The sequence below is a fragment of the Klebsiella pneumoniae genome (assembly GCF_000742135.1).
Taxonomy (GTDB): Bacteria; Pseudomonadota; Gammaproteobacteria; order Enterobacterales; family Enterobacteriaceae; genus Klebsiella; species Klebsiella pneumoniae.
In genome coordinates, this window is sequence record NZ_KN046818.1 from 3,219,473 (window position 1) to 3,275,023 (window position 55,551).

General features: G+C 56.4%; 61 protein-coding genes and 1 other RNA gene (2 of these 62 only partly in view). 24 read left to right on the forward strand and 38 right to left on the reverse strand.

Annotated features, from left to right (window positions below; all coding sequences use genetic code 11):
- The 5 genes from pnp to mtr all read left to right on the forward strand — a co-directional run.
- Positions 1-408: the 3' portion of a polyribonucleotide nucleotidyltransferase gene (pnp, locus tag DR88_RS10415; protein WP_032443940.1), read on the forward strand. Its footprint begins 1,728 nt before the window's first position; 408 of the gene's 2,136 nt are visible here — the last part of the coding sequence; the start codon falls outside the window, past its left edge; it ends in the stop codon at positions 406-408.
- Positions 409-516: 108 nt separating this feature from the next.
- The gene (gene nlpI / locus DR88_RS10410; RefSeq protein ID WP_002918241.1) at positions 517-1,401 is read left to right on the forward strand and encodes a lipoprotein NlpI; all 885 of its coding nucleotides are present in this window, start codon (positions 517-519) and stop codon (positions 1,399-1,401) included.
- 104 nt (positions 1,402-1,505) lie between these two features.
- Entirely contained in the window at positions 1,506-1,586 is an 81-nt protein-coding gene (yrbN, locus tag DR88_RS29875; RefSeq protein WP_085903200.1) for a protein YrbN, read from the forward strand.
- Positions 1,579-3,510 (forward strand): ATP-dependent RNA helicase DeaD, encoded by a 1,932-nt coding sequence (gene deaD, locus DR88_RS10405; RefSeq protein WP_004150943.1) that lies wholly within the window; start codon positions 1,579-1,581, stop codon positions 3,508-3,510. The genes yrbN and deaD overlap by 8 nt, the downstream gene beginning before the upstream one ends.
- 144 nt (positions 3,511-3,654) lie before the next feature.
- Positions 3,655-4,899, forward strand: a complete 1,245-nt coding sequence (gene mtr, locus DR88_RS10400) for a tryptophan permease (protein WP_004149926.1) — start codon at positions 3,655-3,657, stop codon at positions 4,897-4,899.
- Between the two features lie 44 nt (positions 4,900-4,943).
- Here mtr and DR88_RS10395 read toward each other — a convergent pair whose 3' ends face one another.
- The 3 genes from DR88_RS10395 to ubiU all read right to left on the reverse strand — a co-directional run bounded on the left by DR88_RS10395 (position 4,944) and on the right by ubiU (position 7,974).
- Positions 4,944-5,951 carry a luciferase-like monooxygenase gene (locus tag DR88_RS10395; RefSeq protein ID WP_002918234.1) on the reverse strand — a complete coding sequence of 336 codons (1,008 nt, stop codon included), beginning with the start codon at positions 5,949-5,951 and terminating at the stop codon, positions 4,944-4,946.
- A gap of 143 nt (positions 5,952-6,094) precedes the next feature.
- Positions 6,095-6,973, reverse strand: coding sequence for a U32 family peptidase (locus DR88_RS10390; protein ID WP_002918233.1), 879 nt, complete (start codon positions 6,971-6,973; stop codon positions 6,095-6,097).
- Positions 6,974-6,978: 5 nt separating this feature from the next.
- Positions 6,979-7,974: a ubiquinone anaerobic biosynthesis protein UbiU gene (ubiU, locus tag DR88_RS10385; RefSeq protein WP_002918232.1), complete on the reverse strand. Its 996-nt coding sequence runs from the start codon at positions 7,972-7,974 to the stop codon at positions 6,979-6,981.
- 221 nt (positions 7,975-8,195) lie between these two features.
- Between ubiU and ubiT the strand changes: the two genes are divergently transcribed.
- Positions 8,196-8,720, forward strand: a complete 525-nt coding sequence (gene ubiT, locus DR88_RS10380; protein ID WP_002918231.1) for a ubiquinone anaerobic biosynthesis accessory factor UbiT — start codon at positions 8,196-8,198, stop codon at positions 8,718-8,720.
- Positions 8,714-9,217: a GNAT family N-acetyltransferase gene (locus tag DR88_RS10375; RefSeq protein ID WP_002918229.1), complete on the forward strand. Its 504-nt coding sequence runs from the start codon at positions 8,714-8,716 to the stop codon at positions 9,215-9,217. Before ubiT ends, DR88_RS10375 begins: the two co-directional genes overlap by 7 nt.
- Here the strand turns inward: DR88_RS10375 and DR88_RS10370 are convergent.
- The gene (locus DR88_RS10370) at positions 9,204-9,494 is read right to left on the reverse strand and encodes a GIY-YIG nuclease family protein (protein ID WP_002918226.1); all 291 of its coding nucleotides are present in this window, start codon (positions 9,492-9,494) and stop codon (positions 9,204-9,206) included. The genes DR88_RS10375 and DR88_RS10370 overlap by 14 nt on opposite strands.
- Positions 9,495-9,543: 49 nt before the next feature.
- Here DR88_RS10370 and DR88_RS10365 point away from each other — a divergent pair, with 49 nt between their 5' ends.
- Complete coding sequence (locus DR88_RS10365; protein WP_002918223.1) at positions 9,544-9,987, forward strand: YhbP family protein; 444 nt, start codon at positions 9,544-9,546, stop codon at positions 9,985-9,987.
- Here the strand turns inward: DR88_RS10365 and DR88_RS10360 are convergent.
- Positions 9,949-10,485 (reverse strand): type 1 glutamine amidotransferase domain-containing protein, encoded by a 537-nt coding sequence (locus tag DR88_RS10360; protein WP_025861533.1) that lies wholly within the window; start codon positions 10,483-10,485, stop codon positions 9,949-9,951. The two genes, DR88_RS10365 and DR88_RS10360, sit on opposite strands and share 39 nt — an antisense overlap.
- Positions 10,486-10,613: 128 nt before the next feature.
- On the opposite strand from DR88_RS10360, the gene DR88_RS10355 reads away from it, so the two are divergent.
- Entirely contained in the window at positions 10,614-11,261 is a 648-nt protein-coding gene (locus DR88_RS10355; protein ID WP_004181410.1) for an NAD(P)H-binding protein, read from the forward strand.
- Positions 11,262-11,336: 75 nt separating this feature from the next.
- Positions 11,337-12,377 carry a permease gene (locus DR88_RS10350; protein ID WP_004149921.1) on the forward strand — a complete coding sequence of 347 codons (1,041 nt, stop codon included), beginning with the start codon at positions 11,337-11,339 and terminating at the stop codon, positions 12,375-12,377.
- 121 nt (positions 12,378-12,498) lie between these two features.
- On the opposite strand, the gene dolP is transcribed toward DR88_RS10350, so the two are convergent.
- From dolP to DR88_RS10330, 4 genes are read right to left on the reverse strand one after another with little or no spacing between them, the layout of a single operon-like run.
- Positions 12,499-13,074, reverse strand: coding sequence for a division/outer membrane stress-associated lipid-binding lipoprotein (gene dolP, locus DR88_RS10345; RefSeq protein WP_002918214.1), 576 nt, complete (start codon positions 13,072-13,074; stop codon positions 12,499-12,501).
- 9 nt (positions 13,075-13,083) lie between these two features.
- Positions 13,084-13,674: a DnaA initiator-associating protein DiaA gene (diaA, locus tag DR88_RS10340; protein WP_002918211.1), complete on the reverse strand. Its 591-nt coding sequence runs from the start codon at positions 13,672-13,674 to the stop codon at positions 13,084-13,086.
- A gap of 25 nt (positions 13,675-13,699) precedes the next feature.
- A complete protein-coding gene (locus DR88_RS10335; RefSeq protein ID WP_002918206.1) occupies positions 13,700-14,086 on the reverse strand; it encodes a YraN family protein in 387 nt (128 codons plus the stop codon).
- The gene (locus DR88_RS10330) at positions 14,044-16,152 is read right to left on the reverse strand and encodes a penicillin-binding protein activator (RefSeq protein WP_025861535.1); all 2,109 of its coding nucleotides are present in this window, start codon (positions 16,150-16,152) and stop codon (positions 14,044-14,046) included. Before DR88_RS10330 ends, DR88_RS10335 begins: the two co-directional genes overlap by 43 nt.
- Positions 16,153-16,215: 63 nt before the next feature.
- Between DR88_RS10330 and rsmI the strand changes: the two genes are divergently transcribed.
- Entirely contained in the window at positions 16,216-17,079 is an 864-nt protein-coding gene (rsmI, locus tag DR88_RS10325) for a 16S rRNA (cytidine(1402)-2'-O)-methyltransferase (RefSeq protein WP_004144878.1), read from the forward strand.
- Between the two features lie 114 nt (positions 17,080-17,193).
- Positions 17,194-18,084, forward strand: coding sequence for a Fic family protein (locus DR88_RS10320; RefSeq protein WP_004150941.1), 891 nt, complete (start codon positions 17,194-17,196; stop codon positions 18,082-18,084).
- Positions 18,085-18,118: 34 nt separating this feature from the next.
- Here DR88_RS10320 and DR88_RS10315 read toward each other — a convergent pair whose 3' ends face one another.
- From DR88_RS10315 to DR88_RS10270, 10 genes are all read right to left on the reverse strand, one after another.
- Entirely contained in the window at positions 18,119-18,892 is a 774-nt protein-coding gene (locus DR88_RS10315; protein WP_002918124.1) for a DeoR/GlpR family DNA-binding transcription regulator, read from the reverse strand.
- A gap of 110 nt (positions 18,893-19,002) precedes the next feature.
- Positions 19,003-20,046, reverse strand: a complete 1,044-nt coding sequence (gene gatD / locus DR88_RS10310; protein ID WP_004149917.1) for a galactitol-1-phosphate 5-dehydrogenase — start codon at positions 20,044-20,046, stop codon at positions 19,003-19,005.
- Between the two features lie 49 nt (positions 20,047-20,095).
- A complete protein-coding gene (locus DR88_RS10305) occupies positions 20,096-21,478 on the reverse strand; it encodes a galactitol-specific PTS transporter subunit IIC (RefSeq protein WP_002918121.1) in 1,383 nt (460 codons plus the stop codon).
- A gap of 5 nt (positions 21,479-21,483) precedes the next feature.
- Positions 21,484-21,768, reverse strand: a complete 285-nt coding sequence (gene gatB / locus DR88_RS10300) for a PTS galactitol transporter subunit IIB (RefSeq protein ID WP_002918119.1) — start codon at positions 21,766-21,768, stop codon at positions 21,484-21,486.
- Between the two features lie 26 nt (positions 21,769-21,794).
- Entirely contained in the window at positions 21,795-22,262 is a 468-nt protein-coding gene (gatA, locus tag DR88_RS10295; RefSeq protein WP_002918116.1) for a PTS galactitol transporter subunit IIA, read from the reverse strand.
- 14 nt (positions 22,263-22,276) lie between these two features.
- Entirely contained in the window at positions 22,277-23,548 is a 1,272-nt protein-coding gene (gatZ, locus tag DR88_RS10290) for a tagatose-bisphosphate aldolase subunit GatZ (RefSeq protein WP_002918071.1), read from the reverse strand.
- A 176-nt stretch (positions 23,549-23,724) separates the two neighbouring features.
- On the reverse strand, positions 23,725-24,540 hold the full coding sequence (locus tag DR88_RS10285) for an HPr family phosphocarrier protein (RefSeq protein WP_002918068.1): 816 nt from the start codon (positions 24,538-24,540) through the stop codon (positions 23,725-23,727).
- A 10-nt stretch (positions 24,541-24,550) separates the two neighbouring features.
- Complete coding sequence (locus DR88_RS10280) at positions 24,551-25,963, reverse strand: PTS fructose transporter subunit IIC (protein ID WP_004149915.1); 1,413 nt, start codon at positions 25,961-25,963, stop codon at positions 24,551-24,553.
- Positions 25,964-25,973: 10 nt separating this feature from the next.
- Positions 25,974-26,888 (reverse strand): D-tagatose-1-phosphate kinase, encoded by a 915-nt coding sequence (tagK, locus tag DR88_RS10275; RefSeq protein WP_004149914.1) that lies wholly within the window; start codon positions 26,886-26,888, stop codon positions 25,974-25,976.
- A gap of 24 nt (positions 26,889-26,912) precedes the next feature.
- Positions 26,913-27,767, reverse strand: coding sequence for a tagatose bisphosphate family class II aldolase (locus DR88_RS10270; protein ID WP_002917968.1), 855 nt, complete (start codon positions 27,765-27,767; stop codon positions 26,913-26,915).
- Between the two features lie 350 nt (positions 27,768-28,117).
- Here DR88_RS10270 and DR88_RS10265 point away from each other — a divergent pair, with 350 nt between their 5' ends.
- Both DR88_RS10265 and DR88_RS10260 read left to right on the forward strand, forming a co-directional pair.
- Positions 28,118-28,921 (forward strand): DeoR/GlpR family DNA-binding transcription regulator, encoded by an 804-nt coding sequence (locus tag DR88_RS10265; protein WP_004218217.1) that lies wholly within the window; start codon positions 28,118-28,120, stop codon positions 28,919-28,921.
- Positions 28,921-29,871, forward strand: coding sequence for a sugar kinase (locus DR88_RS10260; RefSeq protein WP_002917963.1), 951 nt, complete (start codon positions 28,921-28,923; stop codon positions 29,869-29,871). The genes DR88_RS10265 and DR88_RS10260 overlap by 1 nt, the downstream gene beginning before the upstream one ends.
- 54 nt (positions 29,872-29,925) lie before the next feature.
- On the opposite strand, the gene garD is transcribed toward DR88_RS10260, so the two are convergent.
- A complete protein-coding gene (garD, locus tag DR88_RS10255) occupies positions 29,926-31,497 on the reverse strand; it encodes a galactarate dehydratase (protein WP_002917960.1) in 1,572 nt (523 codons plus the stop codon).
- 392 nt (positions 31,498-31,889) lie between these two features.
- On the opposite strand from garD, the gene DR88_RS10250 reads away from it, so the two are divergent.
- The 5 genes from DR88_RS10250 (at position 31,890) to rnpB (ending at position 36,560) form a co-directional block, all read left to right on the forward strand.
- Positions 31,890-33,221, forward strand: a complete 1,332-nt coding sequence (locus DR88_RS10250) for an MFS transporter (protein WP_004149911.1) — start codon at positions 31,890-31,892, stop codon at positions 33,219-33,221.
- 26 nt (positions 33,222-33,247) lie between these two features.
- Positions 33,248-34,018, forward strand: coding sequence for a 2-dehydro-3-deoxyglucarate aldolase (gene garL, locus DR88_RS10245; protein WP_016531009.1), 771 nt, complete (start codon positions 33,248-33,250; stop codon positions 34,016-34,018).
- A gap of 26 nt (positions 34,019-34,044) precedes the next feature.
- Positions 34,045-34,935 (forward strand): 2-hydroxy-3-oxopropionate reductase, encoded by an 891-nt coding sequence (gene garR / locus DR88_RS10240; RefSeq protein ID WP_002917952.1) that lies wholly within the window; start codon positions 34,045-34,047, stop codon positions 34,933-34,935.
- 64 nt (positions 34,936-34,999) lie between these two features.
- On the forward strand, positions 35,000-36,145 hold the full coding sequence (gene garK / locus DR88_RS10235) for a glycerate 2-kinase (protein ID WP_004149910.1): 1,146 nt from the start codon (positions 35,000-35,002) through the stop codon (positions 36,143-36,145).
- Between the two features lie 32 nt (positions 36,146-36,177).
- An RNA gene (gene rnpB, locus DR88_RS27315) (RNase P RNA component class A) lies at positions 36,178-36,560 on the forward strand.
- A gap of 229 nt (positions 36,561-36,789) precedes the next feature.
- Here the strand turns inward: rnpB and DR88_RS10230 are convergent.
- The gene (locus DR88_RS10230; RefSeq protein ID WP_025861546.1) at positions 36,790-37,254 is read right to left on the reverse strand and encodes an OB-fold putative lipoprotein; all 465 of its coding nucleotides are present in this window, start codon (positions 37,252-37,254) and stop codon (positions 36,790-36,792) included.
- Positions 37,255-37,561: 307 nt separating this feature from the next.
- On the opposite strand from DR88_RS10230, the gene DR88_RS10225 reads away from it, so the two are divergent.
- The gene (locus tag DR88_RS10225) at positions 37,562-37,972 is read left to right on the forward strand and encodes a Spy/CpxP family protein refolding chaperone (RefSeq protein ID WP_004149907.1); all 411 of its coding nucleotides are present in this window, start codon (positions 37,562-37,564) and stop codon (positions 37,970-37,972) included.
- 73 nt (positions 37,973-38,045) lie between these two features.
- Here the strand turns inward: DR88_RS10225 and DR88_RS30915 are convergent, their stop codons facing one another.
- Positions 38,046-38,213: a protein YhaL gene (locus tag DR88_RS30915; RefSeq protein WP_002917926.1), complete on the reverse strand. Its 168-nt coding sequence runs from the start codon at positions 38,211-38,213 to the stop codon at positions 38,046-38,048.
- A gap of 24 nt (positions 38,214-38,237) precedes the next feature.
- Complete coding sequence (locus tag DR88_RS10215; RefSeq protein ID WP_004900840.1) at positions 38,238-38,939, reverse strand: pirin family protein; 702 nt, start codon at positions 38,937-38,939, stop codon at positions 38,238-38,240.
- Positions 38,940-39,043: 104 nt separating this feature from the next.
- Between DR88_RS10215 and DR88_RS10210 the strand changes: the two genes are divergently transcribed.
- The gene (locus tag DR88_RS10210; RefSeq protein ID WP_004144865.1) at positions 39,044-39,940 is read left to right on the forward strand and encodes a LysR family transcriptional regulator; all 897 of its coding nucleotides are present in this window, start codon (positions 39,044-39,046) and stop codon (positions 39,938-39,940) included.
- A gap of 41 nt (positions 39,941-39,981) precedes the next feature.
- On the opposite strand, the gene DR88_RS10205 is transcribed toward DR88_RS10210, so the two are convergent.
- From DR88_RS10205 to DR88_RS10155, 11 genes are all read right to left on the reverse strand, one after another.
- Positions 39,982-40,350 carry a DUF805 domain-containing protein gene (locus DR88_RS10205; protein WP_002917923.1) on the reverse strand — a complete coding sequence of 123 codons (369 nt, stop codon included), beginning with the start codon at positions 40,348-40,350 and terminating at the stop codon, positions 39,982-39,984.
- A gap of 126 nt (positions 40,351-40,476) precedes the next feature.
- Entirely contained in the window at positions 40,477-41,463 is a 987-nt protein-coding gene (locus DR88_RS10200; protein ID WP_002917922.1) for a glutathione S-transferase family protein, read from the reverse strand.
- An 80-nt stretch (positions 41,464-41,543) separates the two neighbouring features.
- Positions 41,544-41,936, reverse strand: coding sequence for a DoxX family protein (locus DR88_RS10195; RefSeq protein WP_002917920.1), 393 nt, complete (start codon positions 41,934-41,936; stop codon positions 41,544-41,546).
- Between the two features lie 344 nt (positions 41,937-42,280).
- A complete protein-coding gene (locus DR88_RS10190) occupies positions 42,281-42,577 on the reverse strand; it encodes a YqjK-like family protein (protein ID WP_002917918.1) in 297 nt (98 codons plus the stop codon).
- Positions 42,574-42,972 (reverse strand): phage holin family protein, encoded by a 399-nt coding sequence (locus DR88_RS10185; protein ID WP_002917917.1) that lies wholly within the window; start codon positions 42,970-42,972, stop codon positions 42,574-42,576. The genes DR88_RS10190 and DR88_RS10185 overlap by 4 nt, the downstream gene beginning before the upstream one ends.
- Positions 42,973-42,974: 2 nt before the next feature.
- Positions 42,975-43,280 carry an ElaB/YgaM/YqjD family protein gene (locus DR88_RS10180; protein WP_002917916.1) on the reverse strand — a complete coding sequence of 102 codons (306 nt, stop codon included), beginning with the start codon at positions 43,278-43,280 and terminating at the stop codon, positions 42,975-42,977.
- A 45-nt stretch (positions 43,281-43,325) separates the two neighbouring features.
- A complete protein-coding gene (locus tag DR88_RS10175) occupies positions 43,326-43,694 on the reverse strand; it encodes a DUF1090 domain-containing protein (protein WP_004144860.1) in 369 nt (122 codons plus the stop codon).
- Between the two features lie 149 nt (positions 43,695-43,843).
- Positions 43,844-44,221, reverse strand: coding sequence for an EnvZ/OmpR regulon moderator MzrA (gene mzrA, locus DR88_RS10170; protein ID WP_004218213.1), 378 nt, complete (start codon positions 44,219-44,221; stop codon positions 43,844-43,846).
- A gap of 8 nt (positions 44,222-44,229) precedes the next feature.
- Entirely contained in the window at positions 44,230-44,892 is a 663-nt protein-coding gene (gene yqjA, locus DR88_RS10165; protein WP_002917909.1) for a DedA family general envelope maintenance protein YqjA, read from the reverse strand.
- Positions 44,893-45,232: 340 nt separating this feature from the next.
- Positions 45,233-46,009 (reverse strand): transcriptional regulator ExuR, encoded by a 777-nt coding sequence (exuR, locus tag DR88_RS10160; RefSeq protein ID WP_002917907.1) that lies wholly within the window; start codon positions 46,007-46,009, stop codon positions 45,233-45,235.
- 127 nt (positions 46,010-46,136) lie between these two features.
- Entirely contained in the window at positions 46,137-47,438 is a 1,302-nt protein-coding gene (locus tag DR88_RS10155) for an MFS transporter (RefSeq protein ID WP_002917905.1), read from the reverse strand.
- A gap of 480 nt (positions 47,439-47,918) precedes the next feature.
- Here DR88_RS10155 and uxaC point away from each other — a divergent pair, with 480 nt between their 5' ends.
- The 3 genes from uxaC to DR88_RS10140 all read left to right on the forward strand — a co-directional run bounded on the left by uxaC (position 47,919) and on the right by DR88_RS10140 (position 51,521).
- On the forward strand, positions 47,919-49,331 hold the full coding sequence (gene uxaC / locus DR88_RS10150; RefSeq protein WP_002917899.1) for a glucuronate isomerase: 1,413 nt from the start codon (positions 47,919-47,921) through the stop codon (positions 49,329-49,331).
- Between the two features lie 18 nt (positions 49,332-49,349).
- The gene (locus DR88_RS10145; RefSeq protein WP_002917898.1) at positions 49,350-50,837 is read left to right on the forward strand and encodes a UxaA family hydrolase; all 1,488 of its coding nucleotides are present in this window, start codon (positions 49,350-49,352) and stop codon (positions 50,835-50,837) included.
- 129 nt (positions 50,838-50,966) lie between these two features.
- Positions 50,967-51,521, forward strand: a complete 555-nt coding sequence (locus DR88_RS10140) for a YgjV family protein (RefSeq protein WP_002917897.1) — start codon at positions 50,967-50,969, stop codon at positions 51,519-51,521.
- 15 nt (positions 51,522-51,536) lie between these two features.
- Here the strand turns inward: DR88_RS10140 and sstT are convergent, their stop codons facing one another.
- The 4 genes from sstT to DR88_RS10120 all read right to left on the reverse strand — a co-directional run.
- The gene (gene sstT, locus DR88_RS10135) at positions 51,537-52,784 is read right to left on the reverse strand and encodes a serine/threonine transporter SstT (RefSeq protein WP_002917895.1); all 1,248 of its coding nucleotides are present in this window, start codon (positions 52,782-52,784) and stop codon (positions 51,537-51,539) included.
- A gap of 266 nt (positions 52,785-53,050) precedes the next feature.
- Positions 53,051-54,022 (reverse strand): TerC family protein, encoded by a 972-nt coding sequence (locus DR88_RS10130; RefSeq protein ID WP_004144845.1) that lies wholly within the window; start codon positions 54,020-54,022, stop codon positions 53,051-53,053.
- Positions 54,023-54,293: 271 nt separating this feature from the next.
- Positions 54,294-55,283, reverse strand: a complete 990-nt coding sequence (locus tag DR88_RS10125) for a Gfo/Idh/MocA family protein (RefSeq protein ID WP_004149902.1) — start codon at positions 55,281-55,283, stop codon at positions 54,294-54,296.
- Positions 55,284-55,356: 73 nt separating this feature from the next.
- On the reverse strand, positions 55,357-55,551 hold the final stretch of the coding sequence (locus tag DR88_RS10120; protein WP_004144843.1) for a M48 metallopeptidase family protein. The gene runs 306 nt beyond the window's last position; only the last 195 of its 501 coding nucleotides appear in the window; the start codon falls outside the window, past its right edge; the stop codon is at positions 55,357-55,359.

A 55,551-nucleotide genomic window follows, 5' to 3' on the forward strand; every position in this document is an offset into this window, starting at 1 on the left:
CGTGCCCTGACCGAAGAGACCGGTACTACCATCGAGATCGAAGATGACGGTACCGTGAAGATCGCAGCGACCGACGGCGACAAAGCGCAGCATGCTATCCGTCGTATCGAAGAGATCACCGCTGAGATCGAAGTTGGCCGCATCTACAATGGTAAAGTGACCCGTATCGTTGACTTTGGCGCATTCGTTGCCATCGGCGGCGGTAAAGAAGGTCTGGTTCACATCTCGCAGATCGCTGACAAGCGCGTTGAGAAAGTGACTGACTACCTGCAGATGGGTCAGGAAGTACCGGTTAAGGTTCTGGAAGTTGACCGCCAGGGCCGTGTCCGTCTGAGCATTAAAGAAGCAACTGAACAGACTCCGTCTGCCGCAGCGCCGGAAGCTCCGGCTGCCGAGCAGGGCGAGTAAGGTTGCCGTTAGCCCTCCGTTTTTGCGGAGGGCGTTTTACGGGCAGGACGCCTCGTTTGCAGCCGGGGAACAGGACGTTCATCCAATCGTTGTCTTCGGGAGTGGGAAATGAAGCCTTTTTTGCGCTGGTGTTTCGTGGCGACAGCTCTCACGCTGGCAGGATGCAGTAGCACCGCCTGGCGTAAGGACGCCGTCCTCGCAGTACCATTGCAACCGACTTTACAGCAAGAAGTGATTCTGGCACGCATGGAACAAATTCTTGCCAGTCGGGCTTTATCCGATGACGAACGCGCACAGCTTTTATATGAGCGCGGAGTGTTGTATGATAGTCTCGGTCTGAGGGCACTAGCGCGAAATGATTTTTCACAAGCGCTGGCAATCCGACCCGATATGCCGGAAGTATTCAATTACTTAGGCATTTACTTAACGCAGGCAGGCAATTTTGATGCTGCCTATGAAGCGTTTGATTCTGTACTTGAGCTTGATCCAACTTACAACTACGCGCACTTGAACCGCGGTATCGCCCTGTATTACGGCGGCCGGGCTAAGTTAGCGCAAGATGATCTGCTGGCGTTTTATCAAGACGATCCCAATGATCCTTTCCGTAGCCTGTGGCTTTATATCGCCGAGCGTAAACTCGACGAGAAGCGGGCGCTTGAAGCACTCAGAGAGCGCTTAAACAAGTCGGATAAAGAGCAATGGGGATGGAACATTGTCGAGTTCTACCTTGGCGACATTAGCGAAAAAGAGCTGATGACTCGTCTGAAGGCAGACGCAACGGATAACACCTCGCTCGCTGAGCATCTCAGTGAAACCAACTTCTATTTAGGTAAGTACTACCTAAGTCTGGGGGACAAGGACAGCGCTACGGCACTGTTCAAACTGGCGGTCGCCAACAACGTACACAACTACGTTGAGCACCGATACGCATTGTTGGAATTATCGCTCTTGGGCCAGGAGCAAGATGACCTGGCAGAATCGGACCAGCAATAGCTGACGAACACATCAGCCCATAGTTTTTTGCTTGCCATCACCTTCGCGGGTGAGGGCGTTGTTGTTCGTTAATACACCTACTTTGAGCCGGTTCACACTTTTCAATGAAAATTACCGTAAATTTTCACGATGAGTTATGTAGACTGGCCGCCATTAATTTTGAGGCACACGTACTACATGGCTGAATTCGAAACCACTTTTGCAGATCTGGGCCTGAAGGCTCCTATCCTTGAAGCGCTCACCGATCTGGGTTACGAAAAACCATCTCCGATCCAGGCTGAGTGCATTCCGCATCTGCTGGACGGCCGCGACGTTCTGGGTATGGCCCAGACCGGTAGCGGTAAAACCGCAGCATTCTCTTTACCGCTGCTGAACAACATCGATCCTGAGCTGAGAGCACCGCAGATTCTGGTGCTGGCGCCGACCCGCGAGCTGGCGGTACAGGTTGCTGAAGCAATGACGGAATTCTCTAAACATATGCGCGGCGTGAACGTGGTTGCCCTGTACGGCGGCCAGCGTTATGACGTGCAGCTGCGCGCCCTGCGTCAGGGTCCGCAGATCGTCGTCGGTACCCCGGGTCGTCTGCTGGACCACCTGAAGCGCGGCACCCTGGACCTCTCCAAACTGAGCGGCCTGGTACTGGATGAAGCAGATGAAATGCTGCGCATGGGCTTTATCGAAGACGTAGAAACCATTATGGCGCAGATCCCGGAAGGGCATCAGACCGCGCTGTTCTCCGCCACCATGCCGGAAGCTATCCGTCGCATTACCCGTCGCTTTATGAAAGAGCCGCAGGAAGTGCGCATTCAGTCCAGCGTGACGACTCGCCCGGATATCAGCCAGAGCTACTGGACTGCCTACGGCATGCGTAAAAACGAAGCGCTGGTGCGTTTCCTGGAAGCGGAAGACTTTGATGCGGCGATTATCTTCGTCCGTACCAAAAACGCGACCCTGGAAGTAGCTGAAGCGCTGGAGCGTAATGGCTACAACAGCGCGGCGCTGAACGGCGACATGAACCAGGCGCTGCGTGAGCAGACTCTGGAACGCCTGAAAGATGGTCGTCTGGATATCCTGATTGCGACTGACGTTGCGGCCCGTGGCCTGGACGTTGAGCGTATCAGCCTGGTGGTGAACTACGACATCCCAATGGATTCTGAATCCTACGTTCACCGTATCGGCCGTACTGGTCGTGCCGGTCGTGCTGGCCGCGCGCTGCTGTTCGTTGAGAACCGCGAGCGTCGTCTGCTGCGCAACATCGAACGCACTATGAAGCTGACCATTCCTGAAGTGGAACTGCCTAACGCGGAGCTGCTGAGCAAGCGTCGTCTGGAAAAATTCGCCGCGAAAGTTCAGCAGCAGCTGGAAAGCAGCGATCTGGATCAGTACCGTGCACTGCTGGCGAAAATCCAGCCGACGGCGGAAGGTGAAGAGCTGGACGTGGAAACGCTGGCTGCTGCGCTGCTGAAGATGGCTCAGGGCGAACGTTCGCTGATCGTTCCGCCGGACGCGCCGATGCGTCCACGTCGTGAATTCCGCGATCGTGACGATCGTTTCGACCGTCGTGGCGACCGTAATGATCGCGGCCCGCGCGGCGATCGCGAAGATCGTCCGAAGCGTGAGCGTCGTGACGTGGGTGACATGGAGCTGTATCGCATTGAAGTGGGTCGCGATGACGGCGTTGAAGTGCGTCATATCGTTGGCGCGATCGCCAATGAAGGCGATATCAGCAGCCGTTACATCGGTAACATCAAGCTGTTCGCTTCTCACTCCACCATTGAGCTGCCGAAAGGGATGCCGGGCGAAGTGCTGCAGCACTTTACTCGTACCCGTATCCTGAACAAGCCGATGAACATGCAGCTGCTGGGCGATGCGCAGCCGCGCACCGAACGTCGTGGCGGCGGTGAGCGTCGCGAAGGCGGCCGTGGCTTCGGCGGCGAGCGTCGTGAAGGCGGCCGTGGCTTCGGTGGCGAACGTCGCGAAGGCGGTCGTGGTGAAGGACGTCGTTTCAGCGGCGAACGTCGTGAAGGCCGTGCGCCGCGTCGTGACGATGCATCCGCGCCGCGCCGCGATGACTCAGCCGGTCGCCGTCGCTTCGGTGGCGATGCGTAATCAACGCCGCCCGCTAGCGTAAACTAAATAATACAGCCCCGATCGTCATGATTGGGGCTTTTTTTATTCCCTTTGTACTCGTGTACTGGTACAGTGCGTCATGCTCAACGTGAGCGAAGTATTTTCGACTGGAGAATTCGGTAAATGGCGACACTAACCACTACGGCAACCCGTCCGTCTCTGTTTGGCGGCGTGGTGATTATCGGCGGCACGATTATCGGCGCGGGCATGTTCTCGCTGCCGGTGGTGATGTCCGGCGCGTGGTTTTTCTGGTCGCTGGCGGCGCTGGTCTTCACCTGGTTCTGCATGCTGCACTCCGGTTTGATGATCCTCGAGGCCAATCTTAACTACCGCATCGGCTCCAGCTTCGACACCATTACCAAAGACCTGCTCGGCAAGGGCTGGAACCTGGTGAACGGTGTATCAATCGCCTTTGTGCTCTATATCCTGGCCTACGCCTATATTTCGGCGAGCGGTTCGATCCTCCACCACACCTTCAGTGAACTGTCGCTGAAGGTGCCGGCGCGCGCGGCGGGCTTCGGCTTTGCGCTGCTGGTGGCGTTTATCGTCTGGATGAGCACCAAAGCGGTGAGCCGCATGACGGCTATCGTACTGGGCGCTAAGGTGATCACCTTCTTCCTGACCTTCGGTAGCCTGCTCGGGCACGTCGAGCCGACGACGCTATTTAACGTTGCGGAGAAGAATGCCTCCTATGCGCCATACCTGCTGATGACGCTCCCGTTCTGCCTGGCCTCGTTTGGCTATCACGGCAACGTGCCGAGCCTGATGAAATACTACGGAAAAGATCCGCGCACCATCATCCGCTGCTTAACCTACGGTACGCTGCTGGCGCTGGGTCTGTATGTCGTTTGGCTGCTGGTGACGATGGGTAACATCCCTCGTCCGCAGTTTATCGACATTGCGCAGAAGGGCGGCAACATTGATGTGCTGGTGCAGGCGCTGAGCGGCGTGCTGAATAGTCGGAGCCTGGATCTGCTGCTGGTGGTGTTCTCGAACTTTGCTGTCGCCAGTTCGTTCCTCGGCGTGACGCTGGGGCTGTTCGACTACCTGGCGGATCTGTTTGGCTTTGACGATAGCGCGATGGGACGCTTTAAAACCGCGCTGCTGACCTTTATCCCGCCGATGATTGGCGGACTGGTCAAACCCGATGGTTTCCTCTACGCCATCGGCTATGCTGGCCTGGCGGCGACGATCTGGGCGGCGATTGTACCGGCGCTGCTGGCTCACGCCTCACGCAAACGCTTCGGCAGCCCACAGTTCCGCGTTTGGGGCGGAACGCCAATGATTGTGCTGATCCTGCTCTTTGGCCTCGGCAATGCGGTTGTACATATCCTGTCGAGCGTCAATCTGCTGCCGGTTTATCAGTAAAGCTATTGCCCGGTGGCGCGACGTCCACCGGGCTGACGTGTGTGTTACCCCAACAGCTCCTCTTTCACCTGCATCGCTAAATCGAAAGAATGCAGACGCGCCTGGTGGTCGAAGATCTGGCCATTGACCATGATTTCGTCCGCCTCGGTTTCACGCAGAATCGACTCTAGCCCATGGCGGACTTTAGTTTTATCGCCGACCAGCGACATGCTCAGTGCCTGCTGCACACCATACTGCTCGGATGCTGACCACAGCTGATGCATATTTTCCACCGGCGGCGGCAACTGCCCGGTCTCGCCGCGACGCAGCTTCACAAACGCCTGCTGCATGGAGGTGAAGAGAAACTCCGCATCGCGGTTGCTGTCGGCGGCGATGATATTGATACACACCATCGCGTACGGTTTTTCCAGCCGCGCCGAAGGTTTGAAATTGCTGCGATACAGATGTAGGGCCTGGAACAACATATCCGGCGCGAAGTGCGAGGCGAAGGCAAACGGCAGGCCGAGCTGCGCCGCCAGTTGCGCGCTATAGAGGCTTGAGCCCAGCAGCCATACTGGAATGCGCTCCCCGTAGCCGGGAACCGGGCGCACGTGCGGGTTCGGATCGCGGGCGTCAAACCAGTCCACCAGTTCCGCTACATCGCGCGGGAAATTATCGACATCGCCGCTCATATGGCGACGCAGGGCGCGCATGGTCGGCTGATCGCTGCCCGGCGCGCGGCCAAGGCCGAGGTCGATCCGCCCGGGGTAAAGGGTGTTCAGGGTGCCGAACTGCTCAGCTATCACCAGTGGAGAGTGGTTAGGCAGCATCACGCCGCCGGACCCGAGATGCAGGGTGGTGGTGTTGGCGGCGAGGTAGCCAATCAGCACCGAGGTCGCTGCGCTGGCAATGCCGACCATATTATGGTGCTCCGCCAGCCAGTAGCGATGATAGCCGCGCGATTCGGCCAGCCGGGCGAGATCCAGAGAGTGGGTAAAGGCTTCTTTGGCAGAAGATCCTTGCGGGATCGGCGCCAGATCGAGCACCGAGAATGGAACAGATTTGTCAGTCATAAAGGCTCACTTTGCTACAGCATCGTCATCAGATTGAAGGTCTTCTTCCAGCCTGGCGCATCCTGGACGCGCCAGCCAGAAAAGCTGCATCTTTAATAATGCATTAAAATCTGAGCACTGTTGTTAACAAAGTGAGCGGTTTATCAGGCCTGAAGCACCAGTCCTGGCAATCGTTTCCAGTAGCCGTTGCAATCGCTATTGCTGGTGAGATCCAGCGGCGCAGCGCCGTTTTCGTTGGCGCGGAAGGCCTCGAGCATGGCGAAGGTCTCGTTGCCCATCGGCGACAGGCGCACCATATCCACCAGGCCGTGCATGGAGGTCAGCTCATTGCCCAGGTTATAGACGTAGCCGCTCATGGTCTGAATACCGTTGAGCACGAACACCTGCTGGTTCTCCTGCGACAGCATGCTGCGCCCGGTAGGGTACTTGATGCAGCAGGTTTCGCACTCGTCCTTTGGCCGGTCTTCCGAGCGGGCGGTAAAGCAGCGCGCGGAATAAGCCAGCGGCAGATGGCCGTAGCTCAGCACTTCGACTTCAAACTGGTTGCGGATACCCAGTTCTTCGCACTGGGTCAGTAAATTAGCCAGCCAGTCGCGGGAGAGTTCCACCGGCATGCACCAGCGCACCATGCCCTGTTTCCGCAGCAGGCGCAGGGTGACGGCGTTGTAGCAGTTCAGCGCATGCCCGGCGACGAACGGTAGCTTGCGTTCGGCGCAGAGATTTACCACGCCCAAATCGCTGGCCTCAATCAGAAATTCGCCGTTATCGACATAGCGCTTCAGCTCGCCCAGTTCAGAAGAGGCCTGCACCAGCGCGAGGGTGGAGAGCACAACCTGCTTGCCGCTAGCGGCCAGCGTTTTCGCCATTTCGATCCAGTCGCCAACTTTGGTGGCGCGGCGTTTGCTGCATACCGCTTCGCCGAGATAAATGGTGTCGGCGCTGCAGTTTGCCGCCTGCTGGTAAAAATCTTCCAGCGTCTCTTTTGGCCAGTAGTACAGCACCGGCCCTAATGAATATTTCATGTTTCTCACTGCCATTTACGGTGATAAGCGCCAAGGGTAGTTTGTGTCCCCTCGGACATGGCGCCCAGGGTCTCCATCCAGGCGGACTGCGGTACGAAATTCTGCGGATCGGCTTTGCAGCGATCGATCGCCTGGCGCCAGACTTTCGCCACCTGGGTCACGTAAGCCGGGCTGCGCTGACGGCCTTCGATTTTCACCGAGGCGATATTGGCGGCCATCAATTCCGGCAACAGTTCCAAGGTGTTGAGGCTGGTGGGCTCCTCCAGCGCGTGATAGCGCTCGCCATCAACCAGGTAGCGGCCTTTGCACAGCGTCGGATAACCGGCATTCTCGCCATCCTGATAACGGTCAATCAGCACTTCATTGAGACGCGATTCCAGCCCCTGCGGCGTTTGCTGCCAGCGTACGAAGCGGGCAGGCGAACAGGCGCCGACGGTGTTGGGCGATTCGCCGGTCAGGTAGGAAGAGAGATAGCAGCGGCCTTCCGCCATGATGCACAGGCTGCCGAAGGCGAAGACTTCCAGCGGCACCGGCGTGGCGCGGGCCAACTGTTTCACCTGATGAATAGACAACACGCGCGGCAGTACGACGCGCGCGACGTCGAAGTTGCGATGATAGAAGCGAATGGCCTCTTCATTGGTGGCGGAAGCCTGCACCGAAACGTGACGCTCAATGTGTGGGTAACGCTCCGCAGCGTACTCCAGCATGGCGATATCGGCCAGAATGAGCGCATCGGCGCCCAGTTGAGCGGCCATATCCACTGCTCGCTGCCAGCGGGCGTAGCCGTCGGGATGAGCGAAGGTATTGATGGCGATATGCAGCTTACGACGGTGCTGATGCACAAAGCTGACGGCTTCCTGCAGTTTCTTTTCGGTGAAATTAAGGCCGGCAAAGTGGCGGGCGTTGGTGTCATCTTTCAGCCCGATATAGACGGCATCGGCGCCGTTTTCGATGGCCGCCTTAAGCGCCGGAAGGTTACCGGCTGGGCAGAGCAGCTCCATAATTTTTCCTGAAAAATGCGGCCCGTCAGGGACGCTGAATGGTTAACGAGCAGGGATTTTAGTTAACCTTCTGGTGACAATTTTTGATTTGAGGCAGTTAAAAGTGTATTGGCGGCGCCAATAACTGGCGGCCGTCATCGCGTTTTTGTTGATTTACGCCGCTATGTTGTTTATGTGATATGGCACAATAGCGGAACTATTGCATTCATGGAGTAAAGCTTGTGTTGGATAAACTGCGTTCCCGGCTGGTCCACTTTGGCCCGTCTTTAATGAGCGTGCCGGTTAAGCTGGCGCCTTTTGCCCTCAAGCGCCAGGTGCTGGAGCAAGTGCTGAGCTGGCAGTTTCGCCAGGCGCTGGCGGAGGGGGAGCTGGAGTTTCTTGAGGGGCGTTGGTTAAGTATTCATGTGCGTGACATCGGTCTGCTGTGGTATACCTCGGTAGTCGATGGTCGACTGGTGGTCAGCCAGCAGGCCGACGCCGACGTCAGCTTCAGCGCCGACGCCAGCGATCTGTTAATGATCGCCGCGCGCAAGCAGGATCCGGATACGCTATTCTTCCAGCGTCGTCTGGTCATTGAAGGCGATACGGAGCTGGGGCTGTATGTAAAAAATTTGATGGACGCCATTGAGCTCGAGCAGATGCCAAAAGCGCTGCGCGTGATGTTGCTGCAACTGGCGGATTTTGTCGAAGCTGGACTGAAGAGCCCGCAGAAACCTGAACAGACATCGGTAGGTGAGGCATGCTGATTCGAGTGGAGATTGGGATTGATGCACCGGGAATCGACGCGCTGCTGCGTCGTACTTTCGGCCGCGATGCCGAAGCGCAGCTGGTGCACGATCTGCGTGAAGATGGACTGATCACGCTGGGGGTAGTGGCGACGGATGATGAAGGCCAGGTGATCGGCTACGTTGCCTTCAGCCCGGTGGCGGTGGAAGGTGAAGAGCTGCAGTGGGTCGGCCTGGCGCCGCTGGCGGTAGATGAACGCTACCGCGGACAGGGCATTGGCCGGCAGCTGGTTTATGAAGGGCTGGACTCGCTGAATGAGTTTGGCTACGCCGCGGTGGTGACGCTGGGCGACCCGGATTTATACCGTCGCTTCGGCTTTGAACCGGCCGCGCGCTTCGATCTCCGCTGCCGCTGGCCGGACAGCGCCGAGGCGTTCCAGGTTCACCGTCTGGCGGATGACGCCCTCGACGGCGTCCATGGCCAGGTAGAATACAGCGAGCACTTTAATCGTCTTTAAGCCTTGCCAGCAGGGTTTCGAAGGCATCCTCTCCGGCAACGAGGCGCTCTTTTTCGCGCTTCGTTAGCTGCTTGACGCGATATTCCAGTCGCAATGCAAGTGAGTGTTCACCAACTTCGTGGCTAAAGGCCAGCTGCAGGTCGCCTTTGCCGCGCAACGCCTTTGCGCCTTTTCCCGCCTGATGCTGGCGAAAGCGGCGTGGCACGTCGGTGGTGATGCCGGTATAAAGGCGATTATCCGCGGTTCGAATGAGATACAGAAACCAGCACACGGTCACAAAGTCACTATGGTAAGGTGTGTGCACCATAGCATAATGGAGAAGAAAGATGGATACGCTTGCCGCCATTGGTCGCTGGCTGAGTAAACAGCACGTCGTCACCTGGTGCGTCTCCCGTGAAGACGAGCTGTGGTGCGCGAATGCCTTTTACGTCTATGACCCGGATACCGTGGCCTTTTATCTGCTCAGCGAGGAGCACACCCGCCATGGCCAGATGACCGGACAGAGGGCGAAGGTGGCCGGCACGGTTAACGGCCAGCCAAAAACGGTGGCCCTGATCCGCGGCGTGCAGTTCAAAGGCGAGATCCGTCGTCTGAGCGGTGACGAAGAGGCGCGAATGCGCCAGCGCTACGTCAAGCGCTTCCCGGTGGCCCGCATGCTGTCGGCGCCGGTATGGGAGATTCGTCCGGACGAAATCAAATTTACCGACAACACGCTGGGTTTCGGGAAAAAATTACACTGGCGGCGTGATGCCGGCGCCGAGCAGGCGTAGCGCTTCGCGATTGAAGGCCGGCAGATCGTCCGGCGTTCTGCTGGTGACCAGCTGTTCGTTATCGACCACCACCTCCTGGTCGTAAAACTCGCCCCCGGCGTTTTTCACATCCACCACAATCGGTTTCACCGCCGTGAGCTTACGTCCGCGGATCACATCGGCGCTGATCAGCAGCTGCGGGCCGTGGCAGATGGCAAACACCGGCTTACCGCCGTTGACAAAATCGCGGGTAAAGGTGACGAAGCGTTCATCACCACGCAGCTGGTCGGGAGAGTAGCCCCCGGGCAGCAATAAGGCATCAAATTCACCCGGTGTGACGTCATTGATGGCTCTGTCGATGGCGACCTCGGCTTCTCCCTGCTTACCCTTCACCGTTTTGCCAGCCTGCTTTTCGATCGTGATGACCTGATGCCCGGCGAGCTTAAAGGCTTCGGCGGGAGAGGTAAATTCAGAATCTTCAAAGTCGTCGGTAATGAGGACGGCTATCTTTTTACTCATGCTTCCTCCACTGTCTGGATGGTCAATGAGGTAATTCCATGATGATGGTGGATACTTACCTTGTAAGGTATTAAGCCTGGAACATGAGCCTGAAAGTGCAAGGCGGAGAATTCTGTAAAGGAGAACCAATGAGTCAGGTATTATTAACCGGCGCAACCGGGTTAGTTGGCGGTCACTTACTCCGGCTGCTGCAGAATGAGCCCCGTATAAGCACCATCGCCGCGCCGACGCGTCGCCCGCTGGCGCCAGCGGAAGGTGTCTTTAATCCTCACGATCCCCAGCTGACCGATGCCCTGGCGCAGGTGGTTGACCCGGTGGATATCGTCTTCTGTTGCCTGGGAACGACGCGCCGGGAGGCCGGGAGCAAAGAGGCCTTCGTCCATGCTGACTACACGCTGGTGGTTGATACCGCGCTGACCGGCAAACGACTGGGTGCGCAACATATGCTGGTGGTTAGCGCGATGGGCGCCAACGCCCACTCGCCGTTTTTCTACAATCGGGTGAAGGGGGAAATGGAGGCGGCGCTGATTGAGCAAGACTGGCCGCGGCTGACCATCGCCAGGCCGTCGATGCTGTCAGGCGAGCGGGAAAAAAAGCGGGCCAATGAGACCTTCCTCGCACCATTGTTCCGGCTCTTGCCGGGGAACTGGAAATCCATTGCGGCCCGCGATGTGGCGATCGCCCTGCTGGCGGAGGCGCTGTCGCCCACCCACGAAGGGGTGCGAATTCTGTCATCATCGGAACTACGGGAGCGCGCCGCGCGGCAGGCTGAATAGCGGTTTGCAAACGCAGGCTTCCGGCGTAGTATTCACGGCTTCAATTCATATCCACATTTCTTGCTGGGGAATGCTATGGCTGGTCAGTCTTCATCTCAGGCGGCGTCACCATTTCAATGGTGGAAACCCGCGCTTTTCTTTCTCGTCGTGATTGTTGGTCTGTGGTACGTCAAATGGCAGCCGTACTACGGGAAAGCCTTCACCGCTGCGGAAACCCACAGTATCGGTAAATCCATTCTCGCCCAGGCCGACGCTAACCCGCTGATGGCGGCGTGGGACTATGCGATGGTTTACTTCCTTGCCGTCTGGAAAGCGGCGGTGCTCGGCGTGCTGCTCGGGTCATTGATTCAGGTTCTCATTCCGCGCGACTGGCTGCTACGCACCCTGGGACAATCGCGGTTTCAGGGCACGCTGCTGGGAGCGATTTTCTCGCTGCCCGGCATGATGTGCACCTGCTGCGCCGCGCCGGTCACGGCCGGGATGCGCAAACAGCAGGTGTCGATGGGCGGGGCGCTGGCGTTCTGGATGGGGAACCCGCTGCTCAATCCGGCGACGCTGGTGTTTATGGGTTTTGTTCTGGGCTGGCAGTTTGCGCTGGTTCGCCTGGTGGCGGGTCTGGCGACAGTATTAACTGTGGCGACGCTGGTGCAGAAATGGGTGAAAGAGGCGGCGACGCAGCCGGTAGCGGTGCCTGCTGCACCGTCGGAAGCGACTCAGGGCGGCTTCTTTAGCCGCTGGCTTCAGGCGCTGTGGACGCTGTTCTGGAACACGATCCCGGTTTATATCCTCGCGGTGCTGGTGCTGGGAGCGGCGCGCGTCTGGCTGTTCCCGCACGCCGATGGCGTGGTGGATAATACGTTGTTCTGGGTTATCGCGATGGCGATCGCCGGCTGCCTGTTTGTGATCCCTACTGCGGCGGAAATTCCGATTGTGCAGACAATGATGCTGGCGGGTATGGGGACGGCGCCCGCGCTGGCGCTGCTCATCACACTGCCGGCAGTGAGCGTGCCGTCGCTGATTATGCTGCGTAAAGCCTTCCCGGCCAAAGCGCTGTGGCTGACGGGCGGACTGGTGGCGCTGTGCGGGGCGATTGTCGGTGCGCTGGCGCTGGTGTAGTTTGCCGTAAACGTACGCATAGCCGGATTGGATGCCGGGTGGCGGCTACGCCTTACCCGGCACACAACGTACAGGGGGCGGTAGCCCGGCTAAGCGCAGCGCCAGCCGGGAAACTGCAGCTTTATTTAATGTAGGTAAAGGCGGTGGTCACCCGGGATACGCCGCTTACCCGGCTGGCAATATCCGCCGCCGCCCGGCCTTCGCGGTCGGTCACCAGCCCCATCAGGAAGACTTCGCTGTTTTCCGTGGTTACTTTCACGTTCGAGGATTTGACCTGATCGGTGCTCAGGAGCTGCGAACGCACCTTGGTGGTAATCCAGGTATCAGACGAGGCGGTGCCTAAACCAATCGGCTGGCCCTGGCGCACTTCATTAAACACTTCCGTGGTCCCTTCCACGCCCATGGCGATTTGCTTGGCGCGCGCGGAGAGGTCCGGCGTCGGCGACTGGCCGGTCAGCAGGACTTTGCCCTGATAAGCGGTGACGTTGATACGGGCCTGTTTCTTAATCTGTTCATCTTTCGACAAGGCGCTATTGACGCGCAGTTCCAGGGTACTGTCATCGACCTGGGTTCCCACCGTACGCGGGTCCGTTGCGGCTTTGGTGCCGACTGCTGCCGTTCCGACTACCGCGGCGGCAACGCAGCCCTGCAGCAGTAGTGCAGAAAGCAGGATGGCGAGGGGCGAGAGAGCCTTCATGTGTTCTCCTTAATCGTCCTGGTGTGGAAAAAGAGTGTTATCTATCAAATCGCACAGACAGTTGACGGTCAGCATGTGCATCTCCTGGATACGCGCGCTGCGATGGGAGGGGATGCGGATTTCGACATCCTGTTGACCTAACAGGCCCGCCAGCTCACCGCCGTCATAGCCGGTTAACGCGACGATGGTCATGTCGCGGGTCACGGCGGCTTCCACCGCCTTGACGATGTCCCGACTGTTTCCGCGCGTAGAGATCGCCAGCAGCACATCGCCGGCGTGTCCCAGGGCGCGCACCTGCTTGGCGTAGATCTCGTCATGCAAGCGATCGTTAGCGATGGCGGTTAAGACCACATTATCGGTATTTAGTGCAATGGCAGGTAAACCAGGGCGTTCCGTTTCAAAGCGATTAATCATGCTGGCAGCAAAATGCTGTGCGTTGGCGGCGGAGGTGCCATTACCACAACAGAGGATTTTGTTGCCGTTAAGCAGGGACTGGACGAGCGTCATCGCCGCCCGGGAGATGGCGTCCGGGAGTGCTTCCGCTGCGGCAATTTGGGTTTGAATGCTTTCGGTAAAGCAGGCTTTGATTCTGTCGAGCACGGGATCCCTTACTTCTGGTATTACGCTATTCGCCAAAGGCGTTTTTTAGCCATTGGATGTCGTTTCCGGTGAAGGCTACCACATCGAAACGGCAATCCACAGTCTCAAAGCTCCCATTCTGTCGGCAGAGCCACAAACGGGCGGCTTTAAGCAGTCGTTGTTGTTTTTGCGGAGTGACGCTGGCTGCCGCATCACCGTACCGGGCGCTACGGCGGTAGCGCACTTCGATAAAAACGGTGACCGTGCCGTCGCGCATGATAAGGTCAATTTCGCCGCCACGCTCGCGGGCATTGGCGGCGATAAAACGCAGGCCCTGGCCTTCCAGCCAGCGGCGAGCCTGGTTTTCCCAGGCATCGCCGGTCTGTTTGCTTAGCTGGCCGGAACGATTTTTCCCTGCTGGTACTTGAGCCATGACAGTTTCCTGTTAATCACGCAATCCTGGTTGGCCGTCAGATCGCCGGTATTGCCGTTCAGCTCGAAGCCAGGCGTCTGGCGCATTTGCGTGAAGTGATTTGCCAGTGACCAGGCGTCAGCGCCCATGGCATACAGACGCGCCAGCGAGTAGTCATTACGCACCGCGGACAGCGCCTGCTGCATTAGAGACGGATTGCTGCCGGCCAGCATGGGGATCTCACTATACTGCAAGCCTTCCATCTCCAGACGGAAATCCGGCCCCGCGGTGCCCTGGGCGCTGCGCGAGCTGGCGTACAGGGTGACATTGCTCTGGCTGCCGTTGCGCATGGCGATCATCGGTTTGATATAGGCAATCTGTTCCGGGGTGGCGAGGATATAGGCCGCATCGACGCTGCCGCCGCTGCTTACCGGCATCTCATCCGCACTGCCGAGGATGCTGTTCTGCGCTGATGGCAGGGTGGAGACCGGGGTGCCGCTCAGCGCAATGCCCCCGCCGCCGTTCACGCCGGCGCGCAGTTCGGCCGTGGATCCAAAACGTTGCTGCAGGACGCTGGCGCCGCCCAGCTTCAGCCACTCGTCGGCAAAAGCGCTAACCACACGATCGCCCAGCGCGCCGCGCGGAACCAGCAGCAGTGGGGTCTGTTTCCCCTGTTGGTGGATATGTCGGGCGGCGTCACGCGCTTCGTCTTCCGGAGAAAGCGCGAAATAGCAGAGGTTAGCGCGGCTTTCGACTTTTTCCGGCTGGTTGAGGGCCAGCACATTGAGCGGCGTGTTGCTCTTGATAACCTCTTCAACGTTTTCTTTCAGCAACGGCCCAACCACCAGGGTGGCGCCATCCTGCTGCGCCTGGGCGAGCAGCTGGCTTATCGGCTGGGTGGTGGTGTCGTAAATTTTCAGTTCCGCAGAAGGGTTGGCGGCGGTTGCGACCACGGGCTGCGGCTGTGCGGCCGGCGCGGTAACCGGCTGGGTGGCCGGGGAAGCGGTAGTCTGCGGCGTGGCGGATGTTGCCGGCGCCTGGGCTGCCGGTTCCGCAGCAGGCGCTGCCTGGTCCTGCGTCGGGGCCTGAACCGGATCAGCGCGGCTTCCGGTGGCGGTAAGATCGCTGATTTCTGCCTGCGACGGACTCACCACATCATCATTACCGGAGACATTCGCCGCCTGGGCGACCTGGGCGGGAACCGCGCTGCCCGTCACCGACGGCGCGCCGTTTTTGGCGGCTTCAAAGCCCTGCTGGATAGTGCGGCCGAAGATCGACGCCTGACCGTTCAGCGGCAGAAAAAGCGCAATCTTGTTGATGGACGCAGGCTTATAGTTTTGCATATTCACAAGCGCCGTCGGCAGCATTTTAGCGCCCGGGTTTTGCGGATAGCGCGTCTGCCAGTCTTTAACGCCCGCTTTCAGTAGCGTCGGATCGTTGCGGTTGTCAAACCACATCCGCTGCAGATCCAGCCAGCCCTGGAGGATATTTTCATCGGCGTTGATCACCAGCGCATTGGCCTGGTCCTGGGGCATCGAGGTGAGCGCTTGCCAGGTCGCATCAATATTTTTCTGACGCTGTTTGGCGTCACTCAGCAGCGGCTGCTGGGCGATTAAGGCGCGCAGCAGGGTCAGCGATGGTTTGCCCTGGCTGGCATCGATTTGCGCCTGCCAGTAGCGCGCCTGCTGAGGCTGCTCAAGGTTTGTCGGATCGATCTTAGCCAGCAGATTACGGGCGGCCTGATAATCGTTCTGCGCCAGCTTCACTTCCACCGCCAGCAGCGACTGTTCACGGGCCTGAGTGCTGTTCAGGTTCGCCGGCAGCTGGTTAAACAGGTCGATAGCCTGCTGCTTCTTCCCTTCCTGCAGTAGTGCACGAATGGCGAGTAATTGCCAGTTGGTCTTGCTATCATTCGTGCTTTGCTGCATCTGCTGTAAGTAGAAACTGGAGTTGGCCTGCGACGTACCCTGCATAAACGCCGCGCTTTGATCCTGCGTGTGGGTGCCGCAGCCAGCAAAAATAAGAGTCGCCAGCAATACGGGCAGGCAGCGCGCGGGCTTAGAACGAAGAAATGTTGACGGTACCATAAGTGTCCAGTGATATTTTTTTGGCTCAATGCTCAATATTAAATCGGCAATACGGACGAGACAATGAAACAACACGAATCAGCGGATAATTCTCAGGGGCAGCTCTATATTGTGCCCACTCCGATAGGAAATCTGTCTGATATCACGCAGCGTGCACTGGAAGTGCTGCAAGCCGTTGATTTAATTGCAGCGGAAGATACCCGTCATACCGGTTTGCTGCTGCAACATTTTGCGATAAACGCCCGTTTGTTTGCGCTTCACGACCATAACGAGCAGCAAAAGGCGGAAACCCTGCTTGCCAAACTGAAAGAAGGGCAAAACATCGCGCTGGTTTCCGATGCCGGCACGCCGCTGATTAACGATCCTGGTTACCATCTGGTGCGCACCTGCCGCGAAGCGAATATTCGCGTGGTGCCGCTGCCGGGCCCCTGTGCGGCTATCGCCGCCCTGAGCGCCGCCGGCCTGCCTTCCGACCGTTTCTGTTATGAAGGCTTCCTGCCGGCGAAATCGAAAGGCCGCCGCGATACCCTGAAAGCGCTGGAAGAAGAGCCGCGCACCCTTATCTTCTATGAGTCGACCCACCGTCTGGTGGAGAGCCTGGAGGATATCTGCGCGGTACTGGGAGAATCCCGCTATGTGGTGCTGGCTCGTGAGCTGACCAAAACCTGGGAGTCGATCCATGGCGCGCCGATTGGTGAGCTGGTGGCGTGGGTGAAAGAAGATGAAAACCGTCGCAAAGGCGAGATGGTGCTGATCGTCGAAGGTTTCAAGGCTCAGGAAGAGGCGCTGCCGGCGGCCGCGCTGCGTACTCTGGCGCTGCTGCAGGCGGAGCTGCCGCTGAAGAAAGCCGCCGCGCTGGCCGCGGAAATCCACGGCGTGAAGAAAAATGCGTTGTATAAGTACGCCCTGGAGCAGCAGGGGGAGTAAACGATGAGCCGTTACCAACCGCCGTTTAGCATCACACCCTCGGTCCTCAACCTTGTCGTTGAGATTGGGGAATTGCTTGGGCATTGGTCGGCGAAACGTGGACAAGCATCGCCGTTGCTGCGTAAAGAAAACCGCATTCGTACTATTCAGGCGTCACTCGCGATTGAACATAATAGCCTGAGCATGGAACAGGTAACGGCGCTGCTGGAAGGCAAACGGGTTCTGGCGCCGGCTAAGGATATTCAGGAAGTGAGAAATGCCATTCGTGCTTATGAATTAATGCCCGGATGGCATGCGGCAAACATTAGCGATCTTCTGACGGCGCATAAAACGCTGATGACCGGGCTGGTTGATCGTCCAGGCGCTTTACGTGGCGGAAACGTCGGCATTTATCGCGGTACGCAGGTGATACATATGGCTCCGCCTGCTGCCCAGGTCCCAAGATTGATCGCTGATTTACTCAGTTGGCTGGAACACACCGAGCTACATCCTTTAATTGCCAGTTCAGTTTTTCACTACGAGTTTGAGTTCATTCACCCTTTCGCTGATGGCAATGGTCGGATGGGGCGTTTATGGCAGACGTTGATTCTAAGCCAGTGGCGTCAGGAATTGGCCTGGCTGCCGGTTGAAACGCTGATCCACCATCAGCAAGAACGTTATTACGACATTTTAGGTGCTTGTGATAAAACCAGTGATTGCACGCTATTCGTGACCTGGATGTTGCAAAATATCCTGGCGGCGCTGAAAGAAGGTCTGGAAACTTCATTCATCGTGTCGGAAGAAATGTCGGAAGAAATGTCGGAAGAAATCGACGTCAAATTAGCCCCACCGGAAAACGCAATTTTGCGTTTGCTAACCGAAAAGCCGGAATTAACGGCGAGAGCGCTGGCGGAGATCTTGGGGATATCAGCACGTACGGTTGAGCGTCATCTGCAAGGGCTACAGGCGAAAGGGAGATTGATTCGCATAGGCGCCAAAAAAGGTGGAAGCTGGCTGGTTAAGTAGAACCAGCCGCCATGATGTTCCACTCAGCGTGCAATTACACTATCTTCAGTTCCACCTTTTTGCTGCTTAACGCTGCACGGTCATTTTCACTAATGCCGTCGTCGGTGATCACGCAGTCTATCTTTTCCATCGGCAGTACCTGGTTAAAGCCCCGGCGATTGAATTTGCTGGCGTCGAGCACGGCGATCACCTGATGCGCGGCGGCGGCCATCACGCTGCTGATGGAGTAGCCTTCGTTAAAGGTGGTGATGCCATTGGTGGCGTCGATACCGTCGGCGCCGACAAACATCAAATCGGCGCAAATACCTTGCAGCGAACGTTCGGCAATCGTGCCGTGCATCGAATGCGTTTTGTGCCGCACGGTACCGCCGCACACCACCAGGGTGATATCTTTATTTTCTGCCAGAGTAAACGCGGCGGGCAGGCTGTTGGTGATGACGGTGATATTGGTCATCCGTACTAATGCTTCGGCGATAAGAAGAGTGGTGCTACCGCTATCGAGGATCACCGTCATACCTTCACGGATCATCGCTGCCGCGGCATGGGCGATGCGCTTTTTGGGATCGCTGGCAAGCTGATAGCGGTCTTCAAGCACCACTTCCTGATTCTCGGCGTCGGTCAGGTCGCTACCCGCACGGGCGGCGCCGCCGTGAAAACGGGTTAACAGTCCTTTTTCTTCCAGTAAGCGGAGATCGGCGCGGATCGTTACCTCAGAGATGCCAAAGAGATTCGAAAGGTCTAGAACCAATACGCTACCCTGCGTATTCACCATATCGACAATTTTGTTCCTTCGTTCAAATGAGTTCATCTTGATTTGCCTGATAATTAACTCATCTCAGTGTAATCGAAGGGTAACGAAAGGTGAACGATAATTTTCGAAAGGTTGGATGAGCCAGCGCTGATGGCTGGCTCGGGCGGTCAAGAGAGTTTGAGCAGGATTTTGCCTTGCATTGGCGCGCCGTTGAGCGCCTGCACTGCACGAGCGAAGCTTTCTGCGTCGCCACGATGGGCGATCAGCGGCGCCAGCTGCAGGCGTTTTTCAGTCAGCAGACGGGTGGCCGTTTGCCACTCTTCTCCCGGCCACGGGCCAGAGTAGTTCATCCAGCTACCCACAATATTCAACTCCTTACGCAGAATCTGCCCGAAGGTGGCTGCCGGGAGGGTTAAATCGTGATGAAGCGTGCCAACCAACGCCAGCTGCGCCCGCGGACCGGCGGCCTCAATCGCCAGCGCGACGGTCTGCGGCGTACCGGCGGTCTCGAGGACTAACTGGTCGAACTGAATGGATTCCAGCGCCTGCTGAATCGCCTGGCCGCTCATCTCGCGACTGTTGAACACATGGGTTGCGCCAAGGGTTTTGGCCAGCTCCAGCTTCTGCGGATTGATATCGATCGCCGTGACGCTGTTGGCGCCCAGTTCGCGGGCGCACTGTAGCGCCAGCAGGCCGATGGTGCCGGCGCCGATAATAATCACGTTTTTACCTTCACAGCCCTGCGCCAGATGAAAAGCGTGCAGGCCAACGGTTATCGGTTCTATAAACGCGCCATCATCAATTGGCATCTGGTCCGGCAGGCGGAACAGGTTGGCGCGCTTTACCACCACATATTCGGCGTTGCCGCCTTCGCTGCGTGAGCCGACGAACTGATACTGTTTACATAAAGAGAAATACTCGCGCTGGCATTGCGGGCACTGGAAGCAAGGCAGCAGCGGCACGCAGGCGACGGCATCGCCGGGCTGCAGGTCGGTTACCGCCGCGCCGTAGGATTCCACATAACCGCTGAATTCGTGCCCCAGCGTAATAGGGTAGTAATGCGCCCCTTTGGCGAAAATGCGCGGGATATCGGAGCCGCATAACCCGGAACTGACCACTTTGACCAGGACATCGTTTTCCGTTTGCAGCGTGGGGATAGGGCGTTCTTCAACGCAGACGTTCCCCTCAGCATGGATTACCACTGATTTCATAACATTCTCCAGCTATAAGATTCAGGGGAGCGAACGCTCCCCTTTTAGATCAAGACATGCCTGTACTTTGTTGCGGGGCAGCGCTTTTTTCTGCTTTTTCCGCGGCGATGAAGCCGCGAGCGCGACGCCAGGTCAGTAGAACGCCGGCCAGATAGATGATGCCGATGACCGCGAAGCCAACCACATTTTGCCAGGTAAAGAGCTGGATCAGCAGCCAGGTAATCGGCGAACCACCCTGGTCCATTGAGGCCACCATGCCGCCGGCTTTCAGGGCCCCGGCGTTTGCCGCCAGCTGGGTGTGCAGGCCAATGGTCTGGGTGGCGATCCACAGGGTGATTCCCATAATGATGACCCCGGAAATCAACGTGCGGAACAGATTGCCCTGATGTACAGCCACTGCCATCGCTACGAAGAAGCCGATGGTGGCCAGGTCACCAAATGGCAGAACCTGGTTGCCAGGGACCACGACGGCGATAAGAATGGTCAGCGGGATGAAAATCAGGCTGGCCGAGACTACCGAGGTATGACCGAGCAGCAGCGCCGGATCGAGACCAATCAGGAATTCCTGGCCGCCGAATTTAGCCTGCAGACGTTTACGCGCCTGTTTGGCTATCGGGGTGAGGCCATCCATAATCGGTTTGATCACCCGGGGCATCAGCAGCATCACCGCTGCGGTTTTCACCGCCAGCTGAAGAATGCCCTTCAGGTCGTAACCCGCCAGCGCGCCAATCACCAGCCCCATGACGAAGCCAACGGTAACCGGTTCACCGAAGGGGCCGAAGCGTTTCTGAATGTCATCGGCGCTAAAGTGAATACGGTTAAGACCGGGGATCTTGTCGATGATGGTATCCACGAGGACGGCAACTGGCCCTAAATACGCCGAACTGCCGTGCGGGATCGCAATACCCTCGAGGCCGAAGAAATCGCGGGTATCTTTGGCAAACCAATCGCCCAGCTTATACACAAAAGCAGCATGCACCACCACGCCGAGAATACCTATCCAGTACGACCCGGTCGCGATATGCAGCATTGCGCCGGTAAAGGTCATATGCCAGATGTTCCAGATATCAACATTCACCACGCGGGTCATACGGGTAACCAGCATCACGATATTGACCGCGATGGCCACCGGGATCGCCACCAGGGCGATTTGCGACGCCCAGGTCATCGGTGATGAACCCGGCCAACCGATGTCGATCACGTGAAGATTAATCTGGAAATGCTCCGCCATCGCCTTTGCCGCCGGGCCGATGGAGTCGAGCATCAGGCCAATGACCAGCCCGATGCCGACAAACCCGATCCCGATATGTAGACCGGATTTAAAACAATCCCCGAGCTTCATCCCCAGTAATTTGGAGAAGATAATGATCACGATCGGCAGCATCACCGTCGGACCGAGATCGAGGATATAACGCATGATTTCGCTAAACATGGCGTTTACTCCGCGAGGATGCCGAGGATTTTCTGTTGTAAGGCTTCAATGCCGACGCCCGAGACGAATGGCATGCCGTGCACCACCGGAATGTCGCCGAAGGTCCGCTCCACGCGCGCAGTGGTGCAGATCAGGTCCGCCCCGTCCATGTAGGTTTCGATTTCATTGACCCGGCACTGCACCAAATCCAGTTCAATATTGTGGTCTGCACACAGCTCTTTAATCTCTTCTGCCGCCATCGTGGAGGTGGCGACGGCACCGCCGCAGGCGACGATAACTTTACGTTTCATAGGGTACCCCTTTTATTATCAGTATCTTATGAAGCCACGGCGCTAAGCTCGGGCTCAAGGATTAATTGCTGGAACCGCACCGGCAGCCGATCGTCGGAAGCGGCGAGCAGTGCCTCCAGCGTGTGCGGATTTTGTAGCTCACTAAATAACCGGCGCAGCAGCTTCAGCTGTGCCGCCGGGTTTTCAACAATCAGCGCGATGATGAGCGAAACGTCGATTTCGCCGTCGTCGTCAGCGCGCTGAAAAGAGACCGGCATGTCCGGACGTATCAGGTAAATGGCCGGTGATTTCGCGTGGATCGCTTCGCAGTGCGGGATAGCGACAGCATGCTTCTCCAGGGCGATGCCGGTGGGAAAAGTCGCTTCGCGTTCGAGCAGGGCGGCGGGATAGCTGTCATGTACGACGCCTCGCGCCAGCATCTCTGCGCCAATGTGTTCCAGTGCCTGCTGACTGGAACTGAAATGAATGCCGGTACGAACAAACAGTTGACTCATATATCCTCTTAACTTCACGCGGTTTCAGAAGAACAGCCGTAGCGATAGGCACGCAGGACATCCTGGATTTTGTCGAGGATCAGCGCGTGCGGCTCGGCGTTCAGTTCATTCAGCGACAGTCGTTCAAACTGCACCGGCATATACTGGCTGATAAGCCCCAGCGGTAGCTTAGCGTCGGTCAGATTAGCGATAAGTTTCTCAACGCTCTGGCGAATACGCGGATGCGGCCAGTAGTAACGGATACGGTCGGAAAGGCTGAAGTGGATATCGACCATCGCCTGGCTCCAGGTGGGGCGATAGTATTTTTTCCAGTAGCCGGGTTCGTTAAGCATCACTTCGTCGATCACCTCCATCACGCGACTGCGAGACTCCGGGGCGATCAGCTCATTTTCCATTTGGGCGAGGGCAAAGATGGCTTCACGCAGGGCAAAGGTGAGCGCCGGGCCTACTTTCAGAATGGCGAAGTGGTCGCGGACCAGCGCACGATAAGCCTGGCGGGTTTGGTAGTCGGTAGAGTGCGCTTCGTAGACCATCGGGGTGCTTTCGATCCAGGCGGAGAGCGCTTTCGCTTCCTGCGGCTGGTAATGAATGATTTGCGTATGGTCGAACTCCACGCCGGGCTGCACGACGATGGCGATAACTCGCTCCAGTGCGGCGTCGAGCCCCAGCTTACGGAAGGCGGCTTCATGGGTTTCGAGCGTCGCGGCGGCATCCTGCGCCCGGGTGACATGTACGCTGCCGATGGTGCTGGCCTCGCCGCCGGGAACCGGAACTTCGGTCCCGATGACGTAGGTCAGGTGGCGCTTTTGCTCATCGCTGGCGGTCTCTTCGGCAGCCTGACACAGGCGAGCGGCGCGCTCAGCAACCACACCAGGATCCAGCGGCACCGGATCGTCAGCACAGGACATTGACGCATCGAGATGGATTTTACTAAAGCCGGCGGCGACGTAGGCTTTGATCAGGTCGATTGATTTTTCCATCGCCACGGCGGCCGGTTCGTCTTGCCAGCAGTTCGGTCCAAGATGGTCGCCGCCAAGAATAATGCGCTCCGCCGGAAAACCGACGGTACGCGCGATGTTGTAGACGAAGTCGCGGAAATCGGCCGGCTGCATGCCGGTGTAGCCACCAAACTGATTCACCTGGTTGGACGTCGCTTCGATCAGCACCTTATTGTTGGTCGACAGGTCGAAACGTAACGCCGCTTCGATAACCAGCGGATGCGCCGAACATACTGAACAGATGCCGATATGTTCGCCTGACTTATGGCGAGTGATAATGTCTTTCATTTACAACCTCCGTTTTCTTTCGAATATATTCGTTATGTTTTGTTTTGGTCGCAAATGGCTTTGTTTTGATTTGTGATCTGCATCGATAAATAGTGTTGTAACGCAGTGAAAGGTAACGTCTTTCGAGACAAAAACGCCCTGACCAGGAAGACAGGGCGTTTTTAATTAATTGAAAATTAACTAAATATTCGGGATAGCCAGCTGCGCTTCGTTTTGACGGCTTCCTGGGAGACCTGCTGCGGCTGGGCGGCAATTTCGCCGAGACCGGCGTTAAAAGCGTCACCAATGGCTTTTAACGCCTGCTGCGCATCGTTGCCGCTGGCCATAAAGTGCAGACGATGACCCTGTTTGGCGCCCAGCGATACGACGCGCATCAGATTCTTGGCATCAACAATGGCGGAGCGCGTATCAAGGTTTTCGACCCGGATTTGCGATCGCCACTGCTTTACGGCTTTCACCAGCACCGCGCTGGGACGGGCATGTAGCCCGTGCGGATTACGCAGGGTAAAGGTGGCCTCTTCGTCAAATTGCGGCGCGGGTTGTGGTTCTTCGCCTGCTGGCAGAGGAATGTCGCCGGCGAGAATTTCCAGCACCGCCTGGGGGGTATCAGCGCGCGTCAGCGCCTCAGGTACTCGATCATCGCCCAGAGCATGGGTGAGCTGGCGCAAAATATCGAGATGCTCATTGTCCTGAGCCGCGATACCGACAATCAGATAGGCGGTTTGCTCCTCACCCCAGTCAACCCCCTGCGGACAAGCCAGCACCTTAACGCCCGTTTTAAGCACTGCGTCGCGACTGTGCGGCGTACCGTGGGGAATGGCAATGCCGTTGCCCAGATAGGTGCTGATTTGCCCCTCGCGCTCGCGCATGCCTTGTAGATAGTCTGCCCGCGTATGTCCGGCATGGGTCAGGGCTGCAACGACACGCTGTAGCGCCTCGTCTTTTGTTTTGACCTGACGATCGAAACAAATATCGGCAGAAGTCAGTTGCATAGCTTGCTCCTTATTTCATGGCGCCAGCAAGAGCTGTCGCTTTGTCAGTGCGTTTTTGCCACAGCCGCCAGCATCCCAGCATAAGTGCCCCGCAGGCGGAACCGGCGAGAATGCACAGCACCCACATCAACGGTTTACTGACCAGCGGCAGGATTAAGAAGCCGCCGTGCGGTGCCGGAACCTGAATATGCAGGCTGTAGCTGAGTACCGCAGAAATTGAGGAGGCGATCATCATCATCGGGATCACCCGCAGCGGATCCTTGGCGGCAAAGGGAATCGCACCTTCGGTAATGTGCGTACAGCCGAGGATATAGTTGACCATCCCGGCGGCGCGTTCCTCCTCGCTAAAGCCTTTCGGAAAGAACGTGGTCGCCAGAGCGATGACCAGCGGCGGCGTGATGCAGGCGGCAGATACACCGGCCATAAAAAAGTAGTTACCTTGACCCAGCAGCAACGTACCGGTGACATAGGCCGCTTTGTTGACCGGCCCGCCGAAGTCGAAGGAGCACATTGCGCCTACCACGATCCCCAGCAGGATCGGGTTGGCTTCCTGTAAAGAGCTGAGCCAGTTCATCATGCCATTGTTGATCGCTGCCACCGGCTGGCCGAGCAGGACCATCATCACGCCGATCACCAGGACGCCGATCAGCGGCATAATAAAGATCGACTTCAGCCCTTCGTACTGGCGCGGCAGACCGTCGAGCAGATGACGGATCAGCAGCATAAAATACCCGGCGGCAAAACCGGCGATGATCCCACCGAGGAATCCGGCGCCGGTGGCGTTCGCCAGCAGACCGCCGACAAAACCGGCAACCATGCCAGGGCGGCCAGATATCGACCAGGCAATGTAGGCGGTAAACACCGGCACCATGATCGAGAACGCCTGCTGACCGACTTTCATCAGCGTGGCGGCAATCACGTTATACTGCGGTGAATTCGGGTCGGCGGAGTAGATACCCCATAAGAAAGAAACAGCGATTAAGATCCCGCCGGCGACAACGAACGGTAGCATGTTGGAAACGCCGCTCATCAGATGTTTGTAAATCTGTCGGCCGAACGATTCTCGCTCATATTTCTCGTCTGGATCCGTTGCCGCGGAGAATCCCTGACGACGCGGCGCCTGACCGTTAACGACTTTATTAATTAATTCCGCCGGATGGTGAATGGCTTCTTTAACCGGCACCTCAATAACCGGTAAACCATTAAAACGTTCGGCATTAACATCTTTATCGGCAGCGATAATCACGCCATAAATATCCTTCAGGTCTTCCGGCGTAATGGCGTTTTCTACGCCGGAAGCGCCATTGGTTTCGACTTTTATTTCAACATTTAATTTTTTCGCTGCGGTTTTTAAGGCCTCTTCAGCCATAAATGTATGAGCAATACCTGTAGGGCAGCCGGTCACGGCAATAATTTTTTTCATAATCGGACCTTTATAATTGGACGATCTGAAGTTGTTGTAATAATTCTTGCGTACGGTTTAATTTACCCAGCCCGGCGGAGGCGGCCACATCAGCGCCGGTGGCGCTGGCCAGCGCCAGGGCCTGGGGAATATCGTCTGTGTTAAGCCAATGGCTGAGGAATGCACCCAGCGCGGCATCGCCGGCGCAGGCCGAGCTGACCAGTTCGATTTTCGGTGCCGAGCAGAACCACAGTTGCGCGCCGTTCGAAAAATAGAGCCCTTGCGCGCCAAGGGTCAGCAGAACATTGCGAGCCCCGAGCTGGTGGAGCGTTTGTATTGCTTCTCGTACCCGCCGGGGGCTGCTGACATCCAGACCAAAGATCTCTTTCAGCTCGTCGTCATTGGGTTTAATCAATAGTGGACGCCACTCTAACAGCTGGCGCAGCACCGGGTGGCTGATATCTAAGATGACTTCACACCCTTTCTGCTGGCACAGCACCAGAATCTCGCTATAGAACCGGCTCTCTATTCCCGGTGGCAGACTGCCGCTGATAACTAAATAATCACCGGGCGCGACGCACTGTAAATGGTGAAGAATTTGTTCTTTTCCTTCATCGTCAATCCGCGCGCCGGGATTTACCAGTTTGTATTCATCACTGCCGTCGTTAATAAATATATTTATACGGGTCGGTTCAGCGACCCATGCCGGTGTGACATTAATATGCTGTTTGCGTAGTTCCTCAACGATATAGCGGCCGGTAAAACCGCCGAATATGCCCATGACATGGGTTGGCTGCTGGTAATGATGTAATACCAGCGAGACGTTAACCCCTTTACCATTCGGGCAATATTCCGTTTGCCGGGTGCGGTTGACTGCCGCCGGCTGGAGCGGATCGCAAAAGATATTCATATCGATCGCGGTATTCAGTGTCAGGGTGTGGATCACAACAAGGCTCCTTCGATCCGCTGATTACAGTTGTCCTTCGCAGCCACAAACGTGAATGACTTTGCGAACGACCTCTTTCATTGCCGCTTTCGCCGGTTTCATATAGTGACGAGGATCGTTGGCGCCCGGATTTTCCAGGAAGTAGGCTTTCAGCGCATCCGAGAAAGCGATTTTTAGTTCGGTGGCGACGTTGACTTTGCATACGCCCAGAGAAATGGCGCGACGAATATCACTATCCGGCAGGCCGGAAGCGCCATGCAGAACCAGCGGAACGTCAACGCAGTCGCGAATAGCCGCCAGGCGCTCAAAATCAAGCTTCGGTTCGGCGGTGTAAAGGCCGTGCGCGGTACCGATGGCGACGGCCAGCGAATCAATACCGGTACGAGCGACAAATTCGCGGGCCTGTTCGGGGTTGGTATAGAGCGCATCTTTAGCATCGACCACCAGATCGTCTTCAACTCCGCCCAGACGGCCCAGCTCGGCTTCAACGCTGGCATCATAGCGGTGGCTCAACTCCACCACGCTTTTTACCAGTGCCACATTCTCCTCGAACGGTGAGTGAGAGCCATCGATCATGACCGAGCGGATCCCTGCCTGCACTTTGCGCGTGATATCAGCCAGATCCTCGTGATGATCGAGGTGCAGGGCGAGCGGGAGATCCCACTTTTTTGCCAGATCGCGGGCGATCGCCACCACGTTGCCGGTGCCGGCATAGCTGTAGGTACCGGGGGTGCCGGCAAGGATCAAGGGGGAGCGCAACTCAGCCGCCGTTTCAACAACGACCTGCATGGTTTCGAGGTTATGGATATTGAAAGCCGGCACGGCATAACTCTGTCGCTGAGCTTTTAATAGCATGTTTTTACTGGAAATGATGTACATTTTAGTCCTCTGTTTTCATCTTGTAAGTTATTTTTGGTTAATAACCTTCAGTTTGAAAGTAATGTAACGATCGTCTCGCCTTTTAGGTGTGATCCACCGCACACAATGATGAATTGATTTTTAAAATGAAAGTTAATAGTATTTATAAGGTTTCTTTTTTAAAGTTTAAGTTGGTAAGGTGCCAATTTGTAACTACATGATTAATATCGATTTGCTGATTGATGGCGGGATAGGGCTACAGCCGCGGTTTGACATTGCAAGAGGGAAATTTAAAAATGAAAGTTATTCCAGGAGAAAATAATAAGGCATAAACCGTGGCAAAACCGTCAACCAGCTTGCTGAAAAGGCGCTTGGACATCGCAGAGATCGTTCGTAAGAACGGCGAGATCAAAGTCGACGATCTGGCAGAAATGCTGGCTGTTTCCGGGGTGACAATCCGTAACGATCTCAACTACCTCGAGCAGCAGGGCTACTTGAAACGCTCTTTTGGCGGGGCGATTTATACCGCCCAGGCTGGCGCGCCGGTTGCGATGACCCGAGAAGCGCCTGCCGTCAGAGATAAAGCGCTGGAGACGGAAATGGCTCGCCAGGTGGCGGCGCAGATAGAAAATGGCGAAACGCTGTTTCTAGGCCAGGGTTCCATTTTGCGTAAAGTGATCCCCTTTCTGGCCAACAGAGAAGAGCTTTGCCTGCTATTAAATGATCTGGGCCACGTCGCGCTGGCGCAGGAGTTTTTAAATGGGGAAACCGTTCTGCTTGGCGGGGTGTTGTCCGGTCAGGGGCGGATTGTGGAGGGCGAACTGGCGCTGAAGGCGTTGGGTCATTACCGCCCTTCACGTGCGCTGATAGCGGTGGACCACATTGCTGAAGACGGCACGCTAAGCGTGCGTAACGAGGTTACGGCACATTTGTTAAGCGAAGCGGTGGCCCAGAGTAAACGAGTCATTGCGATTGTCGCTTCCCGGCCGGTCTATGGCGAGAAACGTTATGCTGTGGGTGAATTACAGCAGATCAGCAGCGTCGTGACCCCTCAGGTCGTCGCGGCAGAGTACCATGCCTGCTTCCTCGCCGCGGGTTTGACCAACAGCTATACCAACAATGAATGCCTGACATGGCTCAACACGGCTTTGCATAAGACAAACCAGGAGCGGTGATGAACGTAACCATTTGCACCATCGGCGAGCTGCTGGTGGAGTTTCTCGCCAAGGAAGAGAATCAGGGGTTTTCCCGTCCCGGTGAATTTTGGGGGCCCTATCCCAGCGGGGCGCCGGCAATATTTGCCGATCAGGTGGCAAAGCTGGGTTTCGGCTCCGTGTTGTTTAGCTGTGTGGGCAACGACGCATTTGGCGAGATGAATATTGCGCGGCTGGAGAAAGACGGCGTCAACGTCAACGGCATCGCTATGCTGCAGAAAGCGACTACCGGTAGCGCCTTCGTCAGCTATCGTAGCCAGGCGCAGCGCGATTTTATTTTTAATATGCCTAACAGCGCCTGCGGTCTGCTGACTGCCGACCACATTGACGAAGCGTTGCTAAATCAGTGTCAGCATTTTCATATTATGGGGTCATCGCTATTCTCGTTCCGTATTATCGATGCGATGCGTAAAGCGATTGAAAACATTAAAGGCCGCAGCGGCACAGTATCGTTCGACCCAAATATTCGCAAAGAGATGCTGAACATCCCGGAGATGTCGCAGGCCTTTGAATATATCCTCGACTACACCGATATCTTCCTGCCGAGCGATGGCGAGCTGGATTACTTTGGTCTCAATCCGGAACGCAATGAGCAGGTCCTGGTTGATAAGCTACTGAAACGCGGCGTGAAGCATGTGGTGATTAAACGCGGGCCGCGTGGCGCAAGCTACTTTAGCGCCAACGAGACGCACCATGTCGCCGGCTTCAGCGTGCCGGTGGTGGATCCGACTGGTGCCGGGGATTGCTTTGGCGCCACTTTTGTTAGTCTGTTCCTCAATGGCGCCACGCCCCGGGAGGCGCTGAGATGGGCAAACGCCAGCGGCTCGCTGGCGATTAGCCAACGCGGCCCCATGGAAGGCACCTCGACGCAGGCGGAGATCAGCGCTTTTCTTGCCGCCCAGCATCCCTAACCAACAAGCCCGGATAGATCCGGGCTAAAAGTGGTTAAATCCTTACGCTCTCGATCAGGTTACCGGCGCCGGGTTAAATACCGCCAGCTGGTTGTGCAGGCCCCATTGATCGGAGAAGGTTTTTTTGCGTCCGCTGGCGACGTCGAGAATAAATTCGAACAGCTTCCGCCCGACATCCTCAATCGTCTCTTCGCCAGTGGCGATGGTCCCGGCGTTAATGTCCATTAAGTCATACCAGCGGTTGGCCAGCTCGGTACGGGTCGCCATTTTTATCACCGGTACCGCCATCAGTCCGTACGGCGTACCGCGACCGGTGGTGAATACCTGCACCGTGATGCCAGAGGCTACCTGCTGGGTGCCGCAGACAAAATCGCTGGCGGGGGTTGCGGCGTAAATGAGGCCGCGTTTGGTCGGACGCTGCCCCGGAGAGAGCACCTCAACGATGGCGCTTTTCCCTGATTTGGCAATCGACCCCAGCGCTTTTTCCACCACGTTGGCCAGACCGCCTTTCTTGTTGCCGGGGGAGGGGTTAGCGCTGCGGTCGGTTTTGCCCATATCAAGATAGTTATCGTACCAGGCCATCTCTTCCAGCAGACGTTTACCGACCTCTTCGTTAATCGCCCGCGGGGTCAACAGATGAATGGCGTCGCGTACTTCGGTCACTTCCGAGAACATCACCGTCGCGCCGCAGCGCACCAGCAGGTCGGACGCGTAACCTACCGCCGGGTTGGCGGTCACGCCTGAAAAGGCGTCGCTGCCGCCGCACTGCATCCCGACCACCAGCTCAGAGGCCGGGCAGGTTTCCCGCTGGCGCTGGTTCAGTTTCGCCAGGTGGCGCTCGGCGACCTGCAGAATGTCATCGACCATCGATTTAAAACCAACATGCTTTTCATCCTGCAGGCTGACGATGCTGGCGCTGTCCACCGGGATACTTTTGACGTCTTCCGTGCCCTGCAGCAGGCGTTCCGGCTGCAGCTTCTCACAGCCGAGGCCAATGACCATCACCTCGCCGCCGAAGTTTGGGTTGAGGGCGATATTATGAATGGTGCGAATCGGCACTACCGCCGCCGGCGCATTAATCGCCACGCCGCAGCCGTAGAGATGATTCAGGCCCACCACGCCATCGACGTTGGGATAGTTTGGCAGCAGGTCGCGTTCAATGATTTTCACCACGTAATCGACCACGCCAGCGACGCAGTGCACGCTGGTGGTAATACCCAGCAGATTCTTGGTACCCACGCTGCCGTCAGCATTGCGGTAGCCTTCGAAGGTGTAACCTTCCAGCGGCGGTAGCGGTTCAGGCACTTTAGTGGCCAGCGGCAGGGTATTCAGCGGCGGGGCGGTGGGCAGCTCCACCAGCGACTCGTCAATCCAGCTTCCCTGCGGGATATCGCGTACGGCATAGCCAATGACTTCGCCGTAGCGGATGATTTCACCATGGGCGGGGATATCCACCAGGGCAACTTTGTGACCCTGCGGGATATGCTCGACGAGCGTCAGGCCGTCCGGGAAACGCGTTCCGGCGGTTAAGCCGCGATCGTTGACAATAATCGCCACATTATCTGTCGGGTCAACTTTAATATAAAACGCGGTCGGCGATTGTTGTCGAATTGCAATGTCAGCCATTGTCCAGTCATCTCCAAACAGGTGCTAATAATAAAATAAAACGCTAATTCATTTGCTACGTATCAGTATGATGGAATAAAGGATGTCAGCTGAGTTGATTTTAAAATGTGATCGGCATCACTCCTTTTTATAACGCTAACCTCTGCAGGGCAGGCAATCGTAAGAAGTGTGGGTTAGCGCCCATGACTTATGGCATAAGCACAATTATGGCTTTAAATAATAACTTTATATTGTGGGTATGCATAGTGTCTGGCGGGGGCGTGCTGATTATACTGAGTCATGTTTTTGAGGTAATCGATATGCGAATAGACAATTTCAATATCGTCTTTTAAATAAATCAGAAACCACTTAAAACAATTATAAAAGGTGTTCTGTGCCCGAGGAATGTCTAAATGATTTTGGATTCTACATTAGATGAAAAAAAAGGAATACCGACCCGCTATTTAATTCTGTTGATGATATTTGTGGTGACGGCAGTGAACTATGGCGACCGCGCGACCTTGTCTATCGCCGGTACTGAAGTCGCGAAAGAGCTGGGGCTCAGCGCGGTGTCGATGGGATACATTTTTTCCGCCTTCGGCTGGGCTTATCTGCTGATGCAGATCCCTGGCGGCTGGCTGCTGGATAAATTTGGCTCGAAAAAGGTTTATTCATACAGTCTGTTTTTCTGGTCACTGTTTACCTTCCTGCAAGGCTTTATTGATGTGTTCCCGCTCGCCTGGGCCGGGGTCTCCATGTTCTTTATGCGTTTTATGCTGGGCTTTTCCGAAGCGCCCTCGTTTCCCGCCAACGCCCGCATTGTGGCGGCCTGGTTTCCGGCCAAAGAGCGGGGTACGGCTTCAGCTATCTTTAATGCCGCTCAGTACTTCTCGCTGGCTCTGTTCTCGCCGCTGCTCGGCTGGCTGACCTTCGCGCTGGGCTGGGAACATGTCTTTACCGTGATGGGGATAATAGGGTTTGTGCTCACCATCATCTGGGTGAAGTTTGTGCATAACCCCACCGATCATCCGCGAATGTCCGCCGCGGAGCTGAAATATATCTCAGAAGGCGGCGCAGTGGTCGATATGGACCATAAAAAAGAGGCCACCCCGGCGGCCGGGCCGAAGATGGACTATATCCGCCAGTTGCTGACTAACCGAATGATGTTAGGCGTATTTTTCGGTCAGTATTTCCTGAATACCATTACATGGTTCTTCCTGACGTGGTTTCCGATCTACCTCGTGCAGGACAAGGGAATGTCGATTCTGAAAGTGGGGTTTGTGGCTTCGATTCCGGCGCTGTTTGGCTTTGCTGGCGGCGTACTGGGCGGGCTGTTTTCGGATTATCTGATTGGCCGCGGCTGCACGCTGACTTTTGCGCGTAAGCTGCCCATTGTGCTGGGAATGCTGCTGGCGTCGTCCATCATCCTGTGTAACTACACGGCCAGCACGCCGCTGGTCATTACGCTGATGGCGCTGGCGTTCTTTGGCAAAGGCTTTGGCGCGCTGGGCTGGCCGGTCATCTCGGATGTCGCGCCGAAGGAGATTGTTGGCCTGTGCGGCGGGGTATTCAACGTCTTTGGCAATGTGGCCTCGATCGCCACGCCGCTGGTTATTGGCTACATCGTGAGCGAACTGCACTCATTTAATGGCGCACTGATTTTTGTTGGCGGCTCCGCGCTGATGATGATGGTCTGCTACCTGTTTGTGGTTGGCGATATCAAACGTATGGAATTGCAGAAGTAAGCAACGATTAACGCAAGGTAAAAATCATGGATAACGCAATTTTTCCGAACAAATTTAAGGCCGCGCTGGCGGCGCATCAGGTGCAGATTGGCTGCTGGTGCGCTTTGGCTAACCCGATTAGCACCGAGGTGCTGGGTCTGGCGGGGTTCGACTGGCTGGTGCTGGACGCGGAACACGCGCCAAACGACGTCACCACGCTCATTCCGCAGCTGATGGCCCTGAAAGGTAGCTCCAGCGCGCAGGTAGTCCGTGTGCCGACCAATGAACCCATCATCATCAAGCGCATGCTGGACATCGGCTTCTATAACTTCCTGGTGCCGTTTGTCGAGACGGCTGAACAGGCGGCGCAGGCGGTGGCTTCGACCCGTTATCCGCCGGAAGGGATCCGCGGGGTCTCCGTTTCCCACCGCGGCAATATGTTTGGCACCGTGCCGGACTACTTCGCCCAGTCCAACAAGAACATTTCCATTCTGGTGCAGATTGAGAGCCAGACCGGAGTGGACAACGTCGAGGCGATTGCCGCGACCGAGGGCGTGGACGGTGTGTTTGTCGGCCCGAGCGACCTGGCCGCCGCCTTAGGCCATTTGGGCAATGCCGCCCATCCTGAGGTGCAGCGCGCTATCCAGTATATCTTCGCCAGCGCGAAGAAGCACGGTAAGCCAAGCGGCATTCTGGCGCCAGTGGAAGCCGATGCGCGCCGCTATCTGGAATGGGGCGCGACCTTCGTCGCCGTTGGCAGCGATCTGGGCGTCTTCCGTTCTGCAACCCAGAAACTTGCCGACGCGTTTAAAAAATAATCACCAGGATGAAGAGAGAGAACATTATGACAATCAAAGTAGGTTTTATCGGTCTTGGCATTATGGGCAAACCGATGAGCAAAAATTTGCTGAAAGCGGGTTACTCGCTGGTGGTGTCTGACCGTAACCCGGAAGCGATTGCCGACGTGATCGCCGCTGGCGCTGAGACCGCGACGACGCCGAAAGCGATTGCCGAACAGTGCGAGGTGATCATCACCATGCTGCCGAACTCTCCGCATGTTAAAGAGGTGGCGCTGGGTGAAAACGGCATTATTGAAGGGGCGAAACCGGGCACCGTGGTGATCGATATGAGCTCCATTGCGCCGCTGGCGAGTCGGGAAATCAGCGAAGCGCTGAAAGCCAAAGGTATTGATATGCTTGATGCGCCGGTGAGCGGCGGCGAACCGAAAGCCATCGACGGCACGCTGTCGGTCATGGTCGGCGGCGATAAAGCGATCTTCGATAAATACTACGATCTGATGAAAGCGATGGCCGGCTCTGTAGTGCATACCGGCGATATTGGCGCGGGCAACGTCACCAAACTGGCTAACCAGGTGATTGTCGCGCTGAACATCGCGGCGATGTCTGAAGCGCTGACCCTGGCGACTAAAGCCGGCGTCAATCCGGATCTGGTTTATCAGGCTATTCGCGGCGGTCTGGCGGGCAGTACCGTGCTGGATGCGAAAGCCCCGATGGTGATGGACCGTAACTTCAAACCGGGTTTCCGTATCGACCTGCATATTAAAGATCTGGCCAATGCGTTGGATACCTCACACGGCGTGGGCGCCCAACTGCCGCTGACGGCGGCGGTGATGGAGATGATGCAGGCGCTGCGCGCGGACGGTCTCGGCACTGCAGACCATAGCGCGCTGGCGTGCTATTACGAAAAACTGGCGAAAGTGGAAGTCACTCGCTAACAAGAAGGGCGCCCTGCGCGCCCTGTTATGCTTGCCTTGCGCGGCACTGTCAGGCTACAAAATTATGAAAATCGTCATTGCCCCAGACTCTTACAAAGAAAGCCTTTCTGCCAGCGAGGTAGCTCAGGCGATAGAAAAAGGATTTCGGGAAATTTTCCCTGATGCACAGTATGTTTCCCTGCCCGTCGCCGACGGCGGCGAGGGGACGGTGGAAGCCATGATTGCCGCCACGCAGGGAAAGGAACATTTCGCGTGGGTAACGGGTCCGCTGGGTGAGAGAGTGAAGGCCTGCTGGGGCATGTCCGGCGACGGCGTCACCGCGTTTATTGAGATGGCGGCAGCCAGCGGTCTGGGGCTCGTTCCGCCCGACAAACGTAACCCGCTCATCACCACTTCACGGGGTACCGGGGAGCTAATATTACAGGCGCTGGAGCATGGTGCGGAACGGATCATTATCGGCATCGGCGGTAGTGCGACCAACGACGGTGGGGCGGGTATGATGCAGGCGCTAGGCGCCCGCCTCTGTGACGCCGAGGGACAAGAGATCGGCCATGGCGGGGGCAGTTTGAGCCGTCTGAGCCGGATCGATCTTTCCGCCATCGATCCGCGCTTACGTGACAGGATGATCCACGTGGCCTGCGATGTTACCAATCCGCTGGTAGGCGAGCGTGGGGCGTCGCGGATCTTTGGCCCACAGAAAGGGGCGACCGAGGCGATGATCGTCGAGCTGGATCGTAATCTGGCGCATTATGCCGACGTCATTAAGACGTCGCTGCAGGTGGACGTGAAGTCGATCCCCGGCGCGGGAGCGGCCGGCGGCATGGGTGCGGCGCTGATGGCCTTTCTCAATGCGGAGCTGCGCAGCGGGATTGAGATCGTTACCGAGGCGCTGAAGCTGGAAGAACAAATCCATGACTGCTCACTGGTGGTCACCGGGGAAGGGCGGCTCGATAGCCAGTCTGTTCACGGTAAGGTGCCGGTGGGGGTGGCCCGGGTGGCGAAGAAATACCGTAAGCCGGTGATCGGTATTGCTGGCAGCCTGACTCACGATGTCGGCGTGGTTCACCAGCACGGTATCGATGCCGTATTCAGCGTGTTAACTTCCGTTTCGACGCTGGAAGAGGCATTTCGCGGGGCGTTTGATAATATTTACCGCGCGTCGCGTAATATTGCTGCCACCCTGCAGGTTGGGATGACCACTGAGGGATGACAACGGGCGGTAAACCCTCTATACTGCGCGCCGAAGCTGACCAGACAGTCGCCGCTTCGTCGTCGTCCTCCTTCGGGGGGAGACGGGCGGAGGGGAGGAAAGTCCGGGCTCCATAGGGCAAGGTGCCAGGTAACGCCTGGGGGGTGTCACAGCCCACGACCAGTGCAACAGAGAGCAAACCGCCGATGGCCCGCGCAAGCGGGATCAGGTAAGGGTGAAAGGGTGCGGTAAGAGCGCACCGCGCGGCTGGTAACAGTCCGCGGCACGGTAAACTCCACCCGGAGCAAGGCCAAATAGGGGTTCATAAGGTACGGCCCGTACTGAACCCGGGTAGGCTGCTTGAGCCAGTGAGCGATTGCTGGCCTAGATGAATGACTGTCCACGACAGAACCCGGCTTATCGGTCAGTTTCACCTTTTACGCAAAAACCCCGCTCCGGCGGGGTTTTTGCTATTCGAATAGCGGAGAAAGGATGAATGACTGTCCACGACGCTATACCAAAAGAACGCGGCTTATCGGTCAGTTTCACCTTTTTTATGTCAAAACCCCGCTCCGGCGGGGTTTTTGCTATCTGAACCCGTGACGCGGATGAATGGCTGTCCACGACGCTATACCAAAAGAAGGCGGCTTATCGGTCAGCTACCGTTATTTAACCACCTTAGGATTCTGTAGCGTCGGGATCGTGGAATCTTGCACCTGATGAACCTGGCCGACGATCGTGGCGACGCTGCCGTTGCTTAAAGCCTCTACGTCTGCCCTGTTATGCGAGCCAAAATTAAAGGTAAGACGTTTATCCGTTTTATTCTGTTCATCTCGCATGGTCACGATAAAATAGTAGCTGCCGGCGATACCGCTCTTCCGACGAATGTCGACAATCACCCCGCGTACCTTGACCCATTTACCCAGATAATCGCTGCTGGCCTTCGCCGGGTTGAGAGTAAACGGCTGCAGGAACTGAGCCACTGAATACGTCTGCATCGAAGCGACGGCGTCATCTCCGGGTTGAAATAATTTGTCTCCCGCGGAATAAAAGGCTTTAGAAGCCAGGCCGCAGCCGCTTAACAGCGAGATGACAAAAACCAGCGGTAATACGCGAAAACGTAATAACATCTCAATCTCCTTATCTATTTTTAAATGATATCCTTGATGCGCTGGATAACGTAATATGCGCTAATTAAATTAAAGGAAAAGTCACCACTGTCAAATATTTTGCTTGCTGTTGAAATTAAAATAAAACCTGGTGATGTTAGGGCGTCAACTATATAAGTTAACACGGTATTCATATTTTATATGTTTTAGTGAAGTATATTAGTGCTGTGGATATATATAATGTTTGGCTATCATTTTTTACATTTATTCACTGCGCCCTGTAAAATAATAATCCGCTATTTCTGCCACCTTTACTTCAGGAAAAAAAATGAAATTGATAACCCGTATTGCCTTTGCCACGCTGTTGACCACCGGTTTCTCTATCACGGCTCAGGCCGCAGACGTTAAGGCGGCGCCAGCACCGGCGCAGGATCCTATTGTTCAGCACTTAAAACTTACCAACGATCAGGTCGCGAAAATTAAAAGCCTGCATCAGCAGTTGGAGAGTAATGTCCAGCAGATTTCCCAACAGGAAATTAAAGACGGGGCTCTGATAAACGTGATTGATTCCGGTAAATGGGATGAAAAAGCGGTCAACGATCAGCTGGCGGCCTTCAGCAAGATTGATCAGCAGGTGCGTTATTACCGCGTGAAGTACTATTTTGAGGTGAATAAGGTACTGACGCCGGAGCAGCGCACGCAGGTGAAAAAAGATCTTGCCGACGCGCTGAGTGAATAATGCCATCGGCCCCTCGCGGGGCCGATATCTTCTTCAGGCCATTAATGAAAATCAACCCAGCCATTTTGCCGTTTCAGGCGAGACTTTCTTCATCCCGCAGGCGGATCTCCGCTTCGGCAACAATGGCTTCCAGTTCGCTAAGCATCTCATCATAACCAAAGCTGGCGGCCCCGGCGACTTGCGGTTGCACCGGGGCTAACGGCGTTGGTGACGCCTTTTTTCTGTTTTTCTTCTTACTCACTGACAGACTCCATCACTTCCGTTGTTACACCGGTAAATCTATCAGCAAAGCGCGCAGCGGCGTATCGGCGACGAGGGTAATGTTAGCTTCGTCACGAATAAATGCGCCGTCACCGCAGGTGAGAGCCTGCTTTTGCTGTTCCTGTGCGACGGCATGGACGGAGCCGTGAATCGACTGCAGGTAGGCGCGTGGACCATGTAATTGCACGTTGATCTGCTCACCTTTCTCCATCGCGATATGGTAGACCCAGGCCTGTTGGCGAAGCTGGAGGCTGTTATCCCCGCCCTCCGGAGAGGCCAGCAGCTGCAGCGTCGCGTCTGCGACATTGATTTTCTGCTGCAGCGGGTTTTCCCGTTGCGGGCAGGCATCAAGCCAAAGTTGCATTCGCGTTAACGACTGCTCTTTACTCAGATTATGCTCGCTATAGCTCACGCCAGGCTGGGTGGCGATCAGCAGCGCTTCACCGGCTTTGGCCTGCACGTGGTTGCCGTCGCTGTCGCGATACTCCGCTTCGCCTTCCAGAATCAGGTTCAGGATATCGACTTTTGGGTACGTTCTGGCCTGGAAGGAAGCGCCGGGCGCCAGCACTTCCTGGTTGAGGACGCGCAAGGATGCGAAGCCCAGTAATTTCGGGTCGAAGTAGTGGCCAAAGGAGAAGGTGTAGCGGGCCTGCAGCCAGCCGAAGTCTGCTTGTCCGCATTGTTTGGCTGTTCGGGTAGTAATCATGTTCTTGACCTCTCTTTACACTAAATCAATGGTAAAGGTATGGACGCTGTATTGTTAGCCAGATATTCTGCCCGGTATGTTCAAATTTCCTGAATGAGAAAGCGATGGCCAAAGAGAGAGCATTAACGCTGGAAGCGTTACGCGTGATGGATGCGATCGACCGGCGCGGAAGCTTCGCTGCCGCAGCTGATGAGCTGGGACGCGTGCCTTCCGCCCTGAGCTACACCATGCAAAAACTGGAGGAGGAACTGGACGTGGTGCTGTTTGACCGCTCAGGTCATCGCACGAAGTTCACTAACGTTGGAAGAATGCTGCTGGAGCGCGGGCGCGTGCTGCTTGAAGCGGCGGATAAACTCACCACCGATGCTGAAGCCCTGTCGCGTGGTTGGGAAACCCACCTGACGATCGTTACCGAAGCGCTGGTGCCCACTCCGGATTTGTTTCCGCTGATTGAGAAACTGGCGACTAAATCAAACACCCAGCTGTCGATTATCACTGAGGTGCTGGCCGGCGCCTGGGAGCGGCTGGAGCAGGGGCGGGCGGATATCGTTGTCGCACCGGATATGCATTTTCGTTCCTCTTCGGAGATTAACTCGCGCAAACTCTATTCGGTGCTCAGTGTGTACGTCGCGGCGCCGGATCACCCGATCCATCAGGAGCCGGAGCCGCTCTCTGAGGTTACCCGCGTGAAATACCGCGGCGTCGCGGTGGCTGATACCGCGCGCGAGCGGCCCGTCCTCACCGTTCAACTGCTGGATAAACAGCCGCGTTTAACGGTGAGTACGATAGAAGATAAACGTCAGGCGCTACTGGCCGGACTGGGCGTGGCGACTATGCCCTATCCGCTGGTGGAGAAGGATATTGCCGAAGGTCGCCTGCGGGTCGTCAGCCCGGAATACACCAATGAAATTGACATTATCATGGCCTGGCGACGGGACAGTATGGGCGAAGCGAAGTCCTGGTGTCTGCGTGAGATCCCCAAGCTGTTTGCCGGCAGATAGTGATGAAGACGCTCCTCCCGCTAGCGGGAGGAGCAGGAAGATTAGTAGGAAAAGGGTTTCGGATCGGGCCCGAAGCGATTATTGCCTTCGGTGCCGCGCTGGCAGTTAAAGATCAGGATCACCAGCCAGCCGATGACCGGGATCAACAGCAGCAATAGCCACCAGGCCGAACGATCGGTGTCATGCAGACGGCGAAATTGCACCGCCCACCACGGTAAAAAGACCAGTACGCCATAGATAGTGGTCAGAATGCCTTCGCCGCCAGCCCGCTGCCAGCCCAGCATTTTATCGATGATGCTCAATACGCCGGTCAGGATGAGGTTGACCAGAATAAACATCCAGTACTCTTTGCGCCGCGCACGGCCGCCAAATCCTATATAGTTTTTTAATACCTTGAGATACCAGTCCATTTCTACGCCTCAATTAACCGTCAATCACTTGTTTTTTAAGCGATCGCAATAAGAATAGACGTGAATGAATGGTGGGTAAATATCTGTTTTCTGAATTATTGGGCGCCATCACTGGCGCCCGACAGATCAACGGAAGCGCTGATCGCGACCGTGCGGTTCGTTGAGATCCTGCTGCGGCCCAATGGAAATAATACCGGTAGGGTTAATGGTTTTATGGCTGCGGTAATAGTGGTGACGGATATGCGGAAAACTCACCGTCTCGGCGATACCCGGCATCTGGTAGATGTCGCGCAGGAAACCGTACAGATTGAGGTAATCACTGATGCGCCGTTTATCGCATTTAAAATGGGTCACATATACCGGGTCGAAGCGTACCAGCGTTGTCCACAGGCGAATGTCGGCTTCCGTTAGCTGATTGCCCGTCAGATAGCGATGCTGGCCGAGGATCTGCTCCAGCCGCTCCAGCGAGGTAAAGACCGCATCCACCGCTTCGTCGTAAGCTTGCTGGCTGGTGGCAAAGCCGGCTTTATACACGCCGTTGTTGACGTTGTCATAGATCCAGCCGTTCAGCTCATCGATTTGTTCCCGCAGCGCTGGCGGGTAGTAATCCCCGGCCCGGGCGCCAAGGCCATCGAAGGCGGTATTGAACATGCGGATGATTTCTGCCGACTCATTGCTGACGATGGTCTGCTGTTTTTTATCCCACAGCACCGGCACGGTCACGCGTCCGGTGTAGTGCGGGTCGGCGTGCAGATACAGCTGATAGAGAAAGTCATGCTGGTAGAGGGTATCGCCGGTGGCTTCCGGGAAGCTATCGTCAAAGGTCCAGCCGTTTTCCAGCATCAGCGGATTGACCACGGATACGGGGAGAAAAGGTTCCAGACCTTTTAATTTACGCATAATTAACGTGCGATGCGCCCACGGGCAGGCGAGAGAAACATACAAATGATAGCGATCCTTTTCCGCTGCAAAACCGCCTTCACCGCTGGGGCCAGCCGCGCCGTCGGCGGTCAGCCAGTTACGGAAGGCGGAAACGGAACGTTTAAAACGCCCACCGGTGGATTTTGTGTCATACCAGGTATCCTGCCAGACGCCGTCGACTAATTGTCCCATCTTTGCTCCTCCTTCAGACTACAGATAGCAAAAGCGAGGAGTGGTCTCCTCGCTTTTTTCATTCATTCAGTATAGTGCGCTTACCATTTCTTATTCAGTACACGGTCAATACTGAAGGCGCCCGGTCCGGTAATGGCCAGCAGCAGGTAACCGCCCGCAATGGTCAGGTTCTTCATGAACATCAGGGAGTTCACGCCTTCCGCAAAGTTGCTATGGAACAGGAACGCGGTCAGCAGCGTAAAGCCCGCAGTGAACAGCGCGGTGGTCCGGGTCAGGAAACCGAACAGAATCGCCAGACCGCCGCCGAACTCAAGGAGGATGGTCAGCGGCAGCAGCGCGCCCGGGACGCCCATGGCTTCCATATACTGCTGGGTTCCCGCATAACCGGTGATTTTGCCCCATCCTGCAGTGATAAACAGAATCGGCATCAGAATACGCGCTACCAATACACCAACATCTTCTAATTTTTTCATTTGTTACTCCAGAAAACCCAAAGGGCGGCGGTTTTGTTTTTTAGTGCAATCCCGCGTAGTTACGCGGTGTTGCTGTCGATGGAGAGGATAGTAGCGAGGCGGAGAGGGAATTGTTAGCAAGGAAAACTGTAGATCTATTTCAAAGTTTCTGAGCAATCAGTACGCGGAGGCGAAAGCGTACCGAACGCGATGGGCCACCACCGGACCTGGTATGGCGTAAGGTAAAGGGCGTCGTAGAGAAGGGCGGCTACGGAAAAGGCGCATGTTGCTGCGAACAGGGTGCGGTAACGGACAGGGAAATGGCAGAGCGTGGGCGCCAGGGAAAGCGCCCACGCTCAGGGCCGCTAGCGAACTGCCGACTGGCGCAGGATCCCGCGCACCAGGCGCCAGGTGCTCCACAGTCCGAGTCCGCGTTTGGTCCAGCGCATTAAAAAATGCGGATGTCGTACGGACCATACGGCCATCAGACCGCTGCCAACCATCAGCCACGAACGTAAACTCAGCAGCGTATGCCAGCCGCGGTCGAGGGGCGCAGTCGCCTCGTGCCAGTGACGGCGGCAGGCGCTGAGCTCCAGCCGTTGCTGCTGGATCTGGCGCAGCAGCTGCGTCTTTTGCCGTTCACGCTCCTGTCGGCCATTCACGATTTATCCTCCTCCAGAAGGGCACGGTCGTTCTCCAGCTCTTTACGCGTCAGACGCAGCAGCGTGGAGCGGCGCGCCTTACGTAGGGTTAGGATACCCACGATCGCGGCGGCAAGGAGCAGCACAACGGTGGTGGCGATCATCACGTGCAGGCGGTACTGAGCGTCAACGGCCCAGATAACCAGCACCAGCAGACTCATAAGGCCAAACGCGGCAAACAGCAGCGTCAGTCCGGTCATGATCAGCAGCTGGAAGAGGTTGGCTTTCTCCTCCTCCAGCTCCACGACGACCAGACGCAGCCGCGTTTCCACCATTTCGACCAGCAGCGTGACGATGCGCTGACCAATGGAGAAAACGCGCTGACCCGGTCCCTGCGTGTGTTGAGTATTCGCCATAATCAGCGACGCGACAGCAGGACACCCAGCACCAGCCCGACGGCGGCGCCAATTCCTACCCCAGTCCACGGATTTTCGCGAACATAATCATCCGCTCGCGCGGCGGTCTCACGAGTTTGACGAAGAATCGCTTCGCTGGTTTCACCCAAACGAGCGCGGCTCTCTTTCAGCGCGCTCTCGGCTTTACTGCGCAGTTTACCCATCTCTTCTTTCGACTTGTCCGCCGAGGAATTTAGTACTTCCTCCAGGGTATCCGCCAGCGTTTTCAGTTCTGCACGAAGGTCGTCAGTCACATTCTCTTTAGCCATGTCGTTCTCCTGTAGCGTGGTCCGTGTTGCGAAAGTTAATGGTGATTAGTAATCCCGAGACTCCAGCGTTTTTAACTCCTGTTGCGCTTCATTGAGTTTATGCTGGCGTTTGTTAATTTTGTCCGCATCGCCTTTCTTCCGGGCTTCCTGCAGATCGCGCTGACGTTCAGCGATCTCTTCCCGCTGTTTGGCAATTTTTTGCTGATGATCGGCTTTGAGTTTACTGTCGCTACAGTTTTCCCGAACCTGACGTAGCGCGGTATTTAGCCCATCAATGCGACTTTGATTATGATGCTTTTCGGCGTAGCTGATCTCTCGTTGAATATCCTGCTCTTTTTCCTGGCAGGGAGAGGCGGCTAGGGCGCTGGCGCTAAGTGAAGTCAGGACCAGAAGCAGAGCGATGCGGTGTTTCATGGATAGTACCTTCCATTGTCTGAGGGGATACCCGGAGGATATACCCGTTCCCGTTGGTGAACGTGAATGCGTTGATTCCCGCAGGTTTAAGCATAGTAACAAATGCGGGAAACCACCAGACTGGGTTAAAAACGCAGTCTGGCGGCAGCTTACCCGAGGCGATGCGGCGCGTCGCGCAGGCGGGATAGCCAGGCGGTGGGCGAGTTATCGTCCTCCAGCAGGGCAATAATATAACCATGTGGCAGAGCGCGGCCGAGAACTTCTTTCGCCGCCGCGCCCTGGGCGGTGGAATCGAACTTAATCAGCAGACCATCCTTCTGCGGCGTGATGCTTTTAAAGCGGATGCCGTTGGCATCGAGATGATGCCAGACGGAGAAACCGTCCGGCATTCCGATACCCTGGCCAACCGGGCGTATCGCCAGCGTGGCCTCCTGCTGCTGCACCGCCAGCCAAAGCCAGAACAGGGCGCCGAGCAGAAGAGAACCACCCAGCAGCCAGCTGAACTGGCGCAGGGAAGGGCGTTTCATGACCATCATTAGCCCCGGCTTCTGTATTTTTTCTTCCACAGCACCACCAGCGAGCCGATCAGTCCGAAGACCAACAGGGCAACCGGCAGGAGCATCAGGCAGGACATCAGCTGATCTTCATACTTGAGGAATACCGGGGTTTTACCCAGCAGATAGCCAAGCGAGGTCAGGATGAGCACCCACAGCAGGCCGCTCATCCAATTGAAAAACTGAAAACGGGCGTTATTAAGGCCGGAAAGCCCGGCGATGGTGGGCAGCAGCGTGCGTACGAAGGCGATAAAGCGGCCAATCAGCAGCGCGGAGAGCCCATGCTTATGAAACAAGTGATGCGCACGCTGGTGATAGTGCGAAGGCAGGTGTGACAGCCAGTTTTGCACGATCCGCGTATTACCCAGCCAACGCCCCTGAATATAGCTTAGCCAGCAGCCGAGGCTGGCGGCGGCGGTGAGCAGCAGCAAGGTTTCCGGAAAACCCATCGCCCCTTTGGCGATCAGCACGCCCACGAGCACGAGCAGACTATCCCCCGGTAAAAACGCGGCAGGCAATAACCCGTTCTCAAGGAACAAAATCATAAACAAGACAAAATACAGCATGCCTATCATGGAGGGATTCGCGAGCGTTTCGTAATCCTGAGCCCACAAGGCATTCAATAACTGGGTAAATAGTTCCATTCACGATTCCTGGTACATCGGTTAACGGCACGTCTGAGCGCGCGGCATATAGGGCGACAAGATTTTTATGAGATTATGGTCGCTGCTTAGGCGCTCTGAACGCTTCCCTGTATAAGACTGAAGTAAGTAAATACCTACCCCCAGAACGACAAAATGCATCTAATTGTAACAAATCACCTGACTTTCCGTCAGAGAAATTGCAACGTGTTGCTCGTTGATTTTGCTGATTGCGGAGATGGGAGGCGAGAGGATTTACACAGGCTGACACTATATATGACTTGCTTACTCCAGCCTCACTGTCAGACAGGCGCGCAGGGGGGCGCGCCGGAGGGATAAGGCCTTATTTCGCGCCGTTGACTGCGGTATCGAGATGAACGACTGGGTTTTCGGCAAATAAGTAGCGATCGGCATTAAATTCAAAGTCATCGCTGGTTTCGTTGAACAACATTTGCTTGGTATTTTCCAGATGCTGCCACATCGCCAGCTTGGCGGCGTTGGGATCTTTTCGCAGCAGAGCTTTCAGGATCTGATCGTGGTCGTCGCACCAGTTATCGACCGTACGCAGGTCGATATGCTCATGCAGCTTTTTCCAGTAGGGGTTATGCACGCGCTGGGTCCACATCTTTTCCACGATCGCCGCCAGCGCGCTGTTCTGCGTCGCCAGCGCCACCTGGACGTGAAACTGCAGGTCCCACTCGGAGTCGCGGAAACATTTCTCGTTACGCGCTTTCTCCTGAATCTCCATCAGCTTCATGATGTCCTGTTTGGTCACCTGAGTCGCCGCGAATTCAGCAATATTGCTTTCAATTAGCTGCCGCGCCTGCAGCAGTTCAAAGGGGCCATAGTTGGCGAACTCAAGGCTTTCATCGGCCACCTGCTGGTATTTCGGATGGTTGGAGATGACGTGGATACCCGACCCTTTGCGGACTTCGACATACCCTTCCACTTCCAGCATGATAATGGCTTCACGAACCACGGTGCGGCTGACGTTTTTTTCATCGGCGATGAAGCGCTCGGCGGGCAGCTTATCCCCTACAAGGTAGACACCTTGTTCGATGCGCGTCTTCAGCTCAGCGGCAAGCTGCTGATATAGACGGCGTGGTTCAATGATTTCCATATTCGCTCCCGGAAGATGGCGACAATATTCGATTTGTTATACCACTTTTACGCGCTTTCCACCACTGGCAGGCATGAAAAAGCCGCCTGAGAAGGCGGCTTGATCGGCGATTACCTTGCCATTCGATCTAACTCTGCGTGACCGGTTTGCGGCTGCTAAGCGGCGTCGAGTCATCGTCAGCCGGTTTGTTTTTCAGCACCGTCCAGATAACCAGCGCGCCCAGCAGGTCAAAGACGGCCAGTACCGCAAACAGCGGGCTAAAGCCGATGGTGTCTGCCAGCGCGCCGACAACCAGGGCGAACATGGTGCTCGCCAGCCAGGCGGCCATCCCGGTCAGACCGTTGGCGGTAGCGACTTCGTTACGGCCAAAGACGTCGGAAGAGAGGGTAATCAGCGCCCCGGACAGTGCCTGGTGAGCGAACCCGCCGATGCACAGCAGGGCAATCGCCACGTACGGGCTGGTGAACAGGCCGATCATCCCCGGGCCAATCATCAGCAGGGCGCCCATGGTGACCACCATTTTACGCGACACGATCAGGTTGACGCCAAACCAGCGCTGGAACAGCGGCGGCAGATATCCGCCGACGATACAGCCGAGGTCGGCGAACAGCATCGGCATCCAGGCGAACATGGCGATCTCTTTCAGGTTAAAACCGTAAACTTTGAACATGAACAGCGGGATCCAGGCGTTAAAGGTCCCCCAGGCCGGCTCGGCGAGGAAGCGCGGCAGGGCGATACCCCAGAACTGACGGTTGCGCAGGATTTGCCACGGCGACATTTTCTTCGCGTTATTGGTCTGATGCTGAGACTCCTGACCGCCAATGATGTAGTCACGTTCTTCGTCAGATAATTTTTTCTGGTCGCGCGGGTGTTTGTAGAAGATAAGCCAGGCGATGGCCCAGGCGAAGCTCAATACCCCGGAGATGATGAACGCCATCTGCCAGCTGTGCATGACAATCGCCCATACCACCAACGGCGGCGCGATCATGGCGCCAATAGAGGAACCCACGTTGAAGTAGCCCACCGCGATAGAGCGCTCTTTTGCCGGGAACCACTCTGAGCTGGCCTTCAGGCCGGCGGGGATCATTGCGGCCTCCGCTGCGCCGACTGCGCCACGGGCCAGCGCCAGTCCACCCCAGCTGCCGGCCAGCGCGGTTGAGCCGCAGAATACCGCCCAGGCGATGGCGAAGAAGGCATAGCCAATTTTGGTCCCCAGAATATCAAGGACATACCCCGCGACGGGCTGCATAACGGTATAGGCAGCGGAATAGGCTGCAATGATATAGGAGTACTGTTGGGTCGAAATGTGTAACTCTTCCATTAGCGTCGGCGCGGCCGCCGCTACGGTGTTACGGGTCAGGTAGCCCAGCACGGTGCCCAGCGTCACCAGCGCGATCATGTACCAACGTAACCCTTTAATTTTACGCATGTAAACCTCATCGTCTGTTATCTTTCCGCATCATGTGCGGCCTTTACCGAGCGCAATAAGCGGCCGGGAAAGCGAAACGGAGGATTCAGGAGGGTAGTCCCCTCTGGCCTGAACCTTACCATCAGTTGTTATGTTGAAAGTCGGTATCCATTCCGTATAAGCCGATGCCATAAGCACCGGTAATGCATTCCGTCGGTTTATATGTTGCGACGGCAGAAAGATAACTTGTCATACAACTTTAAAAGTTGAGAGCTGTCACAAAAGTGGGAAAGTTAGTGTGGTCTTTATCCCTTGCCTGGAAAGCCAGAGATGGCGCGCTCTGGCGAGGTGTTTTGCTCCAGGGCGGTCATTTTTTTATCGACGTTTATTGATCTAACTCACGAAAAACAGTTCGGTCTGTAGAAATTGGTGTGATAACTTTGTCAGCATTGTAGTCAATCATCTGAAAGGCTCCCGCACTGGAGCGAAGAGGACACGCGAATGACATCGTTTATGACTGAAGATTTTCTACTTGATACCGAGTTTGCCCGCCGTCTGTACCATGATTACGCCAAAGATCAGCCGATTTTCGACTACCACTGCCACCTTCCGCCGCAGCAGGTTGCCGAAAACTATCGCTTTAAAAACCTGTATGACATCTGGCTGAAAGGCGATCACTATAAATGGCGCGCAATGCGCACTAACGGCGTGCCGGAGCGTCTGTGTACCGGTGATGCGTCCGATCGCGAGAAATTTGACGCCTGGGCGGCCACGGTTCCGCACACTATTGGCAACCCGTTATACCACTGGACCCATTTAGAGCTGCGTCGACCTTTTGGTATTACAGGTAAGCTGTTGTCGCCATCCACCGCCGATGAGATCTGGGACCAGTGTAATGATTTGCTGGCTCAGGATGCCTTCTCCGCCCGCGGAATCATGAAGCAGATGAATGTGAAGATGGTCGGTACCACCGACGATCCGATTGATTCTCTTGAGCACCACGCGGCTGTCGCCAAAGACAACTCCTTTGACATCAAAGTGCTGCCGAGCTGGCGCCCGGATAAAGCCTTCAACATCGAGTTGGCGACCTTCAATGATTATATGGCTAAGCTGGGCGAGGTATCCGATACCGATATTCGCCGCTTCGCTGACCTGCAAAGCGCCCTGACCAAACGTCTGGATCATTTTGCCGCACACGGCTGCAAAGTCTCCGATCATGCGCTGGACGTGGTGCTGTTTGCCGAAGCGACCGACGCCGAGCTGGATGACATTCTGGCGCGCCGCCTGGCTGGCGAGACCCTTAGCGAACACGAAGTGGCGCAGTTCAAAACCGCGGTGCTGGTGTTCCTCGGCGCAGAGTATGCCCGTCGCGGCTGGGTCCAGCAGTACCACATTGGCGCTCTGCGTAATAACAACCTCCGTCAGTTCAAACTGTTAGGGCCAGACGTCGGCTTCGACTCGATCAACGATCGTCCGATGGCGGAAGAGCTGTCTAAGCTGCTGAGCAAGCAGAACGAAGAAAACCTGCTGCCGAAAACGATTCTCTACTGCCTGAACCCGCGTGATAACGAAGTGCTGGGCACCATGATCGGTAACTTCCAGGGTGAAGGCATGCCAGGCAAGATGCAGTTCGGCTCCGGCTGGTGGTTCAACGATCAGAAAGACGGTATGGAGCGGCAGATGACCCAGCTGGCGCAGCTCGGGCTGCTGAGCCGCTTCGTCGGGATGTTGACCGACAGTCGCAGCTTCCTCTCCTACACGCGCCACGAATACTTCCGCCGCATTCTGTGCCAGATGATCGGCCGTTGGGTGGCTGCCGGCGAAGCGCCTGCGGATATCGCGCTGCTGGGCGAGATGGTGAAAAACATTTGCTTTAACAATGCGCGTGACTATTTCGCCATTGAACTGAACTAAGGCCAGAGGTCGGTTGATATGCAATACATCAAAATCCATTCGCAGGATAACGTCGCGGTCGCGCTGACGGATATCGCTGCCGGTAGCGTGGTGACGATTGATAATGACTCGGTCACCCTCGGCCAGGATATCGTTCGCGGCCACAAGTTTGCACTGCGCGCTATCGCGAAAGGGGAAAACGTCGTTAAGTACGGGTTGCCGATTGGCCATGCGCTGGCGGATATCGCGCCGGGAGAGCATGTTCATGCGCACAATACGCGCACCAATCTCAGCGACCTTGACGCGTATCGCTATCAACCGGACCTGGTTGCCCAACCGCCACAGCCTGCGGATCGCGAAGTGCAGATTTATCGTCGCGCCAACGGTGACGTCGGCGTGCGCAATGAGCTGTGGATCCTGCCGACCGTCGGCTGCGTCAACGCGATGGCCAGACAAATGCAGAACCGTTTCCTGAAAGAGACGTATGGCGCTGAGGATATCGATGGGGTACATCTCTTCAGCCACACCTATGGCTGCTCGCAGCTTGGGGACGACCATATCAACACTCGCACCATGCTGCAAAATATGGTTCGTCACCCGAACGCCGGGGCGGTGCTGGTGGTTGGCCTTGGCTGTGAAAACAACCAAGTGGAGGCCTTTCGCGAGACGCTGGGCGAGTTTGACCCGCAGCGCGTGCACTTTATGGTTTGCCAGCATCAGGACGATGAAGTGGAGGCGGGGGTTGAGCATCTGCATCAGCTGTATGAAGTGATGCGTCAGGATAAACGCCAGCCGGGCAAGCTCAGCGAGCTGAAGTTTGGCCTCGAGTGCGGGGGATCGGACGGCCTGTCGGGCATTACCGCTAATCCGATGCTGGGCCGCTTCTCAGACTATGTGATCGCCAACGGCGGCACTACCGTGCTGACCGAAGTGCCGGAGATGTTCGGCGCTGAACAGTTGCTGATGAGCCACTGCCGCGACGAAGCGACCTTCGACAAGCTGGTGACCATGGTCAATGACTTTAAGCAGTACTTTATTGCTCACGACCAGCCTATTTACGAAAACCCCTCGCCGGGTAATAAGGCCGGAGGGATCACTACCCTCGAAGATAAGTCGCTGGGCTGTACTCAGAAAGCGGGCTCCAGCCAGGTGGTGGATGTTCTGCGCTACGGCGAGCGCCTGAAGGTTCATGGTCTGAATTTACTGAGCGCGCCGGGCAACGACGCGGTCGCCACCAGCGCGCTGGCCGGCGCCGGCTGCCATATGGTGCTGTTCAGCACCGGTCGCGGCACGCCGTACGGCGGCTTTGTGCCAACGGTGAAGATCGCCACCAATAGCGAGCTGGCGGCGAAGAAAAAGCACTGGATCGACTTTGATGCCGGGCAGCTGCTCCACGGCAAAACGATGCCGCAGCTGCTGGAAGAGTTTGTGGATGCCATTGTAGCCTTCGCCAACGGTAAACCGACCTGTAATGAGCAGAATGACTTCCGCGAGCTGGCCATCTTTAAAAGCGGTGTTACCCTGTAAAGGCGTATTTGCGTTGGCGCCCAGAGGCTTGGTTTGTGTATCGGCCTGATAGCGTAGCGCCATCGGGCTCGTAACAGCGGCGTTTCAGCCAGTGAAGCGCCGTTTGTTTTTTTCAGTCAGGGAGCTTACATGACCGCGTATTGGCTGGCCCAGGGGGTCGGCGTCATCGCCTTTCTTATCGGCATTACCACCTTTATCAACCGCGATGAACGCCGTTTCAGGCTACAGCTGGCGGTCTATAGCGCTATTATCGGCGTTCATTTTTTCCTGATGGGCGCCGGGCCGGCTGGAATGAGCGCCGGGCTCAATGCGCTTCGCACGGTCATTTCCTTACGCACCCGTAGTCTGTGGGTGATGACAGTCTTTATCCTCCTGACGTTGATTCTCGGCCTGGGTAAACTGCAGCATGCCATGGAGCTGCTGCCGATCATTGGCACCGTCGCCAGCACCTGGGCGCTGTTTCGCTGCAAAGGGCTAACCGTCCGCTGCGTGATGTGGTGCTCCACCGCCTGCTGGGTCACGCATAATCTGTGGTTGGGTTCCATTGGCGGGACGCTGATAGAAGGCAGTTTCCTGATCGTCAACGGGCTGAACATCATTCGCTTCCGCCGGATGCAAAAGCGCGGTATCGATCCGTTTAAGGTTGAAAACGCAGTACAGGAAGAGAGCCCCTCCGCCCGATAGCGGAGGGGAAAGGCGTTATCCGCGCAGGGCGTTTTTCGCCAGCTGGTCGTCTTCCGCCATGCAGGCCGCGGCGGTAAACAGGGCGTCGGTGGAGGAGTTCAGCGCGGTTTCGCAGGAGTCCTGCAGCACGCCGATAATAAAGCCAACGGCAACCACTTGCATCGCCACATCGTTCGGGATCCCAAACATATTACAGGCCAGCGGGATCAGCAGCAGCGAGCCGCCCGCCACGCCGGAGGCGCCGCAGGCGCACAGCGAAGCGACCACGCTCAGCAGCAGCGCCGTCGGCAGATCCACCGGAATATTCAGCGTATGCACCGCCGCCAGCGTCAGCACGGTGATGGTGATTGCCGCGCCTGCCATATTGATGGTCGCCCCCAGTGGAATAGAGACCGAATAGGTATCGCGATCCAGATTCAGCTTCTCGCACAGCGCCATATTCACTGGAATGTTGGCGGCGGAACTGCGGGTGAAGAACGCGTAAACGCCGCTTTCGCGCAGGCAGGTGAGCACCAGCGGATAGGGGTTGCGGCGGATCTTCCAGAACACCAGCAGCGGGTTAATCACCAGCGCTACCAGCAGCATACAGCCCACCAGCACCAGCAGCAGCTGGGCATAGCCCCACAGGGTCTCGAAACCGGTGGTCGCCAGGGTGGAAGATACCAGGCCGAAGATCCCCAGCGGCGCAAAGCGGATCACCACTTTAACGATAAAGGTCACCGCGTGGGAGACGTCGTTGATCAGGTTTTTGGTGGTGTCGTTACCATGACGCAGGGCGAAGCCAAGCCCCACCGCCCACACCAGAATGCCGATATAGTTGGCGTTCAGCAGAGCGTCGATCGGGTTGGACACCATGCTCATCAGCAGGCCGCGCAGCACCTCAACAATCCCCGACGGCGGCGTGATGCTGTCGGCGGCGGTGGTTAAGTGCAGGGTCGAGGGAAAGAGAAAACTGAACAACACCGCGGTCAGCGCCGCGCTAAAGGTGCCCAGCAGATAGAGAAACAGAATGGGGCGTATACTGGTTTTTTGTCCGTGCTGATGGTTGGCGATCGAGGCCATGACAAGCATCAATACCAGCACCGGCGCTACCGCTTTTAACGCGCCGACGAACAGGGTCCCCAGCAGACCGACGGCGATAGCCGCAGGCTTAGAGACCAGCGCCAACAGTACGCCAAGCACCAGGCCGATTAAAATTTGTTTCACCAGGCTGCCTTGCGCCAGGCGGGAGAGCCACCCTGATGAGGGAGTGCGTGTTGTCATAATTCATTCCTTCCAGTGATGTAGCAAGCCATCCCAGCCACGTATTATTTTTTACGTTTATGTCAGGATGTAAGTAGATGTTTGCATAGTCGAGTATACGGAAAGAAAGACTGGCGGGAAGCGTAAAATGCTGTGATTTTAATATGGATCTTATTTTTTAACTGCGTAGTAACATAATTGTGACATGAGCAGGTATTCTCGTTACGAGAACGTCTGCTATAGCTGATTACCGCGCCGCCAGCGAGGGCCGACGGCGCGGTAGCAGATTACTCTGGCAGTTTGCGCTGCTTGTCGTGCTGCCTGTTGACCCAGGCGTTAATCAGCAGCGTGACGGCCAGGATGCCGCCCACCACGCCCAGCGAGATGGCAACCGGGATATGGTAGAAGTCGACGATCAGCATCTTCACGCCAATAAACACCAGGATCACCGACAGACCGTATTTGAGCATCGAGAAGCGCTCAGCGACCCCCGCCAGCAGGAAGTACATGGCGCGCAGGCCGAGGATGGCGAACAGGTTCGAGGTCAGCACGATAAACGGATCGGTGGTGACCGCGAAGATTGCCGGGATACTGTCGACGGCGAAAATCACGTCGCTCAGTTCCACCAGAATCAGCACCAGCAGCAGCGGGGTGGCGAACAGCACCCCGTTTTTACGGGTGAAGAAGCGCTCGCTCTCGATTTTATCGGTCATCCGCAGATGGCTGCGGATCCAGCGCACCAGCGGCTTATCGCCGATGCCGGAGTCGTCCTCCTTCGCCAGCGCCATCTTCACGCCGGTAAACAGCAGGAAGGCGCCAAAGACGTACAGCAGCCAGTCGAACTGCGAAATCAGCCAGCTGCCGGCGAAGATCATAATGGTACGCAGAACGATCGCGCCCAGTACGCCATACACCAACACCCGGCGCTGCAGAGCAGGCGGTACGGCGAAATAGCTGAACAGCATCAACCAGACGAAGACGTTATCGACCGCCAGCGCTTTTTCAATCAGATAACCGGTGAGGAAGGCTAAGGCCTGCGGATCGGCGACGGCCCGGCCCTGGGTTTGCACCAGATACCACCAGAAGGCGGCGTTGAACAGCAGAGAAAGCGTGACCCAGAGGATTGACCAGCCAGCGGCCTGCTTCATGGTCATGCTATGCGAACCGCGTCGTCCCTGAAGCAGCAGGTCGATTGCCAACATGATCGCGACAACGACAGCGAATCCACCCCATAGCAACGGCGTGCCGACAGTATTCATTTGATATTCCTTACATAAAAACAAAACGGCTGACGTCGGAAGACGGCAGCCGCTGCGCTTTTATGCATAGACCTCGCCTTCCGGCAAGGTCTCACTTACAACAACCAAAGTACATCGCGATGGGCTTTGGTTATTGCCCGGCGACCGGATGCGGTATTGCACGCATCGTAATGACGATCAACCGGCAAGGAAGTTACTCCCCTTTGCACGTAACAAAATATGTCACAGGGCGGTTTTCGTCAATGGCGGCCGGTCGGGCCTTTACACTCTTTTACGCCAGCGGCTGCGTATCGGCCGGGAAGATCACCCCGGTCTGGCGACGAATTTCGCTGGACAGTTTGGCGGTGATCCGGCTCACCGCCAGGCCCGGATGATCCACATCCTGTGTCTCCACCAGCCGCGCAAAGGTCTCCGCCTCATACAGCATGGTATTAATGTGCTGGGGCTGCGTCAGGTCCTGGGCTTTACCGCCGCGCGGCACAAACGCCAGCTTCTGACATTCGGAGATTTTTTCGATCACTAACGCGCCATCTTCGCCCTGAATTTCACTGGGGATCGCGGAATCGCTAACTTTGGAGTGATGCAGCGTCACGTCGAAGTCGCCATAGCTCAGCACCACGGTGCCCTGGGCGTCTACGCCGCTGTCCAGCAGGCTGGCGGTGGCAAGAACGGCCCGTGGCTCGCCCCACAGCGCCACAGCGGACGCCAGGCAATAGAAGCCGATATCCATAATCGAACCGTTAGAGAACGCCGGGTTAAAGGTGTTGGGGTTTTCGCCGTCAAGGTAGCGCTGATAGCGCGAGGAGTACTGACAGTAGTTGATAAAGGCTTTGCGTAGTTTGCCCACTTTAGCGAGCGTTTCTTTCAGTAGGAGAAAGTTAGGCAGACTGGCGGTTTTAAAGGCTTCAAACAGCACCACGTTATTTTCTTTCGCCAGCGCTATCGCCGCCTCGACTTCCTGCAGGTTCGACGCCAGCGGCTTTTCGCAAATGACGTGCTTCTTATGGCTCAGGAACAGCCGGGTCTGCGGAAAGTGCAGCGAGTTCGGGCTGGCAATATAGACCGCGTCAACGTCAGGGCTCTGTGCCAGTTCATCGAGCGAGGTAAACAGATGCTCGACCGGATAGTCTTTGGCGAAGGCTTGCGCCTGTTCGAGGCTGCGGGAGTAGATGGCGGTAAGTTTATATTTGCCGGTTTCATGGGCGGCATCGACAAACTGCTTGGTGATCCAGTTTGTGCCAACAACTGCGAAACGTATCATAAACGTTGACGAACTCCGTTAAAGGGAACCTGCCGCCACTCTATCATGCCGTCATGACAAAACCAGTGCGTCACTACGCAGAACGATTTAACGAAAGGTGCGTCAGCCACAGGCGGGTGTCGAACTCCAGCTGGTGGTACTGCGGCTCCATATGGCAGCACAGCTGATAGAAAGCCTTGTTGTGATCCTTCTCTTTCAGATGCGCCAGTTCATGAACCACGATCATCCGCAGAAAGGCTTCCGGCGCGTCGCGAAATACCGTCGCCAC

What these genes read in the sequence shown, in the direction of transcription:
- nlpI (WP_002918241.1), top strand. Translation starts at nt 517, where the DNA reads ATGAAGCCTTTTTTGCGCTGGTGTTTCGTGGCGACAGCTCTCACGCTG.
- yrbN (WP_085903200.1), top strand. Translation starts at nt 1,506, where the DNA reads ATGAAAATTACCGTAAATTTTCACGATGAGTTATGTAGACTGGCCGCC.
- deaD (WP_004150943.1), top strand. Translation starts at nt 1,579, where the DNA reads ATGGCTGAATTCGAAACCACTTTTGCAGATCTGGGCCTGAAGGCTCCT.
- mtr (WP_004149926.1), top strand. Translation starts at nt 3,655, where the DNA reads ATGGCGACACTAACCACTACGGCAACCCGTCCGTCTCTGTTTGGCGGC.
- DR88_RS10395 (WP_002918234.1), bottom strand. Translation starts at nt 5,951, where the DNA reads ATGACTGACAAATCTGTTCCATTCTCGGTGCTCGATCTGGCGCCGATC.
- DR88_RS10390 (WP_002918233.1), bottom strand. Translation starts at nt 6,973, where the DNA reads ATGAAATATTCATTAGGGCCGGTGCTGTACTACTGGCCAAAAGAGACG.
- ubiU (WP_002918232.1), bottom strand. Translation starts at nt 7,974, where the DNA reads ATGGAGCTGCTCTGCCCAGCCGGTAACCTTCCGGCGCTTAAGGCGGCC.
- DR88_RS10375 (WP_002918229.1), top strand. Translation starts at nt 8,714, where the DNA reads ATGCTGATTCGAGTGGAGATTGGGATTGATGCACCGGGAATCGACGCG.
- DR88_RS10365 (WP_002918223.1), top strand. Translation starts at nt 9,544, where the DNA reads ATGGATACGCTTGCCGCCATTGGTCGCTGGCTGAGTAAACAGCACGTC.
- DR88_RS10360 (WP_025861533.1), bottom strand. Translation starts at nt 10,485, where the DNA reads ATGAGTAAAAAGATAGCCGTCCTCATTACCGACGACTTTGAAGATTCT.
- DR88_RS10355 (WP_004181410.1), top strand. Translation starts at nt 10,614, where the DNA reads ATGAGTCAGGTATTATTAACCGGCGCAACCGGGTTAGTTGGCGGTCAC.
- DR88_RS10350 (WP_004149921.1), top strand. Translation starts at nt 11,337, where the DNA reads ATGGCTGGTCAGTCTTCATCTCAGGCGGCGTCACCATTTCAATGGTGG.
- dolP (WP_002918214.1), bottom strand. Translation starts at nt 13,074, where the DNA reads ATGAAGGCTCTCTCGCCCCTCGCCATCCTGCTTTCTGCACTACTGCTG.
- DR88_RS10335 (WP_002918206.1), bottom strand. Translation starts at nt 14,086, where the DNA reads ATGGCTCAAGTACCAGCAGGGAAAAATCGTTCCGGCCAGCTAAGCAAA.
- DR88_RS10330 (WP_025861535.1), bottom strand. Translation starts at nt 16,152, where the DNA reads ATGGTACCGTCAACATTTCTTCGTTCTAAGCCCGCGCGCTGCCTGCCC.
- rsmI (WP_004144878.1), top strand. Translation starts at nt 16,216, where the DNA reads ATGAAACAACACGAATCAGCGGATAATTCTCAGGGGCAGCTCTATATT.
- DR88_RS10315 (WP_002918124.1), bottom strand. Translation starts at nt 18,892, where the DNA reads ATGAACTCATTTGAACGAAGGAACAAAATTGTCGATATGGTGAATACG.
- gatD (WP_004149917.1), bottom strand. Translation starts at nt 20,046, where the DNA reads ATGAAATCAGTGGTAATCCATGCTGAGGGGAACGTCTGCGTTGAAGAA.
- DR88_RS10305 (WP_002918121.1), bottom strand. Translation starts at nt 21,478, where the DNA reads ATGTTTAGCGAAATCATGCGTTATATCCTCGATCTCGGTCCGACGGTG.
- gatB (WP_002918119.1), bottom strand. Translation starts at nt 21,768, where the DNA reads ATGAAACGTAAAGTTATCGTCGCCTGCGGCGGTGCCGTCGCCACCTCC.
- gatA (WP_002918116.1), bottom strand. Translation starts at nt 22,262, where the DNA reads ATGAGTCAACTGTTTGTTCGTACCGGCATTCATTTCAGTTCCAGTCAG.
- gatZ (WP_002918071.1), bottom strand. Translation starts at nt 23,548, where the DNA reads ATGAAAGACATTATCACTCGCCATAAGTCAGGCGAACATATCGGCATC.
- DR88_RS10285 (WP_002918068.1), bottom strand. Translation starts at nt 24,540, where the DNA reads ATGCAACTGACTTCTGCCGATATTTGTTTCGATCGTCAGGTCAAAACA.
- DR88_RS10280 (WP_004149915.1), bottom strand. Translation starts at nt 25,963, where the DNA reads ATGAAAAAAATTATTGCCGTGACCGGCTGCCCTACAGGTATTGCTCAT.
- DR88_RS10270 (WP_002917968.1), bottom strand. Translation starts at nt 27,767, where the DNA reads ATGTACATCATTTCCAGTAAAAACATGCTATTAAAAGCTCAGCGACAG.
- DR88_RS10260 (WP_002917963.1), top strand. Translation starts at nt 28,921, where the DNA reads ATGAACGTAACCATTTGCACCATCGGCGAGCTGCTGGTGGAGTTTCTC.
- garD (WP_002917960.1), bottom strand. Translation starts at nt 31,497, where the DNA reads ATGGCTGACATTGCAATTCGACAACAATCGCCGACCGCGTTTTATATT.
- DR88_RS10250 (WP_004149911.1), top strand. Translation starts at nt 31,890, where the DNA reads ATGATTTTGGATTCTACATTAGATGAAAAAAAAGGAATACCGACCCGC.
- garL (WP_016531009.1), top strand. Translation starts at nt 33,248, where the DNA reads ATGGATAACGCAATTTTTCCGAACAAATTTAAGGCCGCGCTGGCGGCG.
- garR (WP_002917952.1), top strand. Translation starts at nt 34,045, where the DNA reads ATGACAATCAAAGTAGGTTTTATCGGTCTTGGCATTATGGGCAAACCG.
- garK (WP_004149910.1), top strand. Translation starts at nt 35,000, where the DNA reads ATGAAAATCGTCATTGCCCCAGACTCTTACAAAGAAAGCCTTTCTGCC.
- DR88_RS10230 (WP_025861546.1), bottom strand. Translation starts at nt 37,254, where the DNA reads ATGTTATTACGTTTTCGCGTATTACCGCTGGTTTTTGTCATCTCGCTG.
- DR88_RS10225 (WP_004149907.1), top strand. Translation starts at nt 37,562, where the DNA reads ATGAAATTGATAACCCGTATTGCCTTTGCCACGCTGTTGACCACCGGT.
- DR88_RS10215 (WP_004900840.1), bottom strand. Translation starts at nt 38,939, where the DNA reads ATGATTACTACCCGAACAGCCAAACAATGCGGACAAGCAGACTTCGGC.
- DR88_RS10210 (WP_004144865.1), top strand. Translation starts at nt 39,044, where the DNA reads ATGGCCAAAGAGAGAGCATTAACGCTGGAAGCGTTACGCGTGATGGAT.
- DR88_RS10205 (WP_002917923.1), bottom strand. Translation starts at nt 40,350, where the DNA reads ATGGACTGGTATCTCAAGGTATTAAAAAACTATATAGGATTTGGCGGC.
- DR88_RS10200 (WP_002917922.1), bottom strand. Translation starts at nt 41,463, where the DNA reads ATGGGACAATTAGTCGACGGCGTCTGGCAGGATACCTGGTATGACACA.
- DR88_RS10195 (WP_002917920.1), bottom strand. Translation starts at nt 41,936, where the DNA reads ATGAAAAAATTAGAAGATGTTGGTGTATTGGTAGCGCGTATTCTGATG.
- DR88_RS10185 (WP_002917917.1), bottom strand. Translation starts at nt 42,972, where the DNA reads ATGGCGAATACTCAACACACGCAGGGACCGGGTCAGCGCGTTTTCTCC.
- DR88_RS10180 (WP_002917916.1), bottom strand. Translation starts at nt 43,280, where the DNA reads ATGGCTAAAGAGAATGTGACTGACGACCTTCGTGCAGAACTGAAAACG.
- DR88_RS10175 (WP_004144860.1), bottom strand. Translation starts at nt 43,694, where the DNA reads ATGAAACACCGCATCGCTCTGCTTCTGGTCCTGACTTCACTTAGCGCC.
- mzrA (WP_004218213.1), bottom strand. Translation starts at nt 44,221, where the DNA reads ATGAAACGCCCTTCCCTGCGCCAGTTCAGCTGGCTGCTGGGTGGTTCT.
- yqjA (WP_002917909.1), bottom strand. Translation starts at nt 44,892, where the DNA reads ATGGAACTATTTACCCAGTTATTGAATGCCTTGTGGGCTCAGGATTAC.
- exuR (WP_002917907.1), bottom strand. Translation starts at nt 46,009, where the DNA reads ATGGAAATCATTGAACCACGCCGTCTATATCAGCAGCTTGCCGCTGAG.
- DR88_RS10155 (WP_002917905.1), bottom strand. Translation starts at nt 47,438, where the DNA reads ATGCGTAAAATTAAAGGGTTACGTTGGTACATGATCGCGCTGGTGACG.
- uxaC (WP_002917899.1), top strand. Translation starts at nt 47,919, where the DNA reads ATGACATCGTTTATGACTGAAGATTTTCTACTTGATACCGAGTTTGCC.
- DR88_RS10145 (WP_002917898.1), top strand. Translation starts at nt 49,350, where the DNA reads ATGCAATACATCAAAATCCATTCGCAGGATAACGTCGCGGTCGCGCTG.
- DR88_RS10140 (WP_002917897.1), top strand. Translation starts at nt 50,967, where the DNA reads ATGACCGCGTATTGGCTGGCCCAGGGGGTCGGCGTCATCGCCTTTCTT.
- sstT (WP_002917895.1), bottom strand. Translation starts at nt 52,784, where the DNA reads ATGACAACACGCACTCCCTCATCAGGGTGGCTCTCCCGCCTGGCGCAA.
- DR88_RS10130 (WP_004144845.1), bottom strand. Translation starts at nt 54,022, where the DNA reads ATGAATACTGTCGGCACGCCGTTGCTATGGGGTGGATTCGCTGTCGTT.
- DR88_RS10125 (WP_004149902.1), bottom strand. Translation starts at nt 55,283, where the DNA reads ATGATACGTTTCGCAGTTGTTGGCACAAACTGGATCACCAAGCAGTTT.